Source organism: Njordella aestuarii, from assembly GCF_056494165.1.
Genome location: NZ_CM151397.1, coordinates 3,978,156 through 4,035,826, shown reverse-complemented (window position 1 = coordinate 4,035,826; position 57,671 = coordinate 3,978,156). Strand labels below are relative to the sequence as shown.

At 50.4% G+C, this 57,671-nt stretch carries 39 protein-coding genes (2 of these 39 cut by a window edge); 24 read left to right on the top strand and 15 right to left on the bottom strand.

Annotated elements, in window-relative coordinates; all coding sequences use genetic code 11:
- Window positions 1-65 carry the end of a hypothetical protein gene (locus tag SH451x_RS15875; protein ID WP_479357969.1) on the top strand. It extends 484 nt beyond the left edge of the window, so the window shows 65 of its 549 coding nt (coding positions 485-549); the start codon falls outside the window, past its left edge; the stop codon is at window positions 63-65.
- A gap of 28 nt (window positions 66-93) precedes the next feature.
- Here the strand turns inward: SH451x_RS15875 and SH451x_RS15870 are convergent, their stop codons facing one another.
- The 4 genes from SH451x_RS15870 to SH451x_RS15855 all read right to left on the bottom strand — a co-directional run bounded on the left by SH451x_RS15870 (window position 94) and on the right by SH451x_RS15855 (window position 5,981).
- Window positions 94-879: an SDR family NAD(P)-dependent oxidoreductase gene (locus SH451x_RS15870; RefSeq protein WP_479357968.1), complete on the bottom strand. Its 786-nt coding sequence runs from the start codon at window positions 877-879 to the stop codon at window positions 94-96.
- A complete protein-coding gene (gene hflX, locus SH451x_RS15865) occupies window positions 880-2,262 on the bottom strand; it encodes a GTPase HflX (protein ID WP_479357967.1) in 1,383 nt (460 codons plus the stop codon).
- 182 nt (window positions 2,263-2,444) lie between these two features.
- Window positions 2,445-3,845 carry a HEAT repeat domain-containing protein gene (locus tag SH451x_RS15860; protein WP_479357966.1) on the bottom strand — a complete coding sequence of 467 codons (1,401 nt, stop codon included), beginning with the start codon at window positions 3,843-3,845 and terminating at the stop codon, window positions 2,445-2,447.
- A 270-nt stretch (window positions 3,846-4,115) separates the two neighbouring features.
- A complete protein-coding gene (locus SH451x_RS15855) occupies window positions 4,116-5,981 on the bottom strand; it encodes a BBP7 family outer membrane beta-barrel protein (protein ID WP_479357965.1) in 1,866 nt (621 codons plus the stop codon).
- Window positions 5,982-6,436: 455 nt separating this feature from the next.
- On the opposite strand from SH451x_RS15855, the gene SH451x_RS15850 reads away from it, so the two are divergent.
- The 8 genes from SH451x_RS15850 (at window position 6,437) to SH451x_RS15815 (ending at window position 18,811) form a co-directional block, all read left to right on the top strand.
- On the top strand, window positions 6,437-7,648 hold the full coding sequence (locus tag SH451x_RS15850; protein WP_479357964.1) for a PDZ domain-containing protein: 1,212 nt from the start codon (window positions 6,437-6,439) through the stop codon (window positions 7,646-7,648).
- Window positions 7,649-7,775: 127 nt separating this feature from the next.
- Window positions 7,776-9,017 carry an A/G-specific adenine glycosylase gene (mutY, locus tag SH451x_RS15845; RefSeq protein ID WP_479357963.1) on the top strand — a complete coding sequence of 414 codons (1,242 nt, stop codon included), beginning with the start codon at window positions 7,776-7,778 and terminating at the stop codon, window positions 9,015-9,017.
- A 229-nt stretch (window positions 9,018-9,246) separates the two neighbouring features.
- Window positions 9,247-9,912, top strand: coding sequence for an RNA polymerase sigma factor (locus SH451x_RS15840; RefSeq protein ID WP_479357962.1), 666 nt, complete (start codon window positions 9,247-9,249; stop codon window positions 9,910-9,912).
- 18 nt (window positions 9,913-9,930) lie between these two features.
- On the top strand, window positions 9,931-11,028 hold the full coding sequence (locus SH451x_RS15835; RefSeq protein WP_479357961.1) for an anti-sigma factor family protein: 1,098 nt from the start codon (window positions 9,931-9,933) through the stop codon (window positions 11,026-11,028).
- 156 nt (window positions 11,029-11,184) lie between these two features.
- Window positions 11,185-13,455: a protein kinase domain-containing protein gene (locus SH451x_RS15830; RefSeq protein WP_479357960.1), complete on the top strand. Its 2,271-nt coding sequence runs from the start codon at window positions 11,185-11,187 to the stop codon at window positions 13,453-13,455.
- Between the two features lie 226 nt (window positions 13,456-13,681).
- Complete coding sequence (locus SH451x_RS15825; RefSeq protein ID WP_479357959.1) at window positions 13,682-16,375, top strand: PSD1 and planctomycete cytochrome C domain-containing protein; 2,694 nt, start codon at window positions 13,682-13,684, stop codon at window positions 16,373-16,375.
- 91 nt (window positions 16,376-16,466) lie between these two features.
- The gene (locus SH451x_RS15820) at window positions 16,467-17,930 is read left to right on the top strand and encodes a DUF1501 domain-containing protein (protein ID WP_479357958.1); all 1,464 of its coding nucleotides are present in this window, start codon (window positions 16,467-16,469) and stop codon (window positions 17,928-17,930) included.
- Between the two features lie 110 nt (window positions 17,931-18,040).
- On the top strand, window positions 18,041-18,811 hold the full coding sequence (locus SH451x_RS15815) for a PIG-L deacetylase family protein (protein WP_479357957.1): 771 nt from the start codon (window positions 18,041-18,043) through the stop codon (window positions 18,809-18,811).
- A gap of 27 nt (window positions 18,812-18,838) precedes the next feature.
- Here the strand turns inward: SH451x_RS15815 and fmt are convergent, their stop codons facing one another.
- The 3 genes from fmt to SH451x_RS15800 all read right to left on the bottom strand — a co-directional run bounded on the left by fmt (window position 18,839) and on the right by SH451x_RS15800 (window position 21,578).
- Window positions 18,839-19,876, bottom strand: a complete 1,038-nt coding sequence (fmt, locus tag SH451x_RS15810; protein WP_479357956.1) for a methionyl-tRNA formyltransferase — start codon at window positions 19,874-19,876, stop codon at window positions 18,839-18,841.
- Window positions 19,877-19,889: 13 nt separating this feature from the next.
- Window positions 19,890-20,480 carry a peptide deformylase gene (def, locus tag SH451x_RS15805; RefSeq protein ID WP_479357955.1) on the bottom strand — a complete coding sequence of 197 codons (591 nt, stop codon included), beginning with the start codon at window positions 20,478-20,480 and terminating at the stop codon, window positions 19,890-19,892.
- Between the two features lie 177 nt (window positions 20,481-20,657).
- Window positions 20,658-21,578 carry a sugar phosphate isomerase/epimerase family protein gene (locus SH451x_RS15800; RefSeq protein WP_479357954.1) on the bottom strand — a complete coding sequence of 307 codons (921 nt, stop codon included), beginning with the start codon at window positions 21,576-21,578 and terminating at the stop codon, window positions 20,658-20,660.
- Window positions 21,579-21,796: 218 nt separating this feature from the next.
- Here SH451x_RS15800 and SH451x_RS15795 point away from each other — a divergent pair, with 218 nt between their 5' ends.
- From SH451x_RS15795 to SH451x_RS15760, 8 genes are all read left to right on the top strand, one after another.
- On the top strand, window positions 21,797-22,903 hold the full coding sequence (locus SH451x_RS15795) for a TlpA family protein disulfide reductase (protein WP_479357953.1): 1,107 nt from the start codon (window positions 21,797-21,799) through the stop codon (window positions 22,901-22,903).
- A 132-nt stretch (window positions 22,904-23,035) separates the two neighbouring features.
- A complete protein-coding gene (locus SH451x_RS15790; RefSeq protein WP_479357952.1) occupies window positions 23,036-23,716 on the top strand; it encodes a sigma-70 family RNA polymerase sigma factor in 681 nt (226 codons plus the stop codon).
- Window positions 23,717-23,761: 45 nt separating this feature from the next.
- Window positions 23,762-25,612 carry a serine/threonine-protein kinase gene (locus SH451x_RS15785; RefSeq protein WP_479357951.1) on the top strand — a complete coding sequence of 617 codons (1,851 nt, stop codon included), beginning with the start codon at window positions 23,762-23,764 and terminating at the stop codon, window positions 25,610-25,612.
- Window positions 25,613-25,644: 32 nt separating this feature from the next.
- Window positions 25,645-26,211 (top strand): sigma-70 family RNA polymerase sigma factor, encoded by a 567-nt coding sequence (locus SH451x_RS15780; protein WP_479357950.1) that lies wholly within the window; start codon window positions 25,645-25,647, stop codon window positions 26,209-26,211.
- Between the two features lie 10 nt (window positions 26,212-26,221).
- Window positions 26,222-27,013, top strand: coding sequence for a phytanoyl-CoA dioxygenase family protein (locus SH451x_RS15775; protein ID WP_479357949.1), 792 nt, complete (start codon window positions 26,222-26,224; stop codon window positions 27,011-27,013).
- Window positions 27,014-27,037: 24 nt separating this feature from the next.
- Window positions 27,038-28,228: a Gfo/Idh/MocA family protein gene (locus SH451x_RS15770; RefSeq protein ID WP_479357948.1), complete on the top strand. Its 1,191-nt coding sequence runs from the start codon at window positions 27,038-27,040 to the stop codon at window positions 28,226-28,228.
- A gap of 235 nt (window positions 28,229-28,463) precedes the next feature.
- The gene (locus tag SH451x_RS15765; protein ID WP_479357947.1) at window positions 28,464-30,059 is read left to right on the top strand and encodes a serine/threonine protein kinase; all 1,596 of its coding nucleotides are present in this window, start codon (window positions 28,464-28,466) and stop codon (window positions 30,057-30,059) included.
- 21 nt (window positions 30,060-30,080) lie between these two features.
- Window positions 30,081-36,239, top strand: coding sequence for a hypothetical protein (locus SH451x_RS15760; RefSeq protein WP_479357946.1), 6,159 nt, complete (start codon window positions 30,081-30,083; stop codon window positions 36,237-36,239).
- Window positions 36,240-36,294: 55 nt separating this feature from the next.
- Here SH451x_RS15760 and SH451x_RS15755 read toward each other — a convergent pair whose 3' ends face one another.
- From SH451x_RS15755 to SH451x_RS15745, 3 genes are all read right to left on the bottom strand, one after another.
- A complete protein-coding gene (locus SH451x_RS15755) occupies window positions 36,295-37,110 on the bottom strand; it encodes a segregation and condensation protein A (RefSeq protein WP_479357945.1) in 816 nt (271 codons plus the stop codon).
- A 5-nt stretch (window positions 37,111-37,115) separates the two neighbouring features.
- Window positions 37,116-38,738 (bottom strand): BamA/OMP85 family outer membrane protein, encoded by a 1,623-nt coding sequence (locus SH451x_RS15750; RefSeq protein WP_479357944.1) that lies wholly within the window; start codon window positions 38,736-38,738, stop codon window positions 37,116-37,118.
- A gap of 140 nt (window positions 38,739-38,878) precedes the next feature.
- Window positions 38,879-40,306 carry a BamA/OMP85 family outer membrane protein gene (locus SH451x_RS15745; RefSeq protein WP_479357943.1) on the bottom strand — a complete coding sequence of 476 codons (1,428 nt, stop codon included), beginning with the start codon at window positions 40,304-40,306 and terminating at the stop codon, window positions 38,879-38,881.
- 205 nt (window positions 40,307-40,511) lie between these two features.
- Between SH451x_RS15745 and SH451x_RS15740 the strand changes: the two genes are divergently transcribed.
- The 4 genes from SH451x_RS15740 (at window position 40,512) to SH451x_RS15725 (ending at window position 45,718) form a co-directional block, all read left to right on the top strand.
- Window positions 40,512-40,937, top strand: coding sequence for a thiol-disulfide oxidoreductase DCC family protein (locus SH451x_RS15740; protein ID WP_479357942.1), 426 nt, complete (start codon window positions 40,512-40,514; stop codon window positions 40,935-40,937).
- A 53-nt stretch (window positions 40,938-40,990) separates the two neighbouring features.
- A complete protein-coding gene (locus tag SH451x_RS15735) occupies window positions 40,991-43,678 on the top strand; it encodes a hypothetical protein (protein ID WP_479357941.1) in 2,688 nt (895 codons plus the stop codon).
- Between the two features lie 242 nt (window positions 43,679-43,920).
- Window positions 43,921-44,352, top strand: a complete 432-nt coding sequence (locus SH451x_RS15730; protein WP_479357940.1) for an FHA domain-containing protein — start codon at window positions 43,921-43,923, stop codon at window positions 44,350-44,352.
- A 103-nt stretch (window positions 44,353-44,455) separates the two neighbouring features.
- Window positions 44,456-45,718, top strand: coding sequence for a hypothetical protein (locus SH451x_RS15725; RefSeq protein ID WP_479357939.1), 1,263 nt, complete (start codon window positions 44,456-44,458; stop codon window positions 45,716-45,718).
- A 13-nt stretch (window positions 45,719-45,731) separates the two neighbouring features.
- Here the strand turns inward: SH451x_RS15725 and SH451x_RS15720 are convergent, their stop codons facing one another.
- A complete protein-coding gene (locus SH451x_RS15720) occupies window positions 45,732-46,778 on the bottom strand; it encodes a hypothetical protein (protein WP_479357938.1) in 1,047 nt (348 codons plus the stop codon).
- A 334-nt stretch (window positions 46,779-47,112) separates the two neighbouring features.
- Between SH451x_RS15720 and SH451x_RS15715 the strand changes: the two genes are divergently transcribed.
- A complete protein-coding gene (locus SH451x_RS15715) occupies window positions 47,113-47,811 on the top strand; it encodes a phosphoribosylanthranilate isomerase (protein WP_479357937.1) in 699 nt (232 codons plus the stop codon).
- Entirely contained in the window at window positions 47,808-48,902 is a 1,095-nt protein-coding gene (locus SH451x_RS15710) for a Gfo/Idh/MocA family protein (protein WP_479357936.1), read from the top strand. Before SH451x_RS15715 ends, SH451x_RS15710 begins: the two co-directional genes overlap by 4 nt.
- A gap of 372 nt (window positions 48,903-49,274) precedes the next feature.
- Here SH451x_RS15710 and SH451x_RS15705 read toward each other — a convergent pair whose 3' ends face one another.
- The 4 genes from SH451x_RS15705 to rpoN form a co-directional block, all read right to left on the bottom strand.
- On the bottom strand, window positions 49,275-50,117 hold the full coding sequence (locus SH451x_RS15705; protein ID WP_479357935.1) for a site-2 protease family protein: 843 nt from the start codon (window positions 50,115-50,117) through the stop codon (window positions 49,275-49,277).
- Window positions 50,118-50,306: 189 nt separating this feature from the next.
- Window positions 50,307-52,421 carry a carboxy terminal-processing peptidase gene (locus SH451x_RS15700; RefSeq protein ID WP_479357934.1) on the bottom strand — a complete coding sequence of 705 codons (2,115 nt, stop codon included), beginning with the start codon at window positions 52,419-52,421 and terminating at the stop codon, window positions 50,307-50,309.
- A gap of 213 nt (window positions 52,422-52,634) precedes the next feature.
- Window positions 52,635-54,002 carry a glycosyltransferase family 87 protein gene (locus tag SH451x_RS15695; protein ID WP_479357933.1) on the bottom strand — a complete coding sequence of 456 codons (1,368 nt, stop codon included), beginning with the start codon at window positions 54,000-54,002 and terminating at the stop codon, window positions 52,635-52,637.
- Between the two features lie 14 nt (window positions 54,003-54,016).
- On the bottom strand, window positions 54,017-55,495 hold the full coding sequence (gene rpoN / locus SH451x_RS15690) for an RNA polymerase factor sigma-54 (protein ID WP_479357932.1): 1,479 nt from the start codon (window positions 55,493-55,495) through the stop codon (window positions 54,017-54,019).
- Between the two features lie 397 nt (window positions 55,496-55,892).
- Here rpoN and dnaX point away from each other — a divergent pair, with 397 nt between their 5' ends.
- Window positions 55,893-57,671, top strand: the 5' portion of a protein-coding gene (gene dnaX / locus SH451x_RS15685) for a DNA polymerase III subunit gamma/tau (protein WP_479357931.1). The gene runs 231 nt beyond the window's last position; 1,779 of the gene's 2,010 nt are visible here — the first part of the coding sequence; it begins with the start codon at window positions 55,893-55,895; its stop codon lies off the right edge, out of view.

Sequence of the window (57,671 nt, the reverse complement as noted above, 5' to 3'; positions counted from 1 at the left end):
TGCTTAGTCATCCGGAAATTGTGAACACGGCGACGCGAAACGACCCTCATCGGATTCGACCATAACTAGGCTTTTTAGATGACAGAGCCTCGTTCAACCGAATCGGATTAGAATTCGATCAAGAGTTTTCGGAAACCTCTTGGAAGCCCAGACTAGGAACTTGCCGCCGGGCGAAAGTATCATTTCGCGGCGTGAGCGGATTAATGAAGATATCGCTTGTTTGGCCACAATAGCAGGTTCCATGCTTCCGACGCTTTTCGATCGCTCGTTTTGAGGAGTGTCATGCAGTGATTCGAAAAACTCGCTGCGCGTAGTACTTGGATGCACCTGTAAAACCTCGATGCGTTCCGGAGCCAGTTCGCACCGTAGTGCCTCCGCCCAACCTCGCAAAGCAAACTTGGCGGCACAGTACTCGCTTTTTCTGGGCACAGCTCGTATCGCAAGAACGCTTCCAATAATCAGGATCGCCGGTCGTTTTCCCTTGCGTAACAATGGCAGCAAGCTACGAGTTAACTCGACTGGCGCAAAGAAATCGATCTCCATGACACTGCGCATGCGCTCGGGAGAAGCGTTCTCGAATTTTCCGATCGCTCCACTGCCAGCATTATTAACGAGCACATCCAGAGCCCCCCAGTTCGCGGCAATCCATTTGTTAAGCTCTTGGCGGTGTTGATCGCTGGTCAAGTCGCCAGGGAGCGTTTCAATCGAATCTGCAGCATCCCCCGTTACAACACGAAGTTGGTCCAATCGTTCTGCCCGCCGCGCTGTTGCCAGCACTTTAGCTCCCCGCCTTGCAAGCTGAACTGCGATTTCGGCGCCGATACCACTGGATGCGCCGGTGACAAGCACGCGCAAGCCTTTGACTTGACGAGCAGGCACTTACGAAGCATCCTCAAGAGGAATTGCGTTCCACTGCGGTGGTTCGGCCGGTTTAAAGGTCGCAGTGCTCGGTTCCGCTTTGGCGGAGATCGTCTGCGGGACAACACCTTGAATGATCCGAATGTCGTGACCTTCTCGGATCAATCGCCCCGCGTGTCTTGCCGAGACTCTGGCTCGCAGATAGAAACGATCATCGTCGTAGTGTTTTGACAAGATCTCGCCAATCGACTGGATCATTGCCGGCGTTTTGCCGTCGCTGGCCGGCAAGCGGATCTCGAACTCAACAAAACCGTGCGTCAGAGCATCCGATACCGCTCGTAACAGATTCGGGACACCTTGCCCCGTTTTTGCACTGAGCGGAATTGCACTAGGATATCGAGATCGAATCAGCTCGACGCGATCTTCGGCACCAGGCTGATCGATCTTGTTGATTGCAAGCAACGTATCTTTCTCTTCAATGCCAATTTCTTTTAGCACTGAATAGACCGAAGAAATCTGATCGAGCACTTTCGCGTTGCTTGCATCTGCGACATGCAGCAATAAGTCAGCTTGTCGCGCCTCTTCCAGCGTTGCACGAAACGACGCGATCAAGCGGTGAGGTAGATCGCGGATAAACCCAACGGTATCACTTAGAAGTACTGGTCCCCAACCTGGCAGCATCCAACGACGCGTACGGGTATCTAGGGTCGCAAACAGTTTATCAACCGCCAGTACGTCGGCTTGCGTCAAGGCATTCATTAACGTACTTTTACCCGCGTTGGTGTAGCCGACCAACGATACGGTCATGCTGTCACGGGAAGCGACTTCGCGCTGCTTGCGTTTTTCGATCTTTGAAAGCTCTTGCTTTAGATCATGGATTCGTTTTTCGGCTAACCGACGGTCGACTTCCAATTGCTTTTCACCGGGGCCACGCATCCCGACACCCATCGTTTGACGCGAAAGGTGAGTCCACATTCGCTTGAGCCGTGGCAAAGAATATTCCAGCTGCGCGAGTTCCACGGCGAGTCGTGATTCGTACGTTTGCGCATGAGTCGCAAATATGTCAAGAATCAGTTCGGAACGATCCAGCACCTTTAGCTTGAGCGCTTCCTCTAGATTACGAGTCTGTGCCGGATTGAGATCGTTGTCGAAAATGACCAGATCTGCGTCGGTGTCCTCGACCAAGAGGCGAAGTTCGTCGACTTTCCCTTTTCCAAGAAAGGTCGTTTGGTCCGGTTTGTCACGACGCTGCAGCACGCTGCCGACTATTGTTACGCCTGCTGTTTCAGCTAATCCTCTTAGCTCATCAAGCGGATCTCCGCCGCTTCCAGGATCGCTCATCATCAATCGTGCGAGCACACATCGCTCGCCTGCAGATCCGTTGCTACGTTCTAGACTTCCCAAAGATTTCCGGTCCTATTACTGAGGCTACACGTGCCATGAATCCAACAGGACTCAACTAGCTGTGCAACGATGTTTTTTCGCTGTCATTGAGTGCATTCCCAAACTGCCGAATCTATGACACTGAATTCAGCGTTTAAGTTCGGTCAATTCTAATTACTGCTGAGAATAACGGAACCTTGACACTACGCCAGAACTAGACTCATAGTTTTATCATCCGGCTTTGTCGATTCGATTCTAACGCGTATTTCCTTTCCAACCGGAAACAGTTGTTCCATCGATTGCCCCGTGGCCTCGCCAGCCTGGGAGGCGTGTAAAAGTCCGACGCAGGCATTGCCAATGTCGACCAACGCTCCAAAACGCAGGATACTTTCCACCTTCCCGACATGTTCGCGACGTAGGAATTCTGAATCCTCAGACCAAGGGTTCTCGAAAATTTCGCGATAGCTTACCGCGATGTAACCAGTGTCGGGTTTAACCTCGGTTACTACGAATTCATGGTGTTGCTCAAGCCAGTTTGTGTAGGGAGTCAAATTACGAAGCCGCGTCCAATGAAGATCTTCCGCACGCAAAATCCCGTGTAAGCCATTGCTAAGCTCGATGATCGCCATACGGCTGCGTTGCATTACTGCCCTGCCCGACAATTTAGCTCCCAGCACGGGGACATTCACTGCGTTCTTGAGGATGACTTGGTTAGTCTCACGGTAGCTCGCCAAATTTCCAAACCCGACTGGATAGCCTGGAGTCGTCTCGGGTGCGATTCCTTTCATCAGTCCGCGAAGACCTCGAGACGGTCGCTGCTGGATGGCAGTTTCGACCAAATTCGATACGTCCACTCCCATTCGATTCAGGGCGTTTAGCGCATGCGTACGAAGGCCCACATACCCTGACCCCAGCTTTTGCAATAGTGGAATTGCCGGTTCGTGCTTGAGAACGGAAAGTGCGCTGATAACATCGCCGATATGCTTGCGTTCCGGCGTCCACTTTTCATCAGCCGGAATATCAGGCGCAATCATCGCCGTGATATTCTCTGCCAATTCAAGTAGTCTTGGTGCGTACTCAACCAAACCATCGCGTTCGATAACGTTTGCGGCGGCTGCAACACGTCCTGGATCTTCACTATCAAGAAACTCTTGGAGTAATTCTTTGGTTAGGGATGGATCGATCTTGGTAACCGCTTGAAGTGCAGCGCCACTGATCCGCAAGTTTTGCATGTCAACACAGTCTAAAAGTTCTGCTTTGGCATCTTCAACTCGTTTCTCGCCAAGTGCGCGGATGGCTGCAGCCGCAATAAAGTCTCGCTGGTCGTCGATTTTGGACAGAAGCAAGTCGACTGTTGCGGCGGTAAACTCGTAGTTGCCAAAACGTAAGGCTTCAGCCGCGGCAAACTGCATCATGGGCTTTTTATCCTTGAGCAGTGACACCAGTAATTTCTGAGGGGCAACCAGCGCAAGTCGCTCTCCAATTTTAGATGCTTGGCTTAACTGGTAGCGAAGGTACTCCAACTGGCTGAGCAGGTCACTCAACGACAACTCTTGGTTTGGTCGGTTCTGCTGATCGGTTGTCGTAGAGGATGCGTCAGTCATCAAGCCACCTTTCTTGGTCGTTTAAATATGGTGTCGTCAGAAAATTACTTGGAAGTAGCAAACTTATTCCCACTTCTTATTTTCCGAGACGCTTGATGATAGCAGATTTTCCGCTCCGCGTTGCTACGTCTGACAACGTATACTGTGCAACGATCGGGGAGTTCATCTTGGGCAAGTGATAGCACTTGAACAAAAAAAGGCAGGATGAATTTGTTTCAATTCATCCTGCCCAGGGCGGATTTAGCAGTTCTGGAGGTAACAGCTTCCGGATTACCAGTTATAGGCGCCGCCGAGCGTCAAGCCATGAAGGATAAGGCTTCCGCTTCTGTTAAGGTGGCGTGCGTCATCTAAAAGTCCAAAATCGCGAGGCACTTGGCCCGGTGCGGTTGCGATTCCGCTGACACCGATAATTCGGTAGCCAACGTTAGCCGTCCAACCGCGTCCGATCGTCAAGCCAAGCCCCAAGTTTCCTTCGCCTAGCAAAGCTACGTCGGTTGACTCTGTCGTAAACGAATAATCTTGCCCGTTGTACGAGTTTGCAGAAAGGACGGTCGCAGCTCGATCACTTAAACCGGCATACGATTGGTGAGTCACGTTGTTAGCAAAAATACCAAACTTTGTTCCGGCCAGTAAACTCAGCCGACGCCCTGTGCAATAAGTTGCTTGACCACCAAGCTGGAAACCGTACAAATCATTGCGCACATTGTTCAAGTAGTAGACGTCGTCAGCAGTTCCGCCATACATGTCGTCAGTCATGCTCGCTGCGTACTCCAGATTGTCATCGAAGCGGAACCAGCGGAAGCCGCCTAGGTATGCAATGCGAAGTGGGCTGCAACGCGCACCATAAATCGGTGCGCAAGCACCGGTTGGCCCGGAGCAAGGAGCGGCGCCTACCCCGCAGGATCCCGAACAATCTCCGCAGGAGCTTGCACCGCAATCGCCGCAACCAGGTACTGGAATCGCTGCAACGCCAGCGCGAGCGGCTCCACCAAGCGCAAACGAAAGTAGGTTGATCTCGACATTTTGATAGTTTTCATCACGTCGAAGTCGCTGCGAAAAGGTGCCGTTAAACCGGTCATACATGTTCGAAGTAGGCAACTCAATACCGTACCCAATCGTCGGATCTGCAACCCCGACGGTATTAAATGGTATGTTTGTTCGAACGTTCACCCCGGCCGATTGATCGAAGCGAGCCATTTGTGATTCTGGATCTATCGACCAGTAGCTACCGATGATCGCGTATTTGCCGCAACCAAAATATCGACCGCCGAATAGCTCGTAGCCTCCAGCATGATCGAAACGCACGTGCCGAGTCGACAGGTAGTCGGTACTGGGCATATTGCTGTCATGGGCAAATCGCACATACTCTCGATCAGCGCGGTCAAAAATCAATGCGTTTGCGCCAAAGATCCAAGGCCGAGGGCTAACAACGCTCAACGCAGTCGCTTGAGGGCGTGCTTGACCGAGTCCAAAAGTTGGGACGCTTCCATAAGTCGGACCGCAGCTTTGAGTCGGCTGTACGAATGATTGAGCCGGAGCTGAGTATTGCGGCACGTATTGAGGTACGTATTGCGGAGTTGTCGGGATGTACGAAGGCGTTGCAGAGTAGCTTTCGACAGCAGGTGACGAATAAATTGGCTGTCCGCTATACGAAGGCGCAGTACTGTAACCGGTCTCGCCTGGCCCGCAGGTCGTGCAGCCCGCGTTGCCGCCCACCACGATCGATCCGTTCGAGTACGACTGTGGAACTGGCGTGGGCTGCATCTGATGATTCATCATGCCCGATGCGGGAACAGTCGCAGAGTAACCAGCAGAGCCGCTTGCAGATGAACCGGTATTCCCAGGGACTTGATAGTTCCCGGGCGGTATATGAACATGCTGCCGGTTGTCGTTCTGCAACGCTGGCAAGTTTTGCGTCGATTCTTGCGCAATCAGCGTGTGTTGAGGCACGCCGGTACCGACAGGACTGCCGGTAAGGATGTACTGGGGGGGCTGGATGTAGCCGCTGTTGATGGGAAAACTGCTGCCGTTAAGGCCTGCGTTTCCCTGGTAGGGCGAATATTGACCGAAAGCTATTCCGCCGGTTGCGGCGATTGACATTGCTGCCAAAAGACCACGAAAATGTAGTGTTCTCACGCTAATTCCTCCTTGAAGGCCGGTTAACCAGGCCCGTCCTACGGGCCGATTGCCTTGCGGCAACGATGTCTTCCGGTGACAATCCGAAACTGAACGCTTTAGCAAGCGTTTTAAAAGGTATCCTTACCTCTCCGCCCTTCCTCCAGAATGGTGAGAAGTCAGATAGTTAATCGGAATTACCAGCATTCGAATTGTTCGTAAGAATGCTTTTGCTACCCAATATTGATTAAAGCTGTTGCTTAATCGTTGCAGCCGTTACGCTTTCTTGGCTGGGACATGTTGATGGTAATAGCGCATGGTTTCAGAACATACGGCTATACTTAAGCTAGCGTCATGGTCACACTATGTTCATACTTGCTGCCGCAGATAATTAATTTGATTGGGTTTGCAAATCCTTGATGTCAAACGCTTAGCGCAGCTTGCTCCTTGAAACAAAAAGCAATATCGCAGTCGACATGCCACATTTCTTGAAACGTAAATTGATCAGAATACTGCTGGTTGCAGCCGTAGGCCTCTGGTGTGATCCTTTTCGAGTTTTTGCGCAAGAGACTGAGGTTTCTGCGTCGCAGCAGCAGATTTCGGAAGAGCTTGACAAATCGATTCGCCAATTGAGCAGCGAATCGTATGCGAATCGCGAAGCTGCACTGCTTACGCTCGAGAAGTACCCTGCGGAGTCGATTCCTCGAATCCTAGAATACTTGCTTCCCAGCCCTGACGTTGAAACGACCGTATCTCCCGAAGCGTCATTGCGGATGGTCCGGTTGCTTCATGGTTGGTTAGATGATCCTACCAAGTCGCCTGGGGCAGAAGCCTTCGAAGCACTTCGGAAGTTGTCGCGATCAACGTCAACTTTAACTTCGTTTCGTGCCTCAACAGCCATCCAAGACTTTACAGTCCGCCAGTCTGAGTTTGCCACGGCCAAATTGCGACAGTTAGGCGTATTCATCGATACAGAATATCTTCAGATTGTGACTTCGCAGGCGCAACACTACCTTTTGCGGCTCGATGATTCCTATCGCGGAACGCGTGAGGAATTGTCAAACTTGCGATGGCTGCACGATGTTGAAATGGTAAAGTTAAGTGGTGAGATTGTCGATAAACAAGTGCTTGAGCACGTAGTGAGTTTGCCCAACTTGAAAATAATCCAGCTACGAAACGTCAGTCTTACGAAAGATGATATTGAGCTGTTAGGGAACGTCAAACAACTAGAGACGCTTGAGTTACTTTATACCCCGATCGATGCAAGCTACCTGCCGGCATTAGCAGAACTGCCTGTGGCCAATAATTTGCGATTGTTTGGCACCAAGTTGAATGCAGAGGAAGTCGACACGCTGCGAGAACAGTTGGATGGTGTTGAGGTCGTGTTTGGGAACGGGGGCTTTCTCGGGATCATGTCCCAAGACCCTTCGTCGACGGTTGTGCGCTCCGTGACGCCTGGTGGGGCAGCAGAACTGGGCGGAGTCAAGGCAAACGATAGGCTAATCAAGATTCAAGGCGTTTCAATTTCCAAGTTTGACGACTTGAGGAACGAGTTGGGGAAATTCATGGCAGGGGACACGATAGACGTTGTGTTGGAACGGCCGACAACTGTGATTGTTCCTGGTAAAATTCCTCGGGTGAAATGGATGGAAATCGAAGTGAAAGTGACGCTTGGGCAACAGCCTTAAGGCTTTCCAGTGCCGACATTGAAACGGATCAACTATTGCAGCATAGAGATCTTCTGTTGTCGCGTTGGCAACTCAATATAGCCCTGAATACCCAGCCAGATTTTGCTCGTGAACAATTGCTTGTAAAATGAATTCTCAGAACACGGAAGTTAGTCTCCCGGAGTGGATTGACGCAAAATGGCTCCGAGCCTTTCGCCGAGAATTACTTGGTTGGTATCAGGTTTCGGCGCGAGATCTTCCATGGCGAGATACTGACGACCCGTATGCGATCATGGTAAGCGAGGTGATGTTGCAGCAAACTCAAGCTTCGACAGTCATTCCATACTATCATCGTTTCTTGAAACGTTTTCCCACGGTTGGTGAGTTGGCTGAAGCGCAGGAGAGCGACGTCCTGCAGTTGTGGGAAGGGCTTGGATATTATCGCCGTGCGAAGTCATTGCGTCTTGCGGCAGTCGTGGTCGTTGAAGAGCATTCAGGAGAGTTTCCGACCGATTTTCAATCTATTCTGAATTTGCCGGGAGTTGGGCGCTACACTTCTGGGGCGATTGCATCTTTCGCTTTTAATGTGCCGCGACCAATTGTAGAAGCGAACACGCAGCGATTGTATTCGCGACTTTTGAAGCTGCAAAAGCCGCTTACTCAGGCTGACTCGGTGGCGAGACTATGGCAGTTCGCCGACTCTATTTTGGACGAAGAGAATCCGCGATTGATCAACCATGCCGTCATGGACTTGGGAGCAACGATTTGCAAGCCCCTTGCTCCCAGTTGCCTAATCTGCCCTCTTCGCCGACTGTGTCCGACGTTTGAAGAGGGGCTGCAAGCGGAGATTCCGGTTCCCAAAAAAAAGACTCAGTATGTCGATCAGATCGAGATTGCTGTGGCAATCGAAGATGATCGGGGTAATTTGCTGATGTGGAAAAGGCCCGAAGGCGGCTGGTGGGCCGGATTATGGGATCTGCCGCGACAAACACTGATTGATTTTTCAGAGTTCGAGTTCGACAAACTGCAGAATTGGATTCTGCAGCAAGCTGGAATTCGCGTTGAGGTTATGTCGGAACTGTCAACATTTCGTCACACAGTGACGCATCATAGAATCAAAGTGAAACTGTTTCGCGGAAAAGTAATGTCTGACGCGATCGAGAATCTTGAAAGTTGTGAAAATTTTTCACAGGAATTGAAAGTTTCGGAAAAACGATCGAACCTCCAAACCCATGAGAGCGAAAAAGAAAGTCGCATTCGCGAATCTACAGGTTTTGGAGACGAAAATTGGGTCTGGGCCGACGTTCGGACCCAAAAACAGCTGCCACTTAGTAGTTCCGGGCGACGGATGATCCAGTGGCTTCAAAAAGCCAGCGAAAATAACCAATAAATCGTTACGGACCAAGAAATCTGGTAGGGGCAGTTAAGCCTTCCCACACCCATACAGTCAAAGCGGCTCGGCTTTTTGCATTTCCGACGTCGCCGCGAGCACCCAAGTCGGCTAAAATATTTTCTGATTGGTGAGGTCGGAGACAGAGCGGCGCGGTGTTTGCATTTAAGCTATGTGTGCCATTTTGACGTAGTCTACTGATTCTACGGGAATCCTCTCGAGGTCCAATATGCCTAAGCTAGCCAACCGGAACCAAGTCAAGATCGAGAATCCGGAGTTGTTGCGTGAACTGACTGACGAACAGTTGGTAGGCAAGTTTCGTGCAACGGAAAATATCGAGTACTTTGAAACGATTGTGCGACGCTACCAGAGAGAGCTTTATGCCTACTTAGTAAGGTATATTGGCGATCCCGAATTGGCTGAAGATGCGTTTCAAGCAACGTTCATCACGGTCCATGATCGGCTTGAGACGTTTCAAGAAGGTCGCCGTTTCAGGCCATGGCTGTACGCGGTCGCCGTGAATAAAACGATTGATTTGAAGCGGTATCATCGACGACGGCAAGCAGTGTCGTTAGATGCGCCGTATGATATTAAGAATGGCGATAAGGAATATTCGACGTCGGACCAGTTGGTTTCACGGGAAGATGATCCGGCGGAGCGGGCGATCGAGAACGAAACTGCTCAGCGAGTGCGATCGGTAATTTCCACAATGAATGAAAGTACACAGCAGTTGTTGAATATGGTCTACTTCCAAGGTATGAAGTACGCCGATGTCAGCGAGGCGCTTGGCATTCCGATAGGTACCGTAAAGAGTCGTGTATTCAACGCGATGATTAAACTTAATGATACTTGGCGTCGTATGTATCCTGATCAGTTACCCGATCAGTCCTCCTAGTATTCCGACCGGTACCACGTGAGTCAGTCACCGATTGATGATCCGATGCTTTTGGGTTACCTCCTTGGTAGCCTCGATGATGCCGACTCGCGACGAGTCGAAGAGGCGATCGTTGTTGACGATCAATTGCGAGGCCGTTTAGAGGAGTTGAATGTCCAGTTCGCATCACTCATCGATGCTGCGAATTACGGTACTCCCGAGCCACGTGGAGATCTAGCCGATAGGACTTTGAAGTCGCTGAAGCCTTGCAGCGAGCGTTCACGGCTCAAGTCCCAACAGGGTTGTACGCGACTCGGTTGGCTTGTCGGTCCGATGGCAGACGAAGATGTAGGGGCTGAATCCGCAACAGGTCGTAGCGGTCTCTTTCGCAATATGCTCGAGTTGTCTGCTTTTTCTCTCTCTTTAATTGTGCTCGGCTCGCTGACTTTGTCGTGGGCACTACACGCTCAAGAGGGGGCTCGGCAGCAGAAGTGTTCTTTCCAGTTGTCTGGGCTTGGTTTAGCACTGCAGGACTTTGCGTACCATGATCCACGACAAGTCGCACCAGAGATTGCGCTCAGTGGACCGATGTCATTTGCCGGTGTGTACGCTGTGCATCTGAACGAGCGTCAGTTGCTATGTGGCGAGGATCTGCGATGGTGTCCAGGAATGAATAATGATTTTTCGTCCGTTGTCGGTGGTCCGCAGAGGATGTTACCAAGCACTCGGCAATTGATGGAGGCTAGTCAGGAGCAGCGAAGCGCGTGGCAGCATTGGATCGGTGGCTCGTACGCTTACAACCTTGGGGTCTTTGAAAACAATAGTTACATCACTCCCAGATTCCGTTCGCGATCGACTTTTGCGATTATGGGTGATGCTCCAATGCTGGTGGATGGTCGATTCGTATGGAATTCACATGGCCGGAATCGCTGCAACGTGCTCTACGAAGATGGGCACGTTAGGGTCGAGATTGTGAACCTTAATCGAAAAAATAAGGAAGATCGTGATCATCCTTATTTAAACCGAAATGGCGAACTGCGTGCTGGTTGCAGTTGCGAAGACTCGGCGATGGGGCCAAGTTACTTCCGTCCGCTAAACAACGACGACTCGGACTTAAAGATTCGAGTGAGCCGTTAGTAGGCTATACTTTCATTTTTGAGTAGCCTTCTTCTTTTTGCGCCAAATGCGGTAGATTTATCATTGTGCGCCGGTCTAATTTGAAGTTCAGCGCTTGATCTCTAGAGCGAAGTTCTCGTCTGGTGCAAATGCAATTCTCCGGAAGACAGCTGATTGATGGATCCAAATTTTACCGAGTATCAGACCAGCGGCGAGCAGATGCGAGCAGAGGAGATGAGTCGGGTTCCGACTGTCCCGCCGGCTCAAGTTTCTGGATACCGCATTGATCGTTTGTTGGGGCGTGGGGCATTCGGTCAAGTTTGGATTGGCGTGGATCGAAATACCGGTCGAAACGTCGCGATCAAGTTCTATATTCACCACTCCAAGATGGACTGGCAGCTTTTGTCGCGCGAAGTGCGCCATCTGGTTAGTATGGCAGCTGACCGAAATATTGTGCAAGTGCTTGCGGTTGGTTGGGATCACGAGCCGCCGTACTATGTGATGGAATATCTTGAAAACGGTTCGCTTGAGGATCTAATTCGCCGCAAGGGACGCCTGCCTGTTGACGAAGCACTGCGGATTTTCAATGGAGTTTTGGCAGCGCTAAAGCATTCGCATGGTCGTGGGATTTTGCACTGTGACTTGAAGCCAGCCAATATCCTGCTTGACGCGCAGATGGCGCCTCGTATTGCTGACTTTGGGCAGAGCCGCATGTCAGACGAGCAGTCTCCTAGTTTAGGAACATTGTTTTACATGGCTCCGGAGCAGGCTGACATGAATGCGATGCCCGACGCACGATGGGATGTTTATGCCCTCGGAGCCTTGCTGTACTGCTTGATTGTCGGCGAGCCGCCATACTTTTCATCCGACCGAGTCACGACATTGCGGACCGCAAAGGACTTGCCGGAAAGGTTGACCGTCTACCGCCAAATGATCCATTCCGCGCCGGTACCTCGTGCGCATTGGCGTATCAAGGGCGTTGACAAAGATCTTGCTAAGATTATCGATCGGATGTTGGTTCGGCTGCCGGACAATCGTTATGAGAACGTCCAACAAGTGATTGACGCGCTGCAGGATCGTGCTCAATCCCAAATGCGAAAGCCATTAATGTTGTTGGGGGGCGTTGGACCTCTACTATTATTAGGCGTCATGTCGCTATTCTTCTGGCGCGGTGTTTCCACTGCGAAGGAGCAAAGTACGGTTCGTTTGCAGCAGGAAGCGAGCCGGAGTAATCACTTTGCGGCGAGCCTCGCGGCCCGTACTATGGAACGGGACATTGCGACATTGTATCAACTGGTTGAAACCGAGGCTGGTCGCCCCAGTATGCACACGCGTCTTGTGGACACACTTGCGTCTTTTACAGCACAGCAATGGGAGCAACTAGTTGCGATTCGTCCACCAGATGCATTGCAAGGTTTGCTGGTGGGAGATGAAAAACGTCAGGAGCTCGAGCGGCACTTGGAAGAATCGTTTAAGAAACTAAACGCAGAAGAACGCCAAGTTCACGACGCTGCTCAAATCGATTCAATTTTCATTCTTGATGAACGCGGGACGATGATCGCCACGGCGCTGGCCGATAAAGAAGAAGCTACGCCAAGGATTGGATGGAACTTTGCATATCGTGGTTACTTTAATGGAGAGTCGCAGGACTACCGGGTCACCGACGATCGAAGCAAACTGAAGCCGTACGAAGTGACACACCTGAGTCCGCCATTTAAGTCTACGACGACGGACAAATGGAAAATTGCTATTTCCACGCCAATCTTTATCGGAAGCGAGAATTCATCGGAAGCAAAGGAAAATTCGGCTGCCACCGAAGCTCAGGAAATCGCGAGAACAATTCGAGGTGTCTTGGTCATGACGATCAACCTGGGCGATTTCGAATTGCTTGGTAATGAAGGGGAATTGTCATCGGCCGGCGATAACTCGCAGCCATCGGCGTTGGTAGCATCAGATCGATTTGCTGTTTTAATTGATGGTCGCAGCGGTGATCAAGAGGGCACGCTAGTCCAGCACCCGTTGCTCAGCGAACTAGCCGATTCAACACGCTCCCAATCCGACGTCGCGGATGCGACATCGTATCGAATAGAACCCGAGCGGCTGTCGGGGTTGAGGCGTGGTGGTGTGCTTGACTACCGAGATCCATTAGCGGCGCACCCGGCCGGTGCCAAATATGACGGACTTTGGATCGCGACCTTGGAAAGAATCCGGCTGCCGATGCGGGGGCCACGCGAAGATACCGCGATGCGTGCACCCGCAAGCGATCGTGAATTGCTGGTTTTAGTACAAGAGCCGGCAAGCAAAACAGCGGTGCCCGTGCAGCAACTGGTCGATTCCATGACTCGGGAATTTGCAATCGCGTTGGCCGTCGTTCTCGCCGTCATTGGCTCGCTTTGGTACTTTGGGATACGGATGTTCCGCGTGGTACAGACTGTCGACCGACGATGAGAGACTTTATCGCACTTGGTCAGCGGGCCAGACTGCCCAAAAAAGTATTTTGGGCTAGAATATGGATGCGGTAGTGATATTTTGCCGCCGCGACTTTCCTGCCTTCCCCCACCCTGCCCTGCCAGAGTTGCATGCTATTTGCGTGCGGCATGGTAACCCACCTCCAGCGATCGACGCTTTCCGATAAAGTCGATCTCATTTCATCAATCGCGTGAGCTTTCACAATATGAGTCTACGTCGAGCGAAAAAATATCGCACCTATGTAAGGTCATTCGTGCCGGCTACGAGTTTGCAAGTTTTGCAGGCCATTGTCGGCGCTCTGATGACTCTGCAGATGTGCGTCTCCACTTTTGCACAAACGACTCCGCCCCAGATCGATCAAAACGCGGTCGATATGGATTACTTTGAAAAGCACATTCGGCCGCTGCTAATTGAAAAGTGCTACGAGTGTCATTCAGCCGTCGGCGGTTTAGCGGAAGGCGAACTCTTGTTAGACAGCCAGCCTGCGATGAAACGTGGCGGCAGTCGCGGAGCAGTAGTCAGTGAGGCCCATGACTGGGAAAAGAGTCTGCTCTGGCAAGCAGTTGGGTACGAGTCCAGTGATCTTCAAATGCCACCGGGAGGGAAGCTATCAGACGCAGAACTTCAGCATCTGTGCGCATGGTTGATTGCCGGTGCGCCCGACCCGCGAACGGCTCCAACGACAATTTCCAGTGACCTAGAAAAGCCTGACGCCTCCAATCACTGGGCATTTAAGAAGCCGCATGTTGAAGCGCCAGTCTCATCGGCGGATAGTGACTGGGCACAAGACGTCATTGATGAATATGTATACATGCATTTGGAAAAGAGTGGCATCAAGCCAAACGCGATCGCACCGGAAGAAACTCTGGTCCGCCGCTTATACTATGACTTGACGGGGCTCCCACCGACGAAAGAGGCAATCGACGCATACTTAAACGATTCCGCATTCGACAAGTACGCTCGGTTGGTTGATCAGCTAGTTGATTCGCCGGCCTTTGGCGAGCGCATGGCGAGGCACTGGATGGACGTTGTGCGGTATGCGGATACCAAGGGATATGTCTTTCAGGAAGATAGACAATATCCAAAGGCTTACCTGTATCGAGACTGGCTGATCAAAGCTTTCTCGGAAGATATGCCGTACGACCAATTCGTACGCTACCAAATTGCGGCAGATGCCCTTGATCAAGATAATTCTCAGGGGCACCAAGCAGCGATGGGGATGTTGACGCTGGGGCGACGATTCCTAAACGACAAAAACGATATCGCAGATGATCGCATTGACGTTGTTTCTCGAGGACTGATGGGGTTGTCGGTGGCTTGTGCCCGTTGTCATGATCACAAGTACGATCCTGTGACGATGGCTGACTATTATTCATTGCACTCGGCTTTCGTGAATTCGAAAGAAGATAATTCCGAAGTTGCACCACTCGCGTTGACTGACAAAGAAGAGATTTCTAAGGCACATATTTTTAAACGTGGCAATGCGCACAGTCGTGGGGACGAAATTGACAAACATTTCGTTAAGTTCATTTCGCTGAGTAAACCATATCCATTGGAACGCGGCAGTGGCCGTGTCGATCTTGCAGACGCGATCACGGATCCCGACAATCCACTTACAGCGCGAGCTTTTGTTAATCGAGTGTGGGGTTGGATGACCGGAAAGCCTATCGTGGCGACTCCCAGCGACTTTGGAGTTCGGTGTCCCGAGCCTGTGTACCGAAATGTCCTTGACCAGTTGGCGATTGATTTCGTACGCGAAGGTTGGTCTGTCAAAAAATTGGTTCGCAGGATTGCGCTGAGCAGTGCTTATCGCATGTCGAGCGATCATAATGCGGATTCGGCTGCTATTGATCCAGCTAACGATCTATTTTGGCGTGCCGAACGGCGCCGAATGGACTTTGAATCGATGCGCGATGCCATGTTGGCTACAACCTCTAGGATCGATCCGACTGTCGGTGGGCCAAGTGTAAAACTATTTGAGAAGCCATTTTCTAACCGTCGAACGATCTATGCGTATATTGACCGGCAGGATTTGCCAGGCGTGATGCGTGCGTTCGACTTTGCCAATCCCGATACGCATGTTCCTATTCGGATGCAAACGACTGTTCCGCAACAAGGGCTTTTCTTACTCAACAGTGAATTCATTTTTGATCTGGCCTCCAGTTTTGCTGCGAACATCGACGCTGAAGCGACCGAGCTCGAAACAAAAATAGGGCTTGTGTTTAATCGTTTGTTACTGCGTGAGCCTTCCCCTTCCGAGCTCGCAATGTCTCTTCAGTTCTTTGCGACTGCGATCCAAGAACGTCAATCCCGCGTTGAAGATGTATGGACGTACGGCTACGGTTCATGGGACGCGGAAACGGCTGCCATCACAAGCTTCACGCCTTTCACTAATTTCGGGGATGATCGCTGGCGAGTTAGCAACGTCGTTCCCGATCCAGAGCTCGGCTGGTGTTTCTTGTCGCGTGACGGCGGGCATCCTGATGCAGCGCACGAGCGGGCGACGATGCGCCGTTGGACTGCACCACGCTCTGGAAAGATTCGAGTGCGAGGAAATGTGAAGCATCCGAGCGATCAAGGGGACGGTGTCCTCTCTTTCGTTTGCCGCGATGGTCAACTTATTTCAGAAAAATTGATCGTCGCCAATGGTGAGCGAGAGATAGGGCTTGACGAAATTGAGGTTGAGCAAGGAACCGTGTTGAGTTTTGTTACTGACGCTAATGGTTCGATCAACAACGATTCCTTCGAGATGCGGCTGAGGGTGTCATATGTAGACGAAAAGTCCGCCGTGTTTAGGTCAAATGCGCAGTTCGCTGGCCCCGTTTTCAACCCTGCCACTCCGATGCAGCAATTTGTACAGGCACTTTTGATCTGTAATGAATTCTGTTTTGTTGACTAATGTGATCCCAAGCCATTCGCGAGGCTGCATCCGCGAGCAAAATTGTCAGACTTGAACCGCTACGGTCCGGTTAAAGAAGAGGAGATTATCGATGTCCAAAATTACTGAAATACGCTGCCCAGCCGAAAATCCGTTTGGTGCTCTATTTCAATCGCGTCGTGAAGCTCTACAGCGCATGGGCATGGGGTTTGGAGCGCTGGCGGCGCAGATGCTTACAACTCCATCGCAAGCGTTTTCCGCTGCGGATCCCTACAATCCAATGTTGCCAAAAGAACCGCACTTCCCGGTTAAAGCAAAGCATGTAATTCATATCTTTGCCAATGGCGGTCCCTCGCATGTCGACTTGTTCGATCCAAAGCCAGCCCTCGAGAAGTATGCGGGGCAAACGATGCCGGGTGAAACCCCTCGGACAGAGCGACCGACCGGGAAACTGATGCAATCGCCTTTTAAGTTTAAACCGCGTGGAAACAGCGGAATTGAAATTAGCGAACTATTCGAGAACCTTTCGCAGCACGCCGATGACCTTTGCGTTATTCGTTCAATGCACGCCGATGTGCCTAACCATGAGCCGTCGTTGCTTCTGATGAACACCGGCGAAAGTCGTTTGGTTCGACCCAGCTTTGGCTCTTGGCTAACTTATGGTTTGGGGACAGAAAATCAAAACTTACCGGCGTTTGTGTCGATGTGCCCCAACGGATATCCAATCCAAGAGTCTCAGAACTGGCAGTCGGGGTTCTTGCCTGGAATCTACCAGGGGACGTATATCGATACGAAGCATGAGACGATCGAACGACTGATCGAGAACTCGAAGAATCATCGTATGACGACAGCTGCTCAACGTCAGCAGTTGGATTTGGTACAAGCTCTAAACGAGTCGCATCGTGAGTCCCGAGAGCATGATGGTCTGATCGATTCAAAAATCAGGTCAATGGAGCTTGCGTTCCGTATGCAAGAAGAAGCCGCGGAGGCTTTTGATATCACACGTGAGCCACAGAATATTCGTGACCTTTATGGGACGGGCGTACAGGCACGCCAAATGTTGATTGCGCGGCGATTAGTGGAACGCGGCGTCCGCTTCGTTCAAGTGTGGCATGGCGAGGGACAACCTTGGGATAATCACGATCATCTGGAAAAAGAGCATCGGCGTTTGGCAGGCGAGTGCGATCAACCCATCGCTGCACTCATAACAGATCTGAAGCGTTTGGGGCTATTTGAAGAGACCCTGATTTTGTGGGGCGGTGAGTTTGGACGAACTCCCACTGTGGAAATGCCCAAAGAAGGATCCAACGCGGGCACGATGACCGGACGCGACCATAACCACTACGGATTTACCGTCTGGATGGCAGGCGGTGGCGTGAAGGGCGGCCAAGCCTACGGTGCAACGGATGAATTCGGCTTCAAAGCAGTCGAGAATCGAATGCACGTTCATGATCTTCACGCAACGATGTTAAAGCTGATGGGATTCGATCACGAAAAACTCACCTATCGTTGGGCAGGCCGCGATTTTAGGTTGACCGATGTTCACGGACGCATCATCAATGATTTAATTGCATAGAGTATGACAACGAAGGTTTTCTCATATCTTTTCAGTTACTCGATTGTTGATATTATGGCAGTCGATTTCAAAAAATCATACATTGACCATAACAGATGATTGAGTAAAAAATGCCGAGCGTCCTTGCAGTTGCTGCGCATCCTGATGACATAGAATTCTTAATGGCTGGAACCATGCTGCAGTTAAAGCAGCGCGGTTGGGATCTGCACTATCTCAACATTGCGAACGGTTGCTGCGGATCGATGGAAACGGATCGAGAGGAGACCGCACGCATTCGTTTGGAGGAAGCCAAACGTGCCGCCCAAATCATGGGTGCAAAGTTTTATGCACCAATCGCAGACGATATGGCTATTTTTTATACGCCAGAGCTACTCGCCAAAGTTGCTGCAATTGTGCGTCAAGCGAACCCGCAGATCTTGCTAACGCATGCTCCTAGCGATTACATGGAAGACCATGAAAACGCCTGTCGATTGGCTGTGTCAGCGGCTTTCATAAAATTCAGTCCCAACTTTCGATGCGATCCGCCAACAGATTCGGTAACCGGCGACATCGCAGTCTATCATGCTCAACCGCACGGCAATTGTACGACTACTCTACAGCCGGTCGTGCCAGAGTTTATCGTAGATTGTACTCAAGTTACGGAAGTCAAACGAAAGGCACTTGAACAGCATCAGAGCCAGCAAAACTGGTTGGATAGCACGCAAAAGATGAATTCTTACGTCCAGTCCATGATCGACACCTCACGATTCATGGGTGATATGTCGAACGGTGGTATAAGTTACGGTGAAGGTTGGCGGCGGCACTTGCATTACGGTTTTGGGCCGAAAGAATTCAATCCACTGCGTGATGCTCTTTCTGACTTAATAAGTCAGCCAAAGTAGTTTGCTAGAGCGGTTAAGATTTAGCTTTCAGTCGCCAAGTTGACTGCTAATATCGCTCTCAACATCAGGTATCTGGAATCTAACATTTGGACTGCGGCAGTAACCTGCGGCAAAGTCTTTCGCCGACATCTTCCGCTTACCTGCTGGCTGCAACTGCACGACGGCCAGTAAGCCCTTTCCGGTTGCGATGGCAAGGTCGATCGTCGGGTCGCAGATCGCTTTCAAAGCGGGCCCAGATAGCAATTTTCCTGGCGATAGCTCTGCACATGCTGAATCCGAAATTTCTTCTACCGGAAACGCCTCGTGGATAATTGTGCGCAATGCTTTTTCCGAACCAATCTCCAGTTCGGCGAAAGCTCCCGGCCATGGCTGCATTGCGCGTACTAAGCGGTCGATTTTTTTAGCAGAAAGTCGAAAGTCGATTTGGCCGTCACTCTTGTTCAATCGAGGTGATTTTGTTGCGAGCGCTTGGTCTTGGATGGTTCCCAACGCCATAAATTCTGCACGATCTTCACAGTCATGAATGAGGTCGATCGCTTGAAGAGTCGAAGCGACGCCTAGAGCAGACAAACGACCTTCGAGTGCTTCGGCGTTTTCATGCTCGCCTATTGTAGTTTCCGTTGTTGTAATAACAGGGCCCGAATCGAGGCCCGTTGTCATGCGAATGATGCTGACCCCGGTCGTCAGATCACCTTTTATCAGAGCCCACTGAATAGGGGCCGCGCCACGATGTCTAGGTAGGACGGAGCCATGCAAGTTGATCGTTCCGAGTCGAAAGGCGTCCAGCGTCTCCGCCGTAAGTATCTGCCCGTAGTCGCATACGACCGCCAAATCGCAATTGAGCTGCCGAAGCTGTTGGATAGTATCGGAGTCCCGTACCGATTCGGGTTGCCAGAGCGGAAGGTTGCGTCCGATCGCCCACTGCGCGACGGGTGAGACGATCAGTTTCTTTTCTTTTCCAGTGTTAGGCTTGGAAATAACAGTGACGATTTCGTGCTCTGATGAAGCAAGCGCGTCAAACGCAGGCACGGCAAATGGCCCCGTTCCCATAAGAACAATTCGCATCGTTAAATCCGCTCTACGTGTAACGTGTTAGCCAATCCTGCAGTTCTGATTGCAGGTCGTCAGTAGATGGAAGACTGCCAGTGCGTTGCTTTGACTCAAAATCTAGCGTCAAATTTTCAAGGTCCCGTTCGACCGATCGCGCGATCGATTCGTTTAAACGATCGACAAAAAGAACGCCGTCTAAATGATCGGTTTCATGCTGAATTATGCGGGCAAAAAAGCCTTCGCAGTCGAGTTCAATTTCTCGACCTTGAATGTCATAGGCGCTCAAGTGCAACGATTTGCTGCGTTTTACAGGCGCGGTGACGCTGGGAATGGAAAGACAGCCCTCGTCTGCTTCTTCTGCCCCTTTTTGCCGTGAAATCACGGGGTTTATGAAAGCAAACTCTTCGCCTTCACCTCGCCGCCCGGCGGGATTGGCAACGAAAATTCGAAGCGGTACGTTGACTTGATTTGCCGCTAGCCCAACTCCATTGAACTCGTACATTAAATCAAACATCCGTTGTACAAGTCGCACAAGTTGTTCGTCGACTCGCGCGATTGGCTTGCTCTTAAAACGCAGCGTTGGATGAGGGTGAAAAATTAGATTAACATCGTCATTCACTTGGAGCGTTCCTGTGCCAATACTTTGTACTATTGCCTAGCTTCAATTCGCTAGGCAGGTTAATATGTCAGCAAATCGGAATGCCGATTGCGAGCGGCTAGAGTGTAAACGAAAAGGAAAAAGCGAACTGCAGGTTACAGTTCGCTTTTCAGATTTTTCAATGTTTTTCGGGCTTAACTATTCAGCGATAGCATAAGCTGGCTGATACAAGTCGACAAACATCTCAGGCTTGCGAGTCTCTGTCTCAAGTCCAGCAGCGGTGAGCACCTTGTCCAAGCAATCTTGGGCGTGCGAGACGATTGCGTCACGTGTCATACCACTGAGAGTCGATTGGTGTCCGGCGGCTGCGATTGGCCCCTTGTAACCCTTCGATGCCAAATGGCTGATGATGCTCACGTTTTTGACGAGTTTATCATCGCCGGGCATCAGGCGATTCTTGTAACTTGCGGTAGCGACGTCCAAGTCGACTTCAGCGTCGGCAACACGGACCGATACAATCTTTGCAACATCGATCGTCTGCAATTGATCGACAGTGCCGCCGCTTACGGACCACGACCAAGTGTCAACGGTTGCGCCAACTTGAGGATGGGAGACGGCGTTAAAGAATGCAAGGAAGCCTTCTGCGTCCGAGACAAACTTGAATTCCTTGTCGGTTCGGAATTCTTTGGCCGCGGAGAAATATAGGCCGAGCCTAATTTTACTTGCAGCCATTACGTCGCCAATTTGAGTAACTCGCTTGCGCAAGACCTCAAAGTATTCGTGGTAAGGCAGGCGATCTGTTGCCGCGGGAAGACGGAGGGAGCCGCAGGTCGCGCCGACTTTGGATGCAACTTCCATCGCTTCTGGTAATTCTGCCAGCGCCTTGGCAAAGCTCTCGTCGTCGGCGTCCAAGTCGATGGGAACTTCGAAGCCGCTAACGCCGATCTCTGCACTCTTAAGGTAGCGTGAAGCGTGCTCGAAATCGCTACGTTTGGTTCGCTTTACTAAGTCATTGAGATCAATATCGAGGCCTTTGAAGCCGTAAGTCATCGCTAACTCGATCAGCTCACTTTGTCGACCAGAAATACCGAGAGCTGCCGGGTTTAGATTTTTGTACATGCGTCTTTTGATCCTTCTAGACTTATCGCAAAACTCTGAAAATATGGTTTAATTGGGAAAGTATCCCCTTCAATTTTGATGAATTCAACGCGAGAGTATTACACACTTGCGTCTGTTTTTCTAGGGCTAATAGCATTGACGCCGAGGATTGCCGCGCGTTGGATCGCTGCACAACTGCAATTCCCAGTTCTCCCTAAATAATAGGTCGTTCTCCGCATATGAACATTTGTATTCATCCATTAGTAAGTCAGGCTGGGGTGTGGCGTTTCCGCACAGTTGCCCGACACTTGTTTTTGGTCGCATTTTGCCTTGCGAACTCCGCAAATTTTGTCTGCGGGCAGGGAGAAACGGTTGGGACCGGGCTTTCGCAGGATGCTTTGTCGACTGTTCCGGAACAAAACTGGGAGCCGATCAAGCAGCCTGCAACTCAGGACCCGACAGAGTTGCTTGCTTTCGTTCGAGAAATTCAAAAACGGCAACCGGCTACTCGCGACCAGTACATTGAAATGCAAACGGCCATTAAGCGTGCGGCAGAGCTTGCACTGACGAAAACGGCCAACCGAACGACAGACCAGTTTTTTGAACTTGAGGATGCCTATTTGGCCAGTTCGGTGATGTTGATGGGCAACGAGGGGCCTGAAGCTCAGCAAGCAACGATGAAAAAGTTTGCCGATTACTTGACCGCGAAATCGGATCCAAACGAGAAAGATCTACGGATGGTGCTCTTGGCTGGGCAAAACCTTGAGCAAATCAACAATCCTCAGGCAGCCAAAGAAGCGTATCTGATGGTCGCGGATATTTTAGAAAAGAAGAACAAGGAGAACTTGTCAGTTTGGGTCGAAATGTTGAAAGCCAATGCTCGCCGCCTTGATTCCCTGGGTAAGGTGTTTGAGTTTAAGGGCAAAACGCTAGACGGTGGCGACTTTGATCTATCGAGCAATGCTGGGAAGTTTACGCTGCTGTATTTCTGGGCTTCGTGGGAGCGGTCCGTTCCTCAAGAATACCCTTACATGAAAAAGCTGTATGACTACTATCACGGTAAGGGTTTCGAAATCGTAGCCATCAGCTTTGATGATGACCGCGATAAGCTCGAAAAGTTTGTGGCTGAAAACAACGTACCATGGATTAACATTTGGAATGACGATGAATTCGCCGCGTCAAAACTAGCTCAAGAGCACGGAATCAATGCAATTCCCTCGCTGATATTGTTGGACGAAGAAAACAAAGTTATCCATTTAGAGGCACGCGGTTTAGTGCTCGGGAAACTACTCAGCGATTTAATCGAGCCCATGACGGCAACGGAAACTGCAGTGAGTGAGAAGTAGGATTAGCGCAGCGTGATGACGAATCGATTTATGAACGTGGCATCCGCAATCCATCTTGTACATCAAAATCGTTCGGTTCTAGTCAATCAACTATGCTATGGTAGGTGTACTACTTTTCCCGCGAGCGAGTGAATGAACGAACCAATTTGGCCAAACGACGATCGTACTGATGAACTTATCGGTCGCGCTCGCGACGGCAGCAAAGACGCAGTCGACGAGTTGCTAGATCGACATCGAAAAGGCCTGCGCCGCATGATTCAGTTGCGACTGGATAACCGTGTAACGCGCCGAGTCGATGTTAGCGACATCCTTCAAGACGTCTTGATTGAGGCGAGTCGGCGGTTGCAGAATTATTTGAATGAGCCGCCAATGGCGTTTCATCTATGGATTCGTCAAATCGCTCGTGATCGCATTATCGACGCCCACCGCCGACATGCAGTTTCGGCCAAACGCAGCGTTGATCGCGAGATGAGTCTGCATGTTCGCGGTAATGTTGATCAATCTTCAATCGAGCTTGCTGGTCAGTTATGCGATTCTGAGTTAACGCCTGCCGCGGCAGCGACACAGCGTGAAATAGCCATGCAGTTGGAAACAGCGGTTCACCAATTACGAGATCAGGATAAAGAGATTATCTTGATGCGCCACTACGAGCAATTGAGCAATCTTGAAATCGCGCAATCTCTAGGGTTGACGGAGCCTGCTACCAGTATGCGTTACTTGCGAGCTCTCAGGCGATTGCGTGAACTGCTAAATGAACAACATAGCGAGCTATTGCCACCGGGTGAGCAGGCGTCCGATGATTCCGCTGACTAGAATTTTGCTTGATTCGGCCTTCTTACCGATCTATAGACGCACACGATGAATTCGCGGGATCCTGATCCTCATGAAACGATCCAGTGGCAGAATCCGCTGCCGCATGGAGATCAAGATGCTGCGGGTGAAAATGCACCGCTAAAAAATACACCTCGAAATAGCCCAGAGGTGACGCCTTCGCAAAATGCGCCGACGATTATCCACCATCCGAGCGACGCGACTGCACCTCTTGCTGAATCGTCTGTCAATTTTGCTGAAGACGACGATGAGCCTCTCAGCGAATACGACGAAAGACTGGCTTATCGAATATCGGAACTTGCGGACCGCATTCAACGCGGCGAGCGAATTGATCTGCAGCAAGCTTGTCGAGAGACGCCTGAATTCGCGAGCGATCTGCGCGAGCTTTGGGGTACCATTCTGGTGACCGATGCGATTGGGCAGGTACATGACGAAGCAGAGGCCCCCAGCGATGCCGGATCGCTGCAGCTGAAATTACCCGTGACAGTCGGTGATTTTGAGCTGCTGCATGAACTCGGGCGTGGAGGGATGGGAGTTGTCTATCGAGCAAGACAAATTAGTCTTGTCCGCGAAGTTGCAATTAAAATGATTCTGCGAGAACGACTGGCTTCACCCGAGGAGAAGAAGCGATTCTTCGTGGAAGCAGAATCAACGGCTCGGTTGAATCATCCCAATATTGTACCGGTTTACGAAGTCGGCGAACTGGATGGTCGTCCGTTCTTTTCAATGGAGTATATTCGCGGTATGACATTGATGCAGCGAATCAATCAAGGGCCGATTCCACAACGCCGAGCTGTGCAAATTATTGCTCCAATTTGTCGGGCGATTGCGTATGCACATTCTCAAGGCATTATTCACCGGGATGTAAAGCCCAGCAATATACTGCTTGACAGCAAAGGCATGCCGAAACTTACAGATTTCGGACTTGCAAAGCTTATTACGGGAGATCAAGAATCGCTGACAAGGACTGGTGCGATTCTGGGAACTCCAACCTACATGTCGCCTGAACAAGCGACTGGGCAAGAGCAGTTGATGGGGCCTGGTTCCGATATATATAGCATTGGATCAGTACTTTACCATGCGCTGACGGGGAGGCCGCCGCTGGTGGCAAATTCGCCAATCGAGCTGGCGATGAAGATTGTGGAGCAGGATCCACCTGCGCCGCGGTTGTTAGAACCGCGATTGGATCGCGATTTGGAAATGATCGTGGTTCGCTGTCTGCAGAAACCACCCGATCTTCGGTACAAGACCGCGGATTCGCTGGCAAACGATCTGGAGAGTTTTCTACGCGACGAACCAGTTTCGGCGAGTTCAGGACAGTTTACACAGGTGCTCGCGCGGCTTTTTCGGGAAACTCACCACGCTCCTGTCCTTGAGAATTGGGGGCTTCTGTGGATCTGGCACTCGTTGGTTTTGGTTATCGCGTGTTCGCTGACGCAATATTTTCGCTACTCTGGCGTAACTAATCGTTACGCTTATGCAGCTTTGTGGACGCTTGGGCTTGGTACTTGGGCATTTGTATTCTGGGCTTTGCGACGGCGGATGGGACCAGTTACCTTTGTCGAGCGACAGATCGCACATGTTTGGGGCTCAAGTATGGTCGCAATTGCTGCTCTTTTTCCGCTAGAATGGTGGTTGGGACTTGAGACGTTGACGCTCAGCCCAATGCTTGGTGTCATAACGGCCATGATTTTCATCATCAAGGCAGGAATGCTGAGCGGAGCATTCTATGTGCAAGCCGCCATGCTTCTAGCCGCTTCGGTTATGATGGCGATTTACCCGTTGGAAGCTCATATGATTTTTGCAATCGTGAGTAGCCTTTCATTCTTTGTGCCGGGTGTCAAATATTACCGCCAGCGAAGACGGCAGCAGCTTTAGCATTTTGGACCGAAGAAGAGGAGATCCGCGTTATGAGTTCCTTCGATCTCGAAAAGTTTCGTCCCTACCTTCGCATTCTTGCTGAGATTCAGATCAAGGGTAAGCTGCAATGCAAAGTGGATGCATCCGACATCGTCCAAGACACGATGCTCAAAGCGTACGCTGCCAAGCAACAATTCCACGGCGACAACTCAGCGCAGTACGCAGGTTGGTTAAGGACGATTTTGGCCAATGAAATTTTACAGACAGCCCGTCAGCATTCTAGAAAGTGTCGCGATATAACTCGTGAGCAAGCATGCAGCGATCTACAACAATCTTCCTATCAGCTGGCCGATGTGCTCGCCGCTGACGTATCGTCGCCCAGTGCCGGAGTGCATCGTGATGAGCAGGCTGTCATGTTAGCATGCATGTTAGATCGGCTTACAGAAGAGCAGCGGCAAGCAATCATTGCAAAATATTGGCATAACGAATCGTTGAATCAAATAGCCGAAGCGATGGATCGGAGTCCTCAGGCGGTTGCGGGATTGATCTATCGTGGAATGCAGGAGCTGAAAAGCATTGCATCCCAAGAAGTGGACGAAAGTATCTTTTTGAAATAAAGCAGGCGGCATGAAAGTGTTCGAAAAAGCAGACTTAGATCGCATGTTAAAGTCGTTCGACGACGACGGCTACGTTTTCGCACGCTCAATCTTTAACGCCCAGGAAATGGAAGGGCTGCTCAACTATGCCCGCGGCGATATCGCACTCGCGTCAGAATCGTACGTGCGTCGCGACGCGACGGGAGGCGAAAGTCGACTGGCGCTACGAAACGATTTAGACAATCAGTCACCCTACACTGCAATCGTTCGCTCCAAACGAATCGCCTTTACGATGCAGCACTTGCTGCGCGACGAGATTTATCATTACCATCACAAGATGATGTTGAAAGAGCCCAGGGTCGGTGGAGCCTGGGAGTGGCATCAGGACTATGGCTATTGGTACGGCTATGGATGCCTTTATCCGGATATGGCAAGTTGTTTGATTGCCGTTGACCGCGCTGAAAAACGCAATGGTTGCCTTCAAGTTTTACGCGGCTCTCATAAGATCGGTCGAATCGATCATGGAACTTTCGGCGAACAAAAAGGTGCTGACCCACAACGCGTGTCGGAAGCGGCAAAACGTTACGAGTTGGTATATTGTGAAATGGAGCCGGGCGATGCTCTTTTCTTTCATAGCAACTTGTTGCACTGCTCGAGCAAGAATGAGAGTGATGCCCCACGTTGGTCACTCATTTGCTGCTACAACACTCGGCATAACGATCCTATTGTGCAAAATGGCCGTCACCCGAACTACTCGGAGCTGGAACTTTGGGATGATGATAGGGTCAGTAAAATTCTGGCATCTAGAAATAATAACGATTGAAACTGTGTTGAACTGAGGCGGAAGATGGCAAAACTCGCAATTCTTGGAGCGGGGCTGATCGCGAACTTTTACACTCAAGCACTGCAGGCGAAGCGGGGGCGAGATCACGTTTGTATTGTTTATTCAAGAACAATGGAAAGTGCACGAGGGTTTGCTGAGAAATGGAACATCCCGCGTCACACAACGAATTTAGAGCAAGCTATCAATGACGCCGATGCCGATGCCGTGATCATCGCCTTGCCAAACTTCTTGCATGAGCAAGCTGTAGTTGCAGCAGCCAAAGCAGGTAAGGCAGTGCTGTGCACCAAGCCGCTTGGTCGGACTTCTCAAGAGGCGCTGCGCATGCTAAAGGCGGTCGAAACTGCAGGCGTGTTTCATGGATACCTTGAAGATTTGGTTTATACGCCGAAGACGCTATCTGCAATGCAAGCGGTGCGATCTGGAAGTGTCGGTGAGGTGCTTTGGGTCCGCTCGCGAGAAACACATCCGGGACCACACAGCGATTGGTTCTGGAACAAAGAACTAGCTGGCGGTGGAGCTATTGTGGACATGGGCTGCCACTGCATTGAGATCGCTCGCAGCTTTATTGGCAAGCAAGTACGCCCTGTCGAAGTAGTCTGCTGGGGTGATACTCAAGTGCATCCGATTGAGACCGAAGATCATGCTATTGGAATGGTGAGATACTCCAACGGAGCGATCGGCCAATTCGAAGTTTCGTGGGCGTTTCGCGGCGGTATGGACCTGCGTGATGAAATCGTTGGGACTGAGGGTACTATCTGGTTGAACCATTGGTTGAGGACGGGAATCGAAATGTATTCCGCTTTAGAGAGTACGGGATACGTCGCAGAAAAACTCGAAAGCAATCGCGGTTGGATCTTTCCAGTTGGCGACGAAGCGAGTGCGCTAGGCTATGTCGATATGTTCGCCGATATGCTGGATTGTCTCGATGGAAAGCGCCAGCCTGTCGAGACTTTCTACGATGGATACATTGTGAACGCAATCATTGATGCGGCTTATAAGTCGATCGAATCCAAAAAATGGGAACCAATCGAACTAGAGGTTTGGAGAGGGGATTTGGACAGCGAGAAAGTCAGACGTTCAAGACCTTTTGACGAGTTCCACTCGCTGATAAAGCGTGAGACATTGCCTAATGGCCAATCGAAAGTCATCATCAAAAACAATGAATCGGGTGAAATTTTCGAGCGGTTGCTTTAAGCTCACCGTCGATATCGCTGCCAGATGGTTCGTTGCGGCGATGAGCAGAGGCAACGACTTTTCAGGGGGGAAGGCAGAAATATAATTTTTTTCGGCCCAACTTTTCAAATTCGCCGTCATATCCGCTAATGAGCGGTATCTGTTAAGTGGTAACGATTGTGAGGGCCGTGGCATTCTGCTGCTAGCACTCAAAATTTCCCTTTGTCCTTGGAAACGCTGCGGTCGATCTGCACACATGTCTGAAACCAGCATTGACGATGTTGTCGCTGAAATATTGCTGTCTTCTGAGAGCTCGCAGAAGGTTAGTGAGATCGATTGGATCGCTCGCTACCCGCAGTATGAATCCGAAATTCGCGAATTCTTCTCGGCTCACCATCGCTTCAACGCAGTCCTCCAGAATCAATATCGGCCAATGGATGCGGGAGCCGAATCGAACACCGTTCCCAAGTTCTTCGGGGGCTATGAGATCCTCGAACCGATTGACCGCGGCGGAATGGGAATTGTTTATAAAGCGAGACAAAAAGGACTCAAACGTGTCGTCGCACTCAAGGTTATTCGGTCGGGAAGTCTGGCTGATGCACTAGAATTGCAACGTTTTGCATCGGAGACCGAAGCTGTCGCAGCTCTTTCACATCCGGGTATCGTTCAAGTATATGACTCTGGCGCACATGATGGCGTGGCGTACTATACCATGCCTTTTATCGAAGGGCAAAGCCTTTCGAAGTGCTGCGCCGGAGAAGCGTTGCCAATTGATGAAGCAGTTCGCATCGTCATTCAAATCTGCGATGCCATTGAGCACGCGCATCAGAGTGGAGTTTACCATAGAGATATCAAACCGGCGAATGTCATACTCAATTCAAACGGTCAGCCGATCGTTATCGACTTCGGATTGGCAAAACTAGCAGAAAGCGAAAATGACGAGCTGACTGCGACTGGACAGATCCTTGGGACGCCGGCGTTTATGGCTCCTGAGCAAGCGACTGGAACGAAACGCACTGACCCTGTTCTTTGTGATGTCTACTCTATCGGCGCAGTGCTCTACAGTTTGGTCACGGGACAATCGCCTTTCCTAGGTCTGACGCCATTCGATGTTCTTTTACAAGTCATTGACCGAGAGCCAGCTTTGCCTTCAAGATTGAACCGGCGCGCGAACAAATCGCTTGAGCGAACAATTGCGAAAGCGATGGCAAAGAATGCGAGTGACCGTTATCAGTCAGTCCAAGAGTTCGGAAATGATCTGCGTCGACTTTTGAGAGGCGAGCCTGTTCAAATCGCAAAGCTGAGCCTTTCAGAAAGACTGGCGGCGTGGTGGCGACGGTCTCCTATTCTGGTATCGCATGTCGCAGGTATAAGTGCTGCGGGTTTGATCATCGCTTACTCACATTGGTATACGCATCGCACGTTCGCTGAATTGATCTCTCGCGAAGCTATTCTCATTGTCTGGATGGCTACCTGTTTCGCACTTCAAAGGTGGGTGATGCGAGTGCGTTGGAGAGAAATTGCCTGTACGTACTGGGCGGTTATCGACGTCGTTGTTTTGACTGTGTTGATTCAGTTGGCGAGCCCGCCTCGAGCTTTATTGTTAGTTGGCTATCCCATGCTGATCGTAGCCAGTTCGCTTTTCTATCGAATCCGCTACGTCGTGCTGATGGCTTCGCTTTGCATCATAGCGACCTTGATTCTTTCTTTTATCTGCCATGATCAAACGGTCAACCGGGCAGACTATGTAGCGATCTACATAAGCGGTCTCGCTGTAATTGGCCTTACGTTAAGTGCAATTATCAAGCGGATTCGCGGCTTAAGTCGTTTTTGTGAGCACGATCATTCATAGGGACAGAAAAGGTCGCTACACATGACTACATTTCTCATTATCTTATTCGCGATCGGCGTTTGGGCCGTGAGCGGTCACGCGATATGGTTGGTCGTTGCCAGCTTTTTCAATGCATTTCGGTCAAAGTCTTGTCCTACTTGTAATGCTGACGTAGATTGCCGAACACATACGTGTCCACAATGTGGCGCCGCAGTTTCGAACGAAGAACGCCAACGACGAAACTCTGTAAAATTCAGCATCGAGAATGATTTTGCCGGAGCACTGCGGCTCGTTCAACTCGCCAAGTTTCGCGGCTGGGTCACTCCCGAAAAAGGAAACGACGTCGACGCTCTATTGGATTATCTTGGCGATAAGATCAAAGAACTTCAGACGAAATCTGCAACAGAAAAGCCTTCGAGTACGGAAGATAGAATTACGGCTCCTCCGGTTATAGCGACCAAGTCCGGGGTCGAAGTCGAACACCGAACTCCACTCATTGTACCTGCAGCACCCCTGGTTGTGCCCGCGCACGCTCTGGATGAACCGCCAGCGATTGCAAAACATGCACTTGAACAAGAGTATGAGCCGGTCCGTTCGGAGGAAACCGACTCACGTAAATCCAACATCTCAAAGCGTCTGACAGTCGATGTTTTGAGCGCGTTTATGCAGCAAGCGAATGTTCGCTGGATCGAGCTAATCAGCGCCGCACTCATTGTTGTGTGCTCCGTCGGCCTGGTTGTCAGCCTATGGAGTACTCTGGCAGCGACCAGCCGCTTCTTCCCTGCCCTCGTCTTTTGCTTGGCGACTATTGCAATTCATGCGGCAGGACAATACACGCTAAGCCAGTGGAAGCTGCGGCGAACTTCTCGTGGCATTTTGCTGATCGCAAACATGCTCATACCCCTGTCCGTGATGGTTGGAATCTTGTTGTCCAAGCGTGACAATACGATCGTGCAGCTTGAATTTTTTAATCTGTTCGCGATTGTCGCTGGCGGAGCTGTATATAGTTCGCTTGCGTGGTGGACTAGTCGAGCGTTGTTCGGTCGCCACCATTGGTTCGTAACATCAACCATTGTCGCATCGAGCTTTTCATTGCTCGTTACACACCTAGCACACAGTTGGCAAAGATCGGATCTGCTTGCATGCTGCATTGCCTTTTTGCCGTTGCTGGTCTGTAATTGGGCCGCGGCGATGCACATAGCCGTCTCAAACGAAAATCGCATCTCTCTTGGTAGAACGTTGACCGGCAGGCTTCAAAGCCTTGTCTATCAGATATTATTTTCAACACTCGCAGCCGTCCTGTTCTTTAATCTTCGATTCTTGGGACAACTCAGTAGTATCATCTGGTTCTGGTACTTCATCATCGCATTCCTCTGCTGTTGGATAGCCGTTTCGTTTGGAGTAGTGAGACGTTTAAGCATTCAACGGATTACAACGCTGAATTCTCCATTAAAGGGTGTGACAGAGAGAATCAAGTTTGGCATCAAAGACTTTTTTGTGCTTATAGCATGGACATTCTTCGTTATAGCAACGCCACTGGTTGCGTTAGCTCTTTACAAAGTCGGGGATTCCCGCAACGCCCTTACACTGTCACTAATTACGGTGACAATGTGGCAACTTGTGCTGGCTCGCGTAGCACCTGGCGTGTTGTCAAGAATCTTTGTGGCACTTGGCGGCACCTTCACACTCGCGGTTGTACTTGAAGGCGCGATCACGCAACAAGGAGAAATGTATTTCCGAGATTGGTTGCTGTTCCCAAAGGTTGGTGCGTGCTTAATTGCAGGTGCGCTGTCTGCCTTGCTCGCGTATATGGTCAAAAAGGAATGGCGACTTCCGATGTTGCAATCAGGATTCGCGCACATTGTATTAGCAACGTTGCTAACAAGCATTGCCTCGCTGCTGCAAGTATTTGGTCTTCGTGACGTAGCTCTTTGGCCTGAGATTTTACTTGCAACTCTAGGATTTTCCGCTCTAGTTTCATCCGTTGTAATGGAATGTAAAGCACGATGCAAAACTTCTGTTGATGCAGAGTCGTATCATCGATTCGCATTAGGTGTTTGTACGCTGGGCTTATTATTCTTAAGTTTCGCCGTCGTACATCTTGTACAAATAAATCCCTACCTGCAAGAAACGATTGTTCTGCTGAGACCAACACGATCGATCGGTATCGTCTTTGCGACGATTTCAATGCTCTCAAGTCTATTCGCAGTCGCCAGCGTCTGGATGCGTAAGTCGTATCAGCTAACGGGCGGGCCGAATCTTACCAAAAGCAGCCTGTTCGGAGTCGCTGAACTGCTGGCGTTAACCGCAACATTTAGTGGCGTTGCGAGCCTACCGTTTACGTGGTGGCCGGTAGATTCTTCAAGTTTACTCTTGAGGGTGGGTTGGACTGTCCCTGTAGCTATGCTCGCCGCTTCGATTGTTTACAAACGTTTTGAAGTGCTCGAACTTTTTCGACTAGTAACGGCCGCGTGGGGAGCGTTTGTTCTGTTTCATATCGGATTCGACTACGACTGGTGGCCGGAATTGCGACTCGCGACGGCAGTTTCGCTTCATAGTGCGCTGGTCATTGTTACGTTGAGTGTTCTATGTTTGTTGGACAAATGGTTGTTGCCGTCGTCAGATCGTTTCAATTCGTCGCTTACCCTCTACGGAATGGTTGTTGGTTTAGTTGGTATAGCTTTGGTGACGGTTGTACCCGGGACCGCAAGTTTATGGATCGCTTTGAATTCCAGTGCCGCCCTGGAAATTGGTCTCGAGGCATTCAAGTCATTACAGCTGAATGAGTGTTTCGCGATTCTTGCTTCTGTCGTCGTGATGATTGCAGCAGCTATGGCTGCGTACCGATCAACTCTTGCACCTAGACTTAACAAAAGTTTCTTCTTTGCCGTCGGGAGTGTTGCGACCGTGATTATGACGATGCTGTTTGGCTGGTCTATCCATCCGCCAGCGAATGTCGTCACAATCCTTTGGGCATGTCTGTTGACCAGTTTCGCGATAACATTTTTCAACCATAAGTTTGCGACCTACAAAAATTTCATTTTCGATGGTCTAGCAGATGGAGTATGGGCAGTCGTTACTATCGGGCTAGCGATTTTGAGTTGCCTTTGCATGTTCAATGCGTACATCGGATCATCAATGGCACCATTGATTCAAGATTGGCGTGTTGTAGGGCTGAAGCTCAGTGCCTTGGATTTGTTATTGCCTACTTTACAATGGACTTTGCCTTTTTGGTGTTGGTTGGCTGTAGCTTGGTACCGCGCAAGCAGTGTTGAACGAAATGAAAATCAAGCCGTCACTTTTGGTTTTACGTTGGCGTTTTGGACAACTGCTTCATTGTTGCTGATTGAACCAGTACCATTGATCGACCTTGAGAAAACGATCGTTTTGGGGCTGCAACTTTTTGTTGTAAGTTTGACGAGCATCATTATATTTCGAGCAGCGTTAACAGCCGTTCCGAATCGTGAAACGACGTCATGTCTACTCGACGATCGTCACGCGTATGCTTTCGGATTTGTAGCGTTCATCGTACAGTCAGTGTTGTGCGTTGCTCTACTGTCCTATAAGGCCCGATTATTGCCCAACAGCTACGGAATTGATACGTATTTTGGAGGCGTCGTTGCGGCAATTTCAATTCTCCTTCATTTTGTCGCGTGTATAGTCATCCCAAATTTTCGAGGCGGGTTGAAAGAGTTTCGCACGCTTCATTTTCCTTTTCTCTTAGTCGCATTGCCATCGGCTCTCGAAGTTATAGCAGTCAGCGGTAGCAATTATTTGCTGTGGATTGCACCGCAAATTTGGTGGCTCGCGAGTATCGACTTTGTTATGTCCGCAATCGCCATCACTCTTTTGATTCAAGCTGTTGTGATGTTCTTTCGAGACTCGATGGATCGAGCCAAAATGCAGATTGTAAGTCAGCTGACGAACTGGGCACGAAGATTTTTGGTTCTACGAACGCTGGTGTTTACATTGATGATCACATTTTGTTTTATCTCGCCACTGTTGGGGGTGTCGACCAATTGGACAGTAACAGTGTACGCAGTTATTTCTATTGCGTGTCTGTTTTGGAGTTTTCACCGACATATTCTGACGTGGGGAGTTGCCAGCGCGATGTCTATGTCAATGTCCCTGGTCGCTTGGAAGACGAACCTAGCGTGGATAAGTTTTTGGGACCTGGTTTGTTTCGCACTGTTCGGCCCGTTGCTTATTTCGTTTGGTTCGATCGCGCTCCAAATCATTAGAAAGCGAATCAGCAGTTCAGAGATAAACAGCGAATTCGAAGAATCCGATTGGACTATACGCCTTGCTGGCGTCTACGAAGCTCGTGTTGAATCGTTTGTATCTTTTGGTCTATCAAGCCTATTGACCCTGATTAGTTTGATGATTCTGATCGATAATGATGCCGTTTACCATGTGAGGCTAACGACCTACACTGTATTCCTTGCACTTGGTGGGTTGTTCCTAACGGTTTGGTTGGCATTTCGCTATACAAGTCGACAACAACTTCGCCAAGCATACTTTGCGATGTTTCCGCTCGTTTTATTCCCAACTATTTGGCTTCTTAAGAAAACAAACGTACCTGAAGACACACAGTTGCTTTACTGGATAGTCGGCGCAGCGGCCACGTTAGCGATTAACGCGGCTGTGCTTCGTACGATTCATCTGTCGAAGTATGTGCAGACTCCGACAAACGCGCTAGCGCGTTCGATTGCTCGGATCCAAACGGTGCAGGCTAGTCGATGGATGCAGAAGGCTGCTATTACAATTGGCATTCTCTTGTTAATGCCTGCGGTCGTGTTGGTGCTTGGCTCTTCAAACCCATTGCTAAGAAGTTCGGCTACGGCGATACCGTTTCTGTTGGCATTGGCGCTAGTCTGGTTGCCTGATCTCAGTGACAACGTGCGTAAAGTGGCGTTAGGTTTTCTTAGTGCGGCGGGTATCTTTTTTGGGATACAAGATCTTCCCGCGTACGGCGATTCCGAGTCTACTTTTGCGTTTATCCATTTGGAGCGAATCGTCATCAGTGGAGCATTTTTGTCGATCGCTTACACAGCGGTCGCTGCTAGGCGGATGGTCGAACGTTCCTGGTACCGCTCGCTTTATCAGTTTAGCTGGTGCTTTACTTTTGTGTCTGCTATTGCGGCAGTTTTGTCAGTATGTATTGCTGTGTTACATCCGGGCCAGCAACTTGCGGCGGAGCTATCGACAATGGAGAAACTCGCAGTGCTCCTTTCATTGATTGCGATAATTGCTCGTACGCTCCAATTTGCAGTACGTCCGTTTGCTGACGAGATCGGCCAGACTATTAAATCGAGGCAATTCGCAGTCTATGGCGCCGAACTGTTGCTCATAATTCTGGGAACACAATTCTACATTTGCTATCCGGTGTTCTTTACCGGATGGTTCGTTCGTTGGTGGCCAGTTGCTGTTTTCTTGATTGTCTTGGCAAGTCTGGGAATCGGACGGCTTGTTCGAGTCGAGCACTCGCAGGTGTTTGGAAACCCGATTCGTCGGACAAACTTGCTGCTCCCGCTCATTCCATTGTTCAGTATCTGGATGACGCCGCAAGGTACGTTTTGGCAAGACTGGGGGAACTATGGATCGTTGATGTTGGGTGCGACCATCGTTTACGGGACTCAAGCATGGATCTATCGCTCGTCTGTGTTGCAGATGCTGGCGGCGGCGTGCGGGATCTTTAGCTTTTGGTGCTTCCTTTACGAGTTTGAATGGAGTCAAATAGGTGCTCATCCTCAGCTTTGGCTATTACCGCCAGCGATCGCCGCGTTGTACTTCATTGAACGCCATCGTGATCAGTTCTCCAGGTCGGTTTTGACCGGTGTACGATATTTCGTAATATTGCTGGGCTATCTCAGTAGCACTGCGGATATGATGTTGATGGCTTTTTCGGAATCGTTCTGGATGCCGATTGTTCTTTTGGCATTGTCGCTGGTCGGCGTTTCTTGCGGAATGGTTTTCCGAATCCGGGCCCTCTTGTTTAGTTCGCTTGCCTTCATCCTCATTTCTCTTGTGGGCATGGTTTGGCACGCTCAACAAGCGATTGATCAAGTATGGCCATGGTGGGCGTTCGGAATTGCAAGCGGAGTAGTGCTCATCGCCTTGTTGGGTTATATCGAAAAGAACCGCGAGCGAGTGAGTCAGTACCTTATGAGCTTACAAGCGTGGGACGTACCTGCAAGTTAGTTAAAGACTTTACTTGCAAGATGAAGCGCATTTGGGACAAGTTTGGCCTTGGAAGTTAGCGTGGCCGATAGGCAAAATTAGATTGCTCCAGCTTTTCAGCGAGCATGTTATCGATTTCAGCGACCTCTAGTTCACGTTTGAAGTTTTCACCAGCATAAAGTACGAGTGCCCCTCCAGCACCGTTTTGTCGGACTTGTAACCCGTGATGCCGGGTAAGCTCGAGCGTTGCAAGGAAGAGACCGACCAAAGAACTTTTATGTTGTCCTAGTTCAAACAGCGTTTGCAGTTCAACAGACTCTCGTTCAATCACAAGCTTATGTAGCCGTTGCATGTAGACGTGCATCGGAGTTTCATCGTAAATGACGGTTTCGGTGGGAGCCGGCTGACGTTCCCGTAGAATTCGCCCAAATGCACTGACTAAATCCCAGACTTCGATTCGCTCAAGCGGCTGATCTTCTGGCGATACCGTGCGGGTGGGAAGGTCATTCACCATTCGTGGATAACGCATCTGCCAATCGACGGAACGTTCATCCAAGACGCTTGATACATCACGGAACCGTTTATACTCGATCAATCGTTGGACAAGATGGTCGTCCGCTTGATCGAAGGCTTGAGTTTCGGCTTCAAGTTCCTCGTTACCCTGGGGTAAGACGGCCTTTGCCTTCATCTCGAGAAGGAGAGCAGCAACTTCAAGAAAATCTCCAACACTGTCAATGTCAAGAGTCTCGAGGACTTCCAAGAAGCCGATGTACTGATCTGCAATTCTGGACAGCGATAAATCAGCAAGCTCAAGCTCTTCGCGTCGGACCAAGTACAGCAGCAGATCCAATGGACCTGCGTAAACATCTAGTTCGACAATGAAGTTGGACATGCATGCTACCGTGTAAAGCCAGCGTTGAAGCTGAATACTTGTTTTTGATCCGTATCGGCTTGATTGATCGGTACGGCAAAATCGAATGCCAGCGGGGCTGGACCCAGTGCTGGAACGGCAATACGCAAGCCAAGTCCTGGGGCGACACGAAAGTTGTCCCAATTGAGTTCAATGTCGCGTTCTACGGTACCGTAGTCAACGAATCCTACCATGCGAATCATATCGTCCGCAGTGACGGGCATCATGTACTCAAGCGAACCGAGGAATTGAAAGCGACCGCCGACTTGAACGTCATTTTCGACAGGACTTGCACCTCGGAAACGAAAGCCACGCAACGTGGAAAATCCACCCGCATAGAAGTTTTCAAAAATCGGCGTGTCCGCTCCGCTGAATCCAAGACGATACGCAGTTGTAAGCGTGTGTCGTCCAGTTCGGTCAGCGCGTTCACGCAACAAGAAATAGCGGCTAAAGTTTACTTGACCTCGCGGAAAGTCGAATTCGCCGAATACTTGATCGTAGATCAATTCAAGGTGATGACCTTGAGTCGGGAGAAACGGGCTATCACGTGTGTTATGTGTTAAGCGGACCCGACCTGTGTAAACATCGTTGCTTCCCAGTGCGCGATCAAGTATTTGAACTCCATTAATACGAGGGTCAGTAATTTCAACATCTTCAGCACGAACCTCTGTGCTAATCTGCATGTTGGGTGTGACTACGTAACCAAGGGCTAGTCGACCACCCAAGCGTTGCTCGTCGAAGTCGCGATAGATTCGGTTAAAGTAGAAGCCGCCAACAGACAGACTGTAAGGTGAGTATCCGAATAAGTTTGGTTCTGTAAGATCGACCGAGTAACGCTGTACTTGGTTTCCTGGGACTGCTTCGAGGCGAAAGTTCTGTCCACCACCGCGGAATGCTCCGTTGAAGAGATCTCCTAGGCCGCGAGGAAACTTGAACAGGTCGAAATTTCGTTCTTCGACAATCACCTGACCAGCAACTCCCAAATCGGTATTAACCGAACCGCCAAGGACGAATCGGCCTGTTTGGCCTTCTTGGACGAACACATCGATTGGTACGTCGCGAACTCGTGGTTGGTACGGATTTGTCAGGCTACTTCCGACATCGGGATTGAGCGACCAGGGGCTGTTTAATGGCATTAGTGGTTCGCCAAGAGGCTGTGATGGCGCCACGAACGATTGAGAACTACCCTGCGGAACTCCATAGACTTGCTCCGGACCGTAGCCTTGTACGGGAGCTGACGGAGTGGCGAATTCGCTTGGCAATTGACCGCTTGGGTAAGCCTGCGGTTGCTGGTAGACCGTTTGCGGCTGAGCGAAGCTCTGCGGAGCGGTTGGTTGAACGTATGGTTGCGAAAGTGGTTGCTGGCTCGTTATGGCTTGACCGTACGAGTCCGCGTAGGTTTGATTGGTATTCGGGTAACTTTGGGCCGGGATCGATTGGTAACGATTCTGAAACGGATCGAAGCCGCTTTGAGGTTGTTGGTTGATAGGTACAGAATTAGTCTGCTGGGCATATCCATTGTTAGGGGCAACATATCTGTTCGGAATTTCTTGCGCAACCGCGGTGCCGACGCCCATACTTGCCATATAGGCCGCGAGTGAAGTCTGCACCGCAAGCTTTAATCGACTTTTTGGCCTAAGCCTTCTAACTTGACTGTGTTTCATGGTGCGTTGCGGAATCGTTTTCGAGCGGTTGAACATTGTGGCTAGGAAGCGTGACGTGAAGAGACTTTGGATTGTAATTTCACAAATCAGAAGTCTTCAGGCATGACCTCGTTAACCGGCTTGATCGAAATTCGGGGTGGTTCGCCTTGTGCAGGATTGGTTTCAAAGATGGTGCTGTAGCCCAAGCGGCGTTCAGCATCTTCAACTTCAACCGCGTTGATTACGTCGCCTGGGCGCAAGTTGCCAAGGTAGTTGAGCACGACGCGTTCTTTGGTATACGATTTATCACCGTTGATGTGAACATTGATTTCGCTAGCTCGGTAGATATCGCCCTCCTCGATTGAGTACACGATGTCTAGCTGATTACCGTCCATGACTCGGACTTGAGCGACGATGTCGGCGAAGATAAATCCAGCAGCACCGTAGGCGTCACGTAGAAATTTCTCGTCGCGATCCTTTTTCGCTTGACGGAAGGGATCGCCTGCGCGAAGCTCCAGGTATGGTTTGATCTTTTCGGTTGAATAGTGTTGGTTACCTTCAATTTCGACGTTCCGCACAAAGTACTGTTCGCCTTCGGAGATAACAAAGTTTATGGAAACCCATTTACCTGACTCATCGTAAGATCGCTGAGGTTCGATACGCGCGTCGAAATAGCCGAGAGAGCGGTAGTAGCCCGTCAATCGTTGCTTGTCTTGCTCGATCGTTTCAAGGATTGCTTTGTTGAAAAGATAAGTTGTCAGCCCTGGAATAAACCGGTTGCTATCTTTGCTTCTCAGTTTTGTTTTCAGCAGCTCACTTGAAAATGCTTGATTGCCAACGAAGGTTATATCAGCGATGCGCTCGAGTGGACCTTCGCTGATTCGAAAAACCACGTCGCGGTCACCGGGCTTATCGCCCTGGTAAACTTGAATGTCAGCTTGATTGAAGCCTTCGGATCGATAAAGTTCTTCCAGCCGATTCCGCGCTGCTAGTACCGAGTGTGGGCTAATCGGGTCGCCCTTGTCAAAGCCACAAAATTTGGAAAGCTTTTTCTCATCCAATGCTTTGTTACCATGAAAGACGATGCTGTTAATCGTTGGGCGTTCGGTGAACTTCAATCGGACTGTGACTTGTCCTGGTTGCGGTTCGACGAAAGAAGTCTTGATTTCTTGAAAGAACCCTGTTCGATAGAGCTCGGCGATGTCGCGTGACAAAATATCAGCGTCATAGGGACGGTCGACGCGCGATTGCATGCGCGAGAGAATGTTGTGCTCGGAGATGGTCTCGTTGCCTTCGATGATCACATCAGCGATAGTTTTGCCGTTGTTACTGTCGACGATCGTCGGACCGCCTGCTTCAAAGAGGCGATCTCGGAATTTGGGTGCATTAAAGGCTGGAGTTCCGGGTTGATCGCCAGCGGCGCCCTGTCCAAATGCGACCGCCGCGTGGCCAAGAATCACCGCGCTGGCGAAAGCGATCGGTAAGAGACTGGGCAATTTATTCAGGCGTAGTAAACTAGGCAAACTACAAGGCATTTGTCTTCCTTCCATGGTCAACGCCTACGAACGGCAGCAGTATTGTGTTAGTAGCGAAATTGGAATGTTGATGCAATCCGACTCGTTAACCAGAAATTGCCTCGCTGAGCCATCAATTTAAAAAACAGAGAGCGATTGTTGTTCGAATTGGGTGACTATTTGCTACAGCTCACGGGTAGAATAAAACAATCCTGGAGTTGAAAAAATGAATGACAAGCGTAAGACGAACGATGCCGACACCGTCCTTTTTGATGGAATGTGTAATTTCTGCACAGCGAGTGTTAATCGCCTTAAGTGGTTAGATTTTACGCGGAAGCTCGAATTTCTCTCGCTGCATGACGAAGCGGTAGCGGTGCGATTCCCCGATTTGACGCATGAGATGTTGATGGATCAGATGTGGGTTGCGACCGCGGATGGGAAACGATTCGGCGGCGCTGATGCGTTCAAGTATCTTTCAACTAGGCTTCCTGCCCTTTATCCGCTAGCATTAGTGATGTACTTGCCAGGACTGATGCCGGTGTGGCGACGGCTATATCGCTTAATTGCCGATCGTCGTTACAAGATCGCCGGAAAGGACTGCAATGAAGGAACTTGTTCGTTGCATCGGCGCGTGTCAGCGGATCAACGATAGCGTAAGGTAACAAACTCGCGAACATGAAGACGAACGGGGCAGACGGTTCAAACATGTTCAAACCGTTATTCGATGAATTATACCGTTTGGCTTTATGCAACCTGTTCCTGGTTGTAGCGACGGTCGCTGGGGTCAAAGTCGTGGTTGCGCAGGGATTGCCCGTCAAGTCGCAGCCCCTATCGGCCTCATACGCCTTTACCGATACTGGGAGTTTGCATGAGGCGATCGTCCGACCCTTAATCGACGACCGTCGGTTCGACGACGCAATTCGACTCTACCAACATTGGACTGCGAATGCGTCTAAGGATGATCGGATGAAGTTGCATGACCAAATGCGGCTAGTTCGATTGCATGCGATCAAAGCGGTCTGGAGTTTAGATGTACGTGGTCAATCCTATGCGCAGATGCTGCCGCAGGTCATGCGAGACGCCAAGGGAGCCATCTCGCAGTTTGAATCGCAAACGCTTCTTGACGATTCGCAGATCCCGACGCGGAATGACCATCAACTGTTCTTCGAATTCGCTTTAGAGCAAGGACGCGTGGAATTCGCGCGGCACCTAATCGCGTTTCATTTATCAACAAGCAGCGACGACCTGTCAAATAAAAACGCTTCGAATGCAATTACAGATGCACTTGACACACTGAACCTGCTCTACGACCGTTGCAGCGATCGCATCTCGCAGCTGGCGCAGATGCGGGAGGTGCGCAATAGCCAGATGTGGTTGGTAGAACTGCATCGGTTGGCGAATGAAATCTTGCTTCTTCGCATAGACGTGTTCGCGATGCAGTTGGACAAGGTAGATTTTAGCGCCGATGCGGAGAAAATTGCGGCGAGTACAAATCTACTTCGCGAAATTGAGCGAGTTTCGCCGCAGCTGTCCGATCAAGTTTCGTTTGGCCCCCGGATGAATCTGTTGACTGCTCGAGCGCAATCGCAGTCGGGTAGTGCGATCGAGGCATTGCAAATGCTTGAGCTGGACCAACCGCAGATCACTGACCCTGAGCTCTTGCTCGCTAACCGTTTACTTGCTGCTGAAATCGTCGGTCAAAACGGAGATGCTGAATCGCTTGAAAGATCAAAGCGAGAATTGTTGGCAGTGCTCTATTTCCATAAACGGGTAACCCCGCCTCTTGCACACAGCGTATTCCGTCTTAATCTTCGCCGATTAATTGCTGCGCCCGAGTCGGGCAAAGCGACGCGGGAAAATGAAAAAATGGTACTTGGCTACGAATCGCTTGGGAAGACTCTGATCCAGCCCCCTGCACTGTCGGGATTGCTGGCGCTCAAGGAAGCGATTGGGCGAGAGTTTGGCGATTACTGGAGATTGCGTGCTGAAGCATTGCTGTTGCGATCGCTCCCTCGTGAAAAAGACTCCAATACCGAACTTGTGCTTTCTCAAGTGCAGCAGGATCTCCTTGCGAATCGAGGCGAAGAGGCTCTGGCAAGGCTTCGTTCCGCAGAAGAAGCAGCATTTGCCGTCAACGATTTAAAGACTGGATTTGATTTCGCGAAAAACCGAATCGCTCTCGCGTACAAATTGGTTATTCAACGGCAAGGCGATACTGTAAATCCGCAAAGCATTGCGGCGATGTTGGAGATTGCGAAGCAATGGAGTGAGGATTGCCTTCGATATAAATCGTTGGCCGGAGCTGCTGAGCTACATTTGCAAGCGGTCGAGTTTGCACGCGGCTTGCTGCGGAATTCTCAACTGTCTCAAGGAGAAACGGATCGGGTTTTCAAAGCGCTCGCTCAAAAGCATCTGGCCCATTTTCCGGCATCCCAGGGGGCATTGACGGTCGCGGAATATCTCGCTGTCGCTGCGAGTATGACAGGTGATTTTGCGCAAGCAGCCAGCGTCTACGCTGACTGGCACCATGAGCTTGAAGGCTCCGGTGAAGCCGCGAATGCGTCCACGAAAACGATTGCCCGCAGCCGGCATGCCGCATTTGCTGTACTTGACTTGGCAGCCTTAGGCGGTTTAACGCGGTCTGAAAACTTAGGATTGGATCGTAAGCCGATTTATAACGTTGCGCGGTCGACGTATTGGATCGATCGAGTCGTCGGGAGTGGAATTTCGGCCACAGAGGATGGTGCCGAGGTACCTAACTGGTTGTTGCAACTGGGTGACGTCGTCGATCGAATTTCCCAGTCAGAACCTGGCAGCGAACTCTCGCTTGAAAGCATGCCAGACTTAGATCCGATCGAGACCGTTGCTTGGCAGTTGACGGTTGCTCGAGCGATTTCACAACGCCTTTACGGTTTCAAGGAAGTGCATGCGTCCTGGAGACAGGAGCTAGATCGATCCAGCAGTCAGCTCGGTCTCCTCCTTGGGGAGGGTGCGAGCCTTGGTCATATCGCGAGCGGGTTGTCGGAAGTATGGCAGTTGCTGACGGTCTTGAGCGCTGCGAGCAATAGTGACGCGGCCATAGCCATCTCGGATTGGAAGGCAGTAGTCGATAAAAACGATAGCTTTCAGAATTTACTTTGGTATGGACGCTTACTTGCGTTGGGGGAACCGAAAGAAGCGGCCCGTGCGCACAAGTTGTTCAAGAGTATCCTGCTACCAAAAGTTCCCCCTCGCAGTCCAACCTGGTGGGCGGTACGTGGTGACTATTTGGCTGCACTGAAAAACGCCGGAGAATCGGACAAAGCTGAACGCGAATTTCAGCTGATTTTGCAGTTGGAGGCTGAAATTCCGGAATCCTGGCGGGAGTCTTTAAAAAAATCGTTCGACCAATGAGGCCAAAGTCGCTATTAATCCGCTTATAGATGTGCTGCCACGCAAAAGTTGACCGCTGATTGGTTCAGGCGTTGCAACCGTTTCGATGCGTGTCAAAATGTTGACTCTCAATTCTGCCAAACTTATAACTAGAAGAGTTATAGATTAAAATGGAGTGGGGATCGACTGCCACACCGATGCGGAAGCGGTCCTGATAATGATAATGGATCTAAATTCAATCAACACTATCTCATACTCAAATCATGTCTAACTACGGGCGATTGATACCAACCGGCGGGGGCGAAGAGATTCCGCTGCGTAAGGATCGCATTTTGATTGGCCGCCGCGAAAACTGCGACATTATTCTGCGTTTTTCCAACGTCTCGGGGCAGCATTGCCGGTTGTCTCTGGAAAGCGGCTACTGGTTTGTCAAAGACTTGGACTCAAGAAATGGTACGAAAGTGAATGGCTATCGAGTGTCGCATCGTAAACGCCTCGATCCTGGCACTATTCTTGCAGTTGCAAAACATCAGTACGAGATCCGTTACGATCCCGAGGAGTTGGGTGCTGCAGGACCTCCGCCGGCCGATGATGATCATATTGAAGCAGTTTTCCGTTCGTCGTTGTTGGAACGTTCTGGTTTGGAGCGACGCGATGGCGGAGGTGGTGGGAACAAGAAGATCGACGACGAATAACGCGTCAATCGCTTAAATTCCTCAGTAAGACTTGCGGATCTAACAAAGTGTTCTACTCTGCTGATTACTCTTAACGGCAGAAAACAGAATTGGTAACACGACGATGAGCAAGTGCGATGCGACAAGGCTTTTGTCGCTTTATACCCACAGCGGTCAAGTGAGTCTAAACGTCCCTGAGGCGTTGCAAACTATCGGTTGTTCTCTTGAGTCGAAAGAGGCTGACGTCGATCGAGTCTTCAGTGCTCTCGAAGGCCCTTTAAAGTTTCCTCCGGTGCGCGAAGCGATAATTTCGGATGACAATATTGCTATCGCGTGCAGTGCCAATGTTCCGCAAGCATCACAGTTACTTGCTATCACAGTGTGCTACTTTCTACGTGAAGGAATTGAGCCACATCGCATTTCAGTCGTGCTGTCACCGAACTGCAGCTTTGATCAGAAAAAATTCTTTTCGGCAATACACGAGAACTTTCAAGCAATGGGTGTTGATGAAGTCTCGAATCAAGCAGCAATCGATCTCATTCAGATCATCTATCCACCATTTTCGCAGGACGATTTGGCATATCTGGCTGCAGACAAGAAAGCGAACCCCATCTACGTTCACCGCAAGTTGCTGGAAGCCGACTTCTTGCTGCCTGTCACGCATCTAAACAGTGGCTACGATCTGAGTTCTGCGTACGTTGGCGGATTGATCCCGGCCTTCACCGATGAAGCGACTTTACAGCGATGGAATCGCGAACGAATTGCGAACAGCTTTGAGCTTGAAATATCGAAGTATAGCCAAGAGCTGCAGTGGCTTCTTGGATTGCATTCGGTAATGTACCTAACCTCCGATTGGTGCAATATTGAAGGCGGAATACAAGTGGCGCCACCGCAGTTGCTAGCAGAAAATGAGAGCAATGGAAAGGATGTTCTTCCATTGCACTCTGAACAAGAGTTCGACTTGATTGTATGCGAACTTGACTTGCGTGAAACCGTGACCAGTTGGGACTCGATCGCCGTTGCACTCAATACGTGTGCCCAACTACTAAATGGGCGAGGGCGGATTATGGCGGTCTGCAACTGCCTTCCCACTCTCACGGCTGACTTTGCAAATATTGACCAGCTGGTCGAAAACGATGGGCATCAAGACAGCCTTAAGCACAGTAGTGACCCCAACCTGCCCGCGCTGGCTGTTATCTCGAATGTACTAGCTGAACATTCGGTGTTCATTTTCGAAGCGCAACCGATTGGTGACCGCGAGCTGCCTTGGGAGCAGTTGCACACTCTTCAACAATGCGAACAGCTGATTTTATCGTCAAGTTCCCCCGCCGTCGTACTGTCCGCGAGCATCGCAGCAACCATGCGCACGAGCCTGCGGGTGGTTTGAGCTGCCGTAATTCCTACCGGAAGCTAACAATTGATACGGATATCGCGGCGAGCGGAGATTCGATGGCAAGTTCTCGCCAGACCGAATCGAAAGTGAATCTCGCGATTGCCAAAGCGAAGCACAAGATCATAATCCACTCACTAGTCCGGTAGATCTTCATCTGCAGTCCCAGAAATCGCGCCTGTAAACGAAGCAGTCGCTGTCCGTCATCGACCGTCCGGCTGTGCTGCCCGACGACAGTTAGCGTTTCAATTTTGAGTTTCCGCATCGTGGAATAAAACTCTACGGATGCCTGTTTCGGCTTACTGCAAAACGCAACAAGCCTTGGAGACTCAGTCGATAGTATTCCTAACACGAGCGCCAGCAGGAGTACTCCGATAAGTTTCGTTCTGTCGATCGAGCGGTTCGAGATCGCGAGTTCCCAGGGAGTGGAGATTGAGATAACGCCGGTGGCAACCGCATGCAGCTGTTGTTGCGATTTCTGAAGTTCCTGTTCAGTTGCTCGGCGGCGTGCAAGTTCGCTTTTCAGTTCGTCAAGCAGATCGTTGCTGCCCAAGGTTGTTCTGGTGGAGACCAGCATCATTGGATTTCCTGCAGCTGGCCTAACCTCTTGAGAGACAGCTTGTTCATCAATTGGGCAAGCTTCGGTTGAGCTACTCCAGTTAAAGTGAGTAATTTGATGTTCTAGGATGCTGATGTGCCAGCGATTCAGTCGAGCCGACTTTTGCAACGCTTCGTCGAAGACGCTTTTCCGCGGTTGCGATGCGACGTTTAGTTGAGTGGCTAGCTGGGATTGGGCACACTGTGTTGGGCTCGTTATGCAGACCGTACGGACCTGAAGATTCGGAATCGTCGCAGTTGGTTTGGCGACCAGCGGGCGTTCCAACAGCATCGAGTCGTTGTTGAGTTCTTCAACGCGGATTTGCAAGGAATCAGGTGATTGCCCATGGCGCTCGAGTTCCTGAAGCCGGTTCTCTGACGCGATTACGCGAGCGCGATATTCGTACTTAAAATCGAAAGGTTGAGCAAACTGCACTGCGAGCAGGATAGTTGTGATCATGCAAACTACTGCGGTTCGCAAGCGGGCTTGCTTCTTATGGCGATTCGTTAGCATTTCCACGTTTGGAATGGTCAACTTACGGGTTCGTCTTTTTCGTGTTGAGGATAAGAAACACACTGAATGAATCGACAACTCAGAATGTTCCGCTGGAGACTTTTAAACCGCTCGTAGGATTTTGGTTCTCGAAACCATTTAGGAAATTTAGGTAGTCTTGGTAGCAATTTCGGATCGCGATCACATTTCAGTCCAGGAAGATCTCTCAATGCCTTGCAGGCAGGGGGCGAGTAACCTTTAATAACGAAAGCGAATCCCAAAAACGAATGAGAGCCAAGTCTTGAAGCCGAAAAATCCACCTTTTCGAGTGAAAATATGCGGAATTACTAATCGTGATGATGCGCTCGCATGTGTTGATGCGGGAGCCGACGCGATCGGTCTGAATTTCTACGCACAGAGCTCTCGTCATGTCGAGCTTCCGGAGGCAATGGCTATCGCAGATGCGGTGCGAGGCGACATTAAGATCGTCGGACTTTTCGTCAATCATCCCCTGGCGATTGTCCACAAGATCGCCAATGAGGTTGGATTGGATATCATTCAGCTTCATGGTGACGAGCCCATGGACCGAAACTACTTTCGTGAGAGGCCGGTCGTTCGCGCGCTTCGCTGGCCATCGCGGACTGAGGTTGAACGTGCGTTCGCAACCGAATGGACATCGCTGCCAGCCAGTGAACAGTTGAGCGCGTTCTTGGTTGACGCGAACGTTGCTGGTAGCTTTGGTGGAACGGGAGCCAAGACGGACTGGGATAGTTTGGTGCCGCGGCCAGCGATTTTTTCAAGTAACAGCTTGATTCTTGCTGGCGGTTTGCACGTTGATAATGTGGCGAATGCAATTGCTGCGGTTCGTCCTGAGGGGGTCGACACTGCAAGTGGAGTGGAGCTAAGCCCTCGGAGAAAAGACGTAAATCTTGTCAATCGGTTTGTTAAGTCAGCCAACATTGCGTTACAAAACTTGAATGAGAAAGAGGACAAACGATGACATGCGTACGCTGGGGAATTTTGTCGACTGCCAACATAGCACGCAAGAATTGGCGGGCACTGACGATTGCTGAAAATGCAAGTCTGGTAGCTGTCGCTTCTCGCGATCAGACTAAGGCGCAAAGGTTCATCGATGAGTGCAACGCGCAGTTTCCTTCTAAAGAACCTGTCGATGCCATCGAATCCTATGAAGCTATTTTGAAGCGCGATGACATCGATGCTGTTTATATCCCGCTTCCAACTGGTTTGAGGAAAGAGTGGATTTTGGCTGCGATTGAGGCGGGGAAACATGTGCTTTCCGAAAAGCCGGTCGCGATCAACATGTCCGATATGAAGGAAATTGCTGATCTTGCAAAGAAGCAAAATGTGCAATTCATGGACGGTGTCATGTTTGCACATTCGTTGCGATACGAGGCGCTTTTGAAGTTTTTGTATTGTGACAATGGTGTCGGTACCGTTCGTCGGATCGCAACCAACTTTTCCTTTTTGGGTGGCAGTGATTTCCAAGCGTCCAATATCCGTAGTAACGCAACGCATGAACCGCTAGGTTGTCTTGGCGATCTTGGCTGGTATTGCGTGCGATTTATTCTAGCGGCAAAGAATTGGAAGTTGCCTTCGGCCGTTATAGGTCGGACGCTACATGCCTATGGTACAACACCTGGCGAACAAGTGCCTTCTGAGTTTTCAGGTGATCTGTTTTTCAGCGATGGAACATCAGCGAACTTTTTCTGTTCGTTTTTAATCGAACATCAACAGTGGGCTCATATCAGCGGTGACAAAGGCAACGTTTTCATTGACGATTTTGTGTTGCCTTTCCATGGCAACCAGACGCGATTCTATAGCAATGCAGCAAACTTCAATGTGAACGGTTGTGACTTTCGAATGAAAAGCAACCGACAAGAGCACACGATCGAGGAAGTTTCCGAAGGTCATCCATCTGCGCAGGAGGTCAACCTTTTCCGAACTTTTTCTGAGTTCGTTTTGCAACGGAGCGCCGATTATCGGTGGCTTGATAAATCTGTTGCAACGCAGCGAGTGGTCTCGTTGTTAAAAGATTCCAGCGATGCGGGTGCGAAGCTGCTGCAGATGTAATATGTCCGCTTGCGTCCCTCTTCCGTAGCTGCGTTCGCCTAGAACGCGGGTGAAGTTGGGTGCGGTTCCTGTTGCGCAACCGGCTTCTAGGCGAAGCCAGCTACGATGCGCTTGGAGCGTGATGCGGCTGCGTCGATCTTCGGTAGCTGCGTTCGCCTAGAACGCGGGCGAAGTTGGGTGCGGTTCCTGTTACGCAACCGGCTTCTAGGCGAAGCCAGCAACGATGCGCTTGGAGCGTGATGCGGCTGCGTCGATCTTCGGTAGCTGCGTTCGCCAAGAACGCGGGCGAAGTTGGGTGCGGTTTCTATTACGCAACCGGCTTCTAGGCGAAGCCAGCAACGATGCGCTTGAAGTCAGCTACGATGCGCTGGACTAAAGATGCTTGACGTCGATGGCGTCGATCGTGTCATGTTTTGACGCAGCGCTGGATGAACGTCGCGGATTTGCCTCGGAATGGCTACCGCCAAACTGCTCAAACATATCGTCCCATTGGTTTGATGATTGCCCTTGCCGAGCGGCCGTGGATTCCAAAACATTTCTGAACCTTGCCGTCCAGAGTTCTTGCAACCCGGCAAGTATGATGTAGAGACCTAACAAAACGAAGATCCACATTGTGAACGGGGCAAGCAAGATAAGACCGATTCCAATGTACCGGCTAACGCGGACAGCAGTGCGAGTTGCTGGCATGTGTCCATGACGCATCGCGAGTGTACCACGGAGGATCCGTCCACCATCAAGCGGCAATGCAGGAATAAGATTTGACACGGCCAAGATTAGATTCAGCTGGACGACTTGCCCTAAAATGCTTGGGCTGGGCAATGATTCCAAGACGCTTGAATTTAGCGTCCCAGCTATAACCAGAGGCACAGCCGCCACAATTGAAATTACAAAATTCGTCAGAGGGCCTGCAGCAGAAATTAATACTTCGCTTTTGGCCTGCAACAAAGCTTGTTCGAACCTTGCGACACCACCAATAGGCAAGAGAATAATGTCTTTGGTCCGAATGCCTAGTTTTCTAGCAACGAGTGCATGCCCAAGCTCGTGTAAGTATACCGAGACGAAAAGTACGCTTATGAAACTTAGCGTGGCGACCAGAGCTGTAGGGCCACCGCTTAACAAAGAAATGACCAGGAAATATAAAAACAGCGGCCACAACGTCCAGTGAACGAAGACATCGATACCGAAAAATTTTCCTAGCCGAACTGTTTTGAACATAAATTTCTCTGCATCGCTCGATTTCGTGATCGATGCCTTAAGGAGACGCAATTGCTCTTCGTCATTCGAGCCGGATGCACCTTCATTGGAAAACGGGACTGTCTTTATGACAATCCCGTTACGAGCGATTTAGATTGCAAACGTCAGTCCAATCGTTTGCAATCGAATTGGAACAAAGAGCGGTGCAAGCTAACGTGCAGCAGCTTTACCATTGAGAACAAGGTTCTTTGACGACAGCATTTCTACATAATCAGCCGCGATGTTAAGCACTTCACGATTGTAATAGTCATCGGCAAAGACCTCATCTTTCGGAACTTCAGCTTCGTCCAGCTGTTTTTCCTCTTCAGCAGCTACATCGAGTTGCGCGCGTCGAGCCAAGAAGTCCGACTCTTTCAACGACTTATATTTCTCGTCCTTTTGAAGTTTGAAAGCTTCAATTTTTGTCATTAGCGTTTCAAAATCTGATGACGCACTAATTCTAGACATCGATTTCTGCTGCAGTTCGATACGCATATTGTTATCGATCATGCGATAGTCGACATGCGGTTGTGCACGAACTTGATCTACCGGTAGTGCGAAATCCAAGTCCGCCTCGCCGATGTCAGCATTGGCAAAGATTGAGGGAAGCACGACGTCAGCGCTAACGCCTTTGAGCTGCGTGCTTTCGCCATTGGGCAGGTAAAACTGCTGAATGGTCAATTTCAAGGCTCCATACGATTCGCGAGCGCTTGGTCCAAACAGCAACTGGTTCACATCGATCATCGTTTGCACGGTTCCTTTGCCGTGCGTTGCCGGGTCGCCGACAACGATACCGCGATTGTAGTCTTTGATAGCACCTGCAAAAATTTCACTGGCACTAGCACTCATTTTGTCGGTTTTTACAACCAGAGGACCACTCCACGAAACGCCAGCTCGTTCATCGTCGTAAGGAGTGACTTTCGAATCTGAACCCTTAACTTGAACGACGGGACCTTTATCGATAAACAGTCCGGTGCAATCGATTGCTTCGGTGAGAGACCCGCCGCCATTTTTCGCGAGGTCAAAAACTACCACATCGACAGACTTGTTCCGCAAATCATCAAGGATCGCTTGAACGTCCCTCGTTGTTGACCTTCCTGGACCACCACGACGAGCCGCTTCCATATCCAAGTAAAAGCTTGGGAGCTTAATATAGCCCACACGAACTACCTTGCCACTCGATGAAGTGTGTTCGATTATCTCCGATCGAGCCGCACTGTCTTCCAACTGGATTTTGGCTCGGACGATCTCGATAATCTTTGTCTCGCCGCCCAGCTTTGGTTGAATTGTAAGGCGAACTTTCGTTCCGGCCTTACCTCGAATCAGCGACACGACATCGTCAAGTTTCATGTCGACGACGTCGACGTCTTCGGCACTGCCCTCTTGTCCAACAGCGACAATTTGATCGCCGACTTTCAAACGGCCATCTTTGTCAGCAGCTCCGCCAACTACCAAACTACGGATCGTAACCAAGCCATCTTCCGGAGACAGCGTCGCTCCGATTCCTTCTAATTGAAGGCCAAGAATGATGTCAAAGTTGGCTTCGGCACGGGGCGCCATATACGATGTGTGCGGATCGAAAGCCATCGTAAACGATGTCAGATAGATCTCGAGCAGTTCATAAACATCTTCTTGCTTCCGATAGCTTTCGATGCTCTTGTATCGCCGGTGCAATTGCTCGCGGATCTTGTCGTTTTCCTTCTTGTCTGCGCGTAACGACAAGAAAGCGTATTTGATCTGCTTGCGCCATCGATCGCGGATCTCTGCAGGATCGCTTGCATATTCAATCAAATCAGGTTCGACAAGAATCTGTTCGTCGGCTTCAAAATCGAATTCGGAATCGATCAGCTCATGTACCATCGGCATGCGTTCATCGAGCCGTTGGAGCAACCGTTTGTAAACTAGATAAGCAAACTGGACATCGCCGCGGGAGATCTCGTCATCCAGCGTGGTTTCGTGAGTGGAAAACTCGGCAAAGTCTTCCTTTGTAAAATACAGTTTGTAAGGATCAAGGCCTTCAAGGAACTGATGGAATGTCCGTTTGGAAATCTCGTCGTCCAAACGACGTTTGCTGATGTGTTCCCGTTCGACAAAGCGTCGTACAGCTTGGGCAATTACGCGATCCTCAGTTCGAGGTTCGGACGCTTCCGTTACGCGTGGCAAACTTTCTGCCCACAGCATTGATGGTGCGATGGCACCAAATGCAGTTGAAAGTAATGCCAAACGAAGGGGATTTTTCAGTCGGCCAACCATCAAGCGAACCTTTCGTTCTGAGTACTCTCGCATAGAAATTTTCTTGGCACAAAGAGCACACCAAGTGCTCGGGTCCGGATCAAACGGCGCATGCCATGTGACTTATGGTAAGGATTCCGTAAAGTCACAGCAACACGATTATCCCACCTATACGCTGACTTTTGCCAGCTCGTTCAGGCCGTGCAGATTCAGACGCGAGAAAGAAAATCGAGCGTTTTCAACGATTCGGGCAATTAATAGCAGCGCCTACGGTAGGGCACTTCCGCTGGTGCTCAAATCCTGCTTTTTGGCAGTTTTAAAGCAAAAGATTGTCAGCAGAAAGAAAAACGCGACAGAAAGAGCAGCAGTATTGGTGCTGGTCAACGCTTTCTGAAGGACGGGGTCGTCTGGCAATTTAACCAACAATGTTTCTGTGCTGACATAATTCCAGAACGGCGCCGCCAACAAGATAATTGTCAAGTATCGCAGACTTATTCCTAACTTGCGCGTCCATTCCGAGAGGTTGATCCACAGCGCTGCGACTATCGGAATGCACAACATTGCATCGTATACATGGTGGTACACAAACAGTACGACCGAAAGTAAAAGAACGGCCGCGGTCAGTGAGGTAACGCCCAAATGTTGTGGTTGCTCGCTTGCAATGAGTTCGCCTTCGTTGTGGCGAGCGGCGATGCGGGCCTTCTTGCGACGAAAAACGTCAAAGAGGATTCCGTAAAGTATCAGCATGACGGCGATTTGAAGCGGCTCGTCTGGGTTCTTATCAAGCCATTTAGCTCCGATTGCTGTCCAATCGACTCGCAACCAAGTTTGAACCGGAAACTCGATCGGGTCAGCCATGTGCATCCTTTGGCCGACCTTGATGCCCTCTACAATCTCAGCGATCGAAGAATGCCAAACCAACCAACCCGTCGCAACTGAACTGACGACCGTCGCAGTTATAACACATGCGACGAAGGCTTTAAACTGTCGCTGCATCAGTAACACAATCAGCAACGGCAGTGCATAAGTCGGCTTTCCGCATGCGAGCACGAATGCCAGCGATGCCAGCCACGGCCGTTCTCGCGACCAATACAGTGTTAGGATCGTCCCGAGCACCAGTTCTGCAGTGAAATAGCCGCTAATAAAACTTATGTGCCCTGCCCGACCAAGGAGAATCAATGCTGAGAGGAACGCCGTCGAAGTCAAGAGAGCGACGCGAGAGCGACCAAAGCAACTGCTCGGATAAGCTCGCCAAAGTTCAAACAAAGGTACGAAAGCAATTCCGATCAAGAATGTCAGATTTAGCCCCGTGTAGAGAACTTCCGCTGCTCGCAAAGGCAGCATTGCCAATGGCAGATGGATTAGGAAGTGCGACGGACCATAGATCGGCGTGGGACGCGTGACCGGATACTGTTGGTCTAGAATTTCCTGGCCGTAAGGACTAATGCCAGCCGCAAACGCTTGCGTTGGAAAATAGATTCCGTTGTGAAAATCGAAGAGCCCCATCTGGCTCGAGTCATAATCGTTGCCAGGGACGTCGTATCTTCCAACCATCCTGGTAACACCCAGCCCGATGGAAATCAGCAGGAGTGAGACTGCGATTGCTAGGGCGGCGGGGCGTTGTAGGAAATGCATTGTGTGGACTGAAGTTACGAAGTCCAGACGCGGCGTTGACGCGACGATGGGATACCCATCTTTTTACGGTACTTGGTGATCGTACGCCGAGCCACTGTTAAACCCTGGCTGCGGAGCGAGTCGACTAGTTGGTCATCACTATAAGGATCCGACTTATTCTCTTGATCGATGATCTCCTGCAGTTTGATGCGAATTGTGTCCCACGCGACATCTTCGCCATCTTCGCTGCGCGTACCGCCTACAAAGAAACGACGGAGCGGCATAATACCGCGAGGCGTCTGAACCCATTTGTCATCGACCGCGCGAGAAACAGTCGTTACGTGCACGCCGACTTGATCAGCAATTTGCTGCATCTTCAGCGGTTCAATCGCCTCGGGGCCTTCCTCGAGAAAGCGATGCTGATAGTTGACGATTTTCTCGGTTACCTTCAGCAACGTTGAGCGACGTTGTTGAATCGCATCGATCAGCCACTGCGCGCCGTTTATCTTGCGCTTAATGAACTCTTTCTCTTCCGTCGTTGCAGTCGGATCAGCCAAACGGCGACGATAGTACTCGCTGATGCGAAGCGGCGGTAAGGAATCGTCTTCTAGCCTAACAACATAATGTCCGTTCTCATCGCGCTCGACAATCACGTCGGGCGTAACCATTGGCACGAACGTTTCCATGAACGCCGAACCTGGTTTAGGATTTAGCTGATGAAGTGAGTCACGAATTTCCGTGATTTGATCAATCGAAAAGCCCGTCTTCTTTTGAATGACTGGCAAACGGTTTTCGGCCAAATCATCCAAGTAGTCTTGAATGATAACTTGCATTTGATCAACCAGCGGCATTTCGGGACGAAGTTGGCTGAGCAGGCATTCCTTAAGGTTTCTCGCCGCAATTCCCGCAGGCTCAAGTTGTTGTACTACTTTAAGTGCTTCCTCTGCCTTGCGAAGATCGTCTGGCTTATAATCGGGAGGCAGCATGTCGGGTAGCGACGCCTTAAAATACCCTCCGTCGTTTGCATCCAGACTGGAGATGATTTTCTCAGCAATTTGCTCGATATCGCTGTCGATATCCATTTCAGCCAACTGATGGTAAAGAAAATCGTTTAGCGATTCCGCTCGCTCGGGCGTGCTGGCCATCATGTCGTGCTGACGATCCATGCTCTCTTGAATCCGCGACTGGCTAGGGCGGAAGTCGTCGAAAGTGTCTGGCATCACGGTTTCCATGTTCGCCAGACGTTCAAAATCTTCTGTGTTCGATTGATCGTCCTTAACAATTAGCTCGCGCTCGTCTTCAGTGACGGGCCGCGTTGACGCGTCCTCATCGTCCTCTGCCGGGTTCGCGTCTAACTCTTCGATTTCTAACATCGGGTTTTCGTTCATCTCTTGCTCGATTCGTTCTTGCAAGGCGATGATGGGCAATTGCAAAATCTCCATCGACTGGATCATCTTTGGAGCGAGCTTTTGCGTTTGAATCTGCTTTGCTTCCAGACCCAATGACAATCGCATAATAAAACCCTGACAGTTGCGGTTCGAAACCGAATCGCAGCAAGCCCAATATGTATGACTCGCTCGCACCGGTTCCATGGTGGAACATAGAATGAGATGAACAACTGGAAGTTAGACTTCCGATACCATTAATCTAACATGCAGTGAATCGAAAGTGCAGGTCGCGGGCCAATTTGGTCGCGCATGTTCGAAGTTCTCGTTCTTTCTGCAACAATTATTCGCAGTCGGCAACGCGTAGGACAGTGGCGATTTCCTCAGAAGCCCCTATGAGTTAAAGTTTAACGAGGTCGAATCCCCTGCGAAGCAGGCGTTTCTGAAACGAACATTGCCGTTATAATAGCCCGGCTTTGTGAGAAGTAACTCCGTTGGCGTGCACCCGCACTCTGTTGCTAAAAAAATGCCGAAAAAATCGAAATTGCCCGCTCTGTCCGACGAAGCGGATGCGGATGCGCCAATTCGAGCAGAATCAAACCCTCAAGGTGCTGTGGCCGGTCGCTATACGGTCGTCGCTCGCCGCTATCGCCCTCGCGGTTTCGATGAACTAGTCGGACAACAGAATGTCGCGACCGCGCTGAAAACTGCGATTGAGTCAGATCGGGTTGGGCACGCTTACCTGTTTACCGGGGCGCGCGGGGTTGGAAAAACGAGTACGGCCAGAATCTTTGCAAAGGCACTGAACCTTTCGCATAACGCTAACGGAACTGAAACGATTTCTGACGACCTTGCCGCTTCCATCGATAGCGGCGAAGACATGGACGTCATCGAAATTGACGGTGCTAGCAATCGCGGTATCGAAGAGATTCGGCAGTTGCGAGCAAATGCAACGGTGCGGCCAAGTCGTGCGCGGTACAAGATCTATATTATCGATGAAGTGCACATGCTGACAATTCAAGCTTTCAACGCATTACTCAAAACGTTGGAAGAGCCGCCGTCGCACGTCAAGTTCATCTTCTGCACGACCGACCCTGAGAAAATACCGATTACGGTTCTGTCACGCTGTCAGCGGTTCGATTTTCCTCCAATTAAAACGGACGAAATCCAAAGCCGACTAGCGCAAATCTGCAGTGCGGAAGGCGTTCAAGCAGAATCAGACGCTTTGCGTTTGATCGCTCGTCGTGCAAATGGTTCGATGCGAGACAGTCAATCGCTCTTGGAACAATTGCTCAGTTTCGCCGAAGGCACGATCACTGTAGCTATCGTACATTCGATGTTAGGGACTGCGGACGATGCGAGGCTGGAAGCGTTTGCAAAATGCCTGATTCAACGTAGCGCGGGAGATGCCCTGGGGTTGCTGGATCAAGCGGTCGAAGCGGGTGTTGACGCGGGTCAATTCGCCGAACAAGTACTCGGGTATCTGCGTGACCTCATGACTTTGGGGGTTGGGGCGAATCCAGAACTTATGCGAACGGCAAACCCGGCCGATGTTGACCGCCTGCGCGAAATGACGCACCAATGGGGCACGATGACGCTACTTGCCGCGATTCAAATTTTGGATGAAACGCTGGTAAAGATGCGTCACAGCGTTCAAAGTCGGATCCTGTTGGAGGTCGCGATTGTCCAGATCTGCCATCTTCAAGATCTGCAAGTTATCGCAAACCTCGCTCAAGCGATTCGCGATGACGCCGCTCTCCCGCGCACCCTGCCACCTCGATTAGGCGCTTCGGAACCTGCTGATGCAGCAGGAAGTTTACCGACGGCCAACGAAAAAAAAAACGAAATTGAACCGCTAGATCTTGCCGTTCAAACACCGCACGACATCCTTTCCTCGACAAGCGGCACGGCGATCGAAGTTCACGCTGTCAAAGAACATGTTGCGCACGAGCCAGTACCAATTCCAGCGGCCCCCGCTCTTCCTGTTCAGAACGGCGCAGGTTCTGTTGCGACGAGTCTTAATGCAGCAAGCACACTGAATGCAAGCCCTGTAGACGCGGACGTGCCATCAGAACCAGCGTCTGTTCCCGTGGATTCAACTCAAGCGAAAGATCTTGTTGCCCAGTGGCGAAAAGCTACTTCAGACTGTGATGGCATGCTTGGTGGATGTGCTGCAATGGCGTTTGCCATCGAAGCAGACCGGAGTGGTGAAACTTGGGATATCTTGTTGCCCTTTGGAAGTGAGTTTGCGTTACAAATTCTTTCCGAAACAAGCAACTTGGAGACTTTACGACAATGCCTCTTT

Excerpts from the sequence above, each read along its gene's own strand:
- SH451x_RS15860 (WP_479357966.1), bottom strand. The coding sequence starts at position 3,845 with ATGACTGACGCATCCTCTACGACAACCGATCAGCAGAACCGACCAAAC.
- SH451x_RS15850 (WP_479357964.1), top strand. The coding sequence starts at position 6,437 with ATGCCACATTTCTTGAAACGTAAATTGATCAGAATACTGCTGGTTGCA.
- mutY (WP_479357963.1), top strand. The coding sequence starts at position 7,776 with ATGAATTCTCAGAACACGGAAGTTAGTCTCCCGGAGTGGATTGACGCA.
- SH451x_RS15840 (WP_479357962.1), top strand. The coding sequence starts at position 9,247 with ATGCCTAAGCTAGCCAACCGGAACCAAGTCAAGATCGAGAATCCGGAG.
- SH451x_RS15830 (WP_479357960.1), top strand. The coding sequence starts at position 11,185 with ATGGATCCAAATTTTACCGAGTATCAGACCAGCGGCGAGCAGATGCGA.
- SH451x_RS15825 (WP_479357959.1), top strand. The coding sequence starts at position 13,682 with ATGAGTCTACGTCGAGCGAAAAAATATCGCACCTATGTAAGGTCATTC.
- SH451x_RS15820 (WP_479357958.1), top strand. The coding sequence starts at position 16,467 with ATGTCCAAAATTACTGAAATACGCTGCCCAGCCGAAAATCCGTTTGGT.
- SH451x_RS15815 (WP_479357957.1), top strand. The coding sequence starts at position 18,041 with ATGCCGAGCGTCCTTGCAGTTGCTGCGCATCCTGATGACATAGAATTC.
- fmt (WP_479357956.1), bottom strand. The coding sequence starts at position 19,876 with ATGCGAATTGTTCTTATGGGAACGGGGCCATTTGCCGTGCCTGCGTTT.
- SH451x_RS15800 (WP_479357954.1), bottom strand. The coding sequence starts at position 21,578 with ATGTACAAAAATCTAAACCCGGCAGCTCTCGGTATTTCTGGTCGACAA.
- SH451x_RS15795 (WP_479357953.1), top strand. The coding sequence starts at position 21,797 with ATGAACATTTGTATTCATCCATTAGTAAGTCAGGCTGGGGTGTGGCGT.
- SH451x_RS15790 (WP_479357952.1), top strand. The coding sequence starts at position 23,036 with ATGAACGAACCAATTTGGCCAAACGACGATCGTACTGATGAACTTATC.
- SH451x_RS15785 (WP_479357951.1), top strand. The coding sequence starts at position 23,762 with ATGAATTCGCGGGATCCTGATCCTCATGAAACGATCCAGTGGCAGAAT.
- SH451x_RS15780 (WP_479357950.1), top strand. The coding sequence starts at position 25,645 with ATGAGTTCCTTCGATCTCGAAAAGTTTCGTCCCTACCTTCGCATTCTT.
- SH451x_RS15775 (WP_479357949.1), top strand. The coding sequence starts at position 26,222 with ATGAAAGTGTTCGAAAAAGCAGACTTAGATCGCATGTTAAAGTCGTTC.
- SH451x_RS15770 (WP_479357948.1), top strand. The coding sequence starts at position 27,038 with ATGGCAAAACTCGCAATTCTTGGAGCGGGGCTGATCGCGAACTTTTAC.
- SH451x_RS15765 (WP_479357947.1), top strand. The coding sequence starts at position 28,464 with ATGTCTGAAACCAGCATTGACGATGTTGTCGCTGAAATATTGCTGTCT.
- SH451x_RS15760 (WP_479357946.1), top strand. The coding sequence starts at position 30,081 with ATGACTACATTTCTCATTATCTTATTCGCGATCGGCGTTTGGGCCGTG.
- SH451x_RS15755 (WP_479357945.1), bottom strand. The coding sequence starts at position 37,110 with ATGTCCAACTTCATTGTCGAACTAGATGTTTACGCAGGTCCATTGGAT.
- SH451x_RS15745 (WP_479357943.1), bottom strand. The coding sequence starts at position 40,306 with ATGCCTTGTAGTTTGCCTAGTTTACTACGCCTGAATAAATTGCCCAGT.
- SH451x_RS15740 (WP_479357942.1), top strand. The coding sequence starts at position 40,512 with ATGAATGACAAGCGTAAGACGAACGATGCCGACACCGTCCTTTTTGAT.
- SH451x_RS15735 (WP_479357941.1), top strand. The coding sequence starts at position 40,991 with ATGTTCAAACCGTTATTCGATGAATTATACCGTTTGGCTTTATGCAAC.
- SH451x_RS15730 (WP_479357940.1), top strand. The coding sequence starts at position 43,921 with ATGTCTAACTACGGGCGATTGATACCAACCGGCGGGGGCGAAGAGATT.
- SH451x_RS15725 (WP_479357939.1), top strand. The coding sequence starts at position 44,456 with ATGAGCAAGTGCGATGCGACAAGGCTTTTGTCGCTTTATACCCACAGC.
- SH451x_RS15720 (WP_479357938.1), bottom strand. The coding sequence starts at position 46,778 with ATGATCACAACTATCCTGCTCGCAGTGCAGTTTGCTCAACCTTTCGAT.
- SH451x_RS15710 (WP_479357936.1), top strand. The coding sequence starts at position 47,808 with ATGACATGCGTACGCTGGGGAATTTTGTCGACTGCCAACATAGCACGC.
- SH451x_RS15705 (WP_479357935.1), bottom strand. The coding sequence starts at position 50,117 with ATGTTCAAAACAGTTCGGCTAGGAAAATTTTTCGGTATCGATGTCTTC.
- SH451x_RS15700 (WP_479357934.1), bottom strand. The coding sequence starts at position 52,421 with ATGCGAGAGTACTCAGAACGAAAGGTTCGCTTGATGGTTGGCCGACTG.
- SH451x_RS15695 (WP_479357933.1), bottom strand. The coding sequence starts at position 54,002 with ATGCATTTCCTACAACGCCCCGCCGCCCTAGCAATCGCAGTCTCACTC.
- rpoN (WP_479357932.1), bottom strand. The coding sequence starts at position 55,495 with ATGCGATTGTCATTGGGTCTGGAAGCAAAGCAGATTCAAACGCAAAAG.